Genomic DNA, 55,680 nt, shown 5'->3' on the forward strand with positions numbered 1-55,680 from the left:
CCAATGATCATTCCGGACATATCCAACCACTCCTTCTTCCCGGAGAACCGTTGAAACCAGATTCGACGGTTGGGGTGGGGGTGTCCACATCATCAGATCAACGACAACGCCTGAGCGGAGCGGAACCGGGGCGTGGTTGCGCCGCCGGTGGCTCGATAGATCACGTGCAGGATGCGGGCAGGGGAAGGGATCCGCCCCTGCGCTGATCTATCCGCTTGCGGGGCGGGGAGGGCTGTGCGAGCCTTTCTTGCCCCGCTTTGTTGCGGTTCTTTCAGGAGAAAGCCATGTCCCGTCCCCAAGGATACAGCCGCGCCCAGATCGCCCTGCATTGGGCCGTCGCGGTGCTGATCATTCCGCAATTCCTGTTCAACGATGCCATCGGCGCCGCCTTCGATGCCGCGCAGAAAAACGAGGCGATCGCGTTCAACGCTGCCGCTCCGCTGCATGTGCTCACCGGGCTCACGATCCTCGTTCTGGTGGTCTGGCGCATGGTGCTGCGTTTCACCCGCGGTGCGCCCGCGCCGGTTGCCACCTCGAACCCGATGATGACGAAACTTGCCGCCGCCGTGCAGCACACGATGTATCTTGTGCTGTTGCTGATGGTGGTGAGCGGTGGCGTGACGAAATTCGGCGGGATCGAGCTCGCCGGGAAGGTTCATGGCGCGCTTGCGCTTCTGCTCGGCTTGCTCGTCCTCGTCCATGTCGCGGGCGCGCTGAAGCAGCAATTCGTCGAGAAGACCGGCGTGATCGGCCGGATGATGAAGGCGGCCGACTGAGCCCTCAGCGCGCCAGGAAAGCGGCGATCGCCGCCTCCACCTGGCGCGGCTTCTCGGCATGGAGCCAGTGGCCCGCGCCCTCGATCCCCTGAAAATCCGCGTGCGGGAACAACGCGCGGATTTTTTCATTGTATTCGTCGCGCATATATTCGGAATTGGCGCCGGAAAGGAAGAGCGCCGGGCCCTCGTAAGGCTTGGCGCCCGCTGGGAGCGCGGGCCAGTCGAGAATATCGGGCAGGTTCGCCTGAAGCGCATCGAGGTTGAATTTCCAGCGCACCGGGGCGGCGCGCAGATCGAGCGATTGCAGCAGGAATGCTCGTGTTCCCGGGTCGGTCACGGTCTCTGCAAGCCGCCTGTCGGCCTCGCCGCGCGTAGTCAGATCGTCGATTTTCAGCGCTTTCATTGCCGCGATGAGCCCCCCGTGGGCGGCGCCATGGCGATAGGGCACCGGCGCCATGTCTGCCACCACGAGCCGCTCGACGAGGCCGGGCCGGGTCAGCGCAAGCATCATCGCCGCCTTGCCCCCCATCGAATGACCCAGCAGGTCGCAGGCGCGCCCCTCGGCCTCGATCACCCCGGCGATGTCGGCGGCAAGCTCCGGATAAGTATGGCTTTCGGCCCAGAAGCTCTCGCCATGATTGCGCATATCGAGCGCCAGCACGCGCCGTGCTGCGCTCAGATGTTTGGCGATCACGCCCCAGTTCCGGCCGGAGCCGAACAGGCCGGGGGCGATCAGGAGCGGGGGCAGGGCGGTTTCGGGGCCATGGGCGATCACATGCAGCATGAGCGACATTTAGCGCGGCGCGTGGCGCCCGGCCAGAGCGGCGTTGCGCGGCGGCGGCGGCGCGGCTAGCCTGACGCAGGGGAACGGTCGGGGAGAACCGGATGGAGCCGAAAGAGCTTCAGCGCATGTGCGGGCGCGTCTCGCAGCTTCTGGCCGAGCGGCTGGGCGCGCGCGGGCATTCGCTTTCGGAGCGGATCGCGAGCCGCCACCGCAGCCTGCCGCGCAAGGTGCGCCGCGCGGCGCGCCAGATCGCGGCGGCGGAAGCGATGATCGGCGCGCCGCGGCTTGCGCGCCAACTGGACCCGGTGGCGCTGCGCACGGCCTATCACATCTGCGTGAGTTATCTTGAGCCGCTCGGGGCACCGATGCGGTTTGGCCGACGCCTTCTCGACATCGCCGCCACCGTCGCCTTCGGCCTGATCGTGATGGCCGGGGTCGGTTTCGCCTTCATGCGCTGAAGCAGAAAAGGCCCCCGAAAGGGGGCCTTCGTCTGTGTCGGGCGGCGGTCTCAGAGGTTCGGATAGAGCGGGAATTTCGCGCAGAGCGCCGCCACTTCGGCGCGCACTTCGGCTTCCACCGCGTCATTGCCCTCTTCGCCATTGGCCGCGAGCCCGTCGACCACCTTGATGATCATCCGCGCGATCTGGCGGAATTCTTCTTCCTGGAAGCCGCGCGTGGTGCCCGCCGGGGTGCCAAGGCGGATGCCCGAGGTCACGGTCGGCTTTTCCGGGTCGAAGGGGATACCGTTCTTGTTGCAGGTGATGTGGGCGCGACCGAGCGCCTTGTCGGTGGCGTTGCCCTTCACGCCTTTCGGGCGCAGGTCAACCAGCATCACATGCGTATCGGTGCCGCCGGTGACGATGTCGAGCCCACCCTTCATCAGCTCATCGGCCAGCGCCTGCGCATTGGCGATCACCTGCTTGGCATAGACCTTGAACTCGGGGCGCAAGGCCTCACCGAAGGCCACCGCCTTCGCCGCGATCACATGCATGAGCGGACCGCCCTGAATGCCCGGGAAGATCGCCGAATTGACCTTTTTCGCGATCTCTTCGCTGTTGGTCAGGATCATGCCGCCGCGCGGGCCGCGCAGCGTCTTGTGGGTCGTCGTGGTGGCCACATCGGCATGCGGGAAGGGCGAGGGATGCGCGCCACCGGCCACGAGCCCGGCAAAGTGCGCCATGTCCACCATGAGGTAAGCCCCCACGCTATCGGCAATCTCGCGGAACTTGGCAAAGTCGATCTGGCGCGGGATCGCCGAGCCGCCGGCGATGATCATTTTCGGTTGATGCTCCTTGGCGAGGCGCGCGACCTCGTCATAGTCGATCAGGTTGTCTTGCTGGCGCACACCATATTGCACCGCGTTGAACCATTTGCCCGACTGGTTCGGTGCCGCGCCGTGGGTCAGGTGGCCGCCCGAGGCGAGGTTCATGCCGAGGATCGTGTCGCCGGGTTTCAAAAGCGCGTTGAACACGCCCTGGTTTGCCTGGCTGCCCGAGTTCGGCTGCACGTTGGCGAAAGAGCAGCCGAAAAGTTGGCACGCGCGGTCGATCGCGAGCTGCTCGGCCACGTCAACGAACTGGCAGCCGCCGTAGTAGCGCTTGCCCGGATAGCCCTCGGCATATTTGTTCGTCATCACCGAGCCTTGCGCTTCCATCACCGCCGCCGAGACGATGTTTTCGGAAGCGATCAGCTCGATCTCGTCGCGCTGGCGGCCCAGTTCGTTCCGGATCGCGCCGAACAGTTCGGGGTCACGGGTGGAAAGGCTTTCGGTAAAGAAGCCGGCGTCGCGTTGGGCGGTCATGGGCGTCTCCTGCTGGGGATGGTTGAGGCCCGTTTATCGCAGAATTTCCGGCCCCGAAAGCGCTCAAAGCGACGAACGGGCATTTTGGCGCGGCGCTTTTGTCGCGGTGCGGCGCCGGCAGGATCGGGCCGGGGATCCGGCCTTGTGTTTCCGCGCCCCGCTTGCGACACCTTGGCGGGGCGCGGTGCGAGAGGCCGCGCCAGAGGGGATGGGCATGAACCGGCCAAACCACATTCATTTCGCGGCCTCCTCGGCGCCGAGCGCACAAAAGGCCCGCGCCGAACTCGCCCGGCTCTATGGACAGGCACCGGTCGAGCACGCCGATGTGATCGTGGCGCTCGGCGGAGACGGCTTCATGCTGCATTGTCTGCATGCCGATCGCGGTTTGCCGGTCTATGGCATGAACCGTGGCTCGGTCGGCTTTTTGATGAACGATTACATAGCCGAAGACCTGCCCGAACGGCTTGCGGCAGCGGAAGAGGCACATATAAATCCGCTCGCGATGCGGGCCGAGACGGCCGATGGCGTGTTGCACAAGGCGCTTGCGATCAACGAGGTCTCGCTTCTGCGCGCGGGTCCGCAGGCGGCGAAGCTTCGGATCTCGGTCAATGGCCGGGTGCGGATGGAAGAGCTGATCTCGGATGGTGCGATCGTCTCCACCCCGGCGGGCTCGACCGCCTACAACTATTCCGCCCAGGGGCCGATCCTGCCGATTGGCTCGGATGTGCTCGCGCTCACCGGCATCGCGCCGTTCCGGCCGCGGCGCTGGCAGGGGGCGATCCTGCCTTCCTCGGCGCTGGTGCGCTTTGACGTGCTCGAACCCGGCAAGCGCCCGGTGATGGCCGATGCCGACAGCCGCGGCGTGAAGCCGGTGCGCTGGGTCGAGGTGCGCTCCGAGCCAAAGGTGACGCACCGGATCCTTTTCAACCCGGGCCACGGGCTTGAAGAGCGGCTGATGCGCGAGCAGTTCGCCTGAGGTTTGCCGCAGTCTCTCGGTTCTAGTCTTTCCGCCAGCTTTCGAGCTTGCGGTAAAGCGTCGAAGGCGCCACGCCAAGATCGACCGCGGCGCGCGGCACGGCGCCGTCGTGGCGCGCGAGGGCGGCCTCGATCGCGGCGCGTTCGAGATCGGCGAGGGTGCGCCCGTCGAAGCCCGGCCCTTCCTCGCGCAGGTGCGGATCTTCGGCGTGCGGACCGGAGGGCAGGGCGAAAAGCGGCCCCTCGGGGCAGAGCGCGGCGGGCAGCATCTCCGGGGTCAGGGTTTCGCCTTCATGTGTCACCATTGCCGCGCGCAGCACATTGCCAAGCTGGCGCACATTGCCGGGCCAGTGATAGGAATGCAGGCGCGCCATCGCCTCGGGGGCGATCTGGCGGAAGCTGCGCCGCTCAAGCGCGGCAAAGCGGTGCAGAAAGCTTTCGGCGAGCACTGGAATGTCGTCCCGGCAGATGCGCAAAGGTGGCATAACGAGCGGTACCACCATGAGCCGGTAATAGAGATCCTCGCGCAGCCGACCGGTGCGCACCGCCTCCGATAGCGGAATCGATGAGGTGGCGAGGAGGCGCAGGTTGACGCGCCTTGCCGCTTCTGCGCCGAGCGGGCGCACGATCCCGCCATGCAGGAAGCGCAACAGTTTCGGTTGCAACGCGAGCGGCAATTCACAGATTTCATCGAGCAGGAGCGTGCCGCCATCGGCCAGTTCCGCCGCGCCGAGCCGGTCGGCGATGGCTCCGGCAAAGGCGCCGCGGCGGTGCCCGTAGACTTCGGAGTCGAACTGCTCCGCCGAGATTGCGCCGCAATCGAGGGTGATGAACGGGCCTTGTGCACGGTTGGAGAGCCGGTGAATTGCCAGAGCGGCGAGCTCCTTGCCGGTGCCGGTCTCGCCCTCGATGACGACCGGCGCCATCGAGCGTGCGGCGGCGCGAATGCGGGCATAGACCGCGCGCATCGGTTCCGAAGTGCCGAGAAAATCCCCCAGCGGTTCGTGCGCCCCGGCCGCATGCAACGGCATGGCGCGGTTGGCGGCGCGGCGGGCAGCGTCCACGGCTTCCATCAGCCGGGTCTCGCTGACGGGTTTGACGAGATAGTCGAGCGCCCCGCGGCGGATCGCCGTCACCGTGCGGTCAGTCGAGCGTTCCGCCGCCACGATCACCACCGAGGTTTCCGGCCGCAGCGCGAGAAGGTCGACGAGGAGATCGAGCCCGTCCCGGTCGGGCAGCATCAGATCGAGCAGCACCACCCGCACCGGATGGCGGCAGAAAAGCTCGAGCCCTTCGCCAGCAGTTCCGGTCGAGAGCGTACGATAGCCGGCACGGCGCATGTGGGATTCGTAGATCGTGCGCATCGAGGCGGTGTCCTCGACGATCAGGATGTCGACGGGCGCGAATGCGGTGCCGTTGTCCTCGCTCGCGGCGCTGGTTGCCAGGAGACCCGGTGTCGTGCCTTGGGGCGGCAGGGCCGTGCCGTCGTGGGTCATGTCCGGCCTCCGCCCAGTTCGTGCCGTTTCTGGCGGACATGGGCGATCAGCCGGTCGGTCTGGACGAGCACCGAGCGGCCGATCATTTGCATGGCGGCGGCATCTTGCAGCCGCGCCGCGCGGGCGAGGTCTTCGGCCAGCGCGCGCAACGGCCCGGCACCCAATGATCCGGCGACCGAAATCAGCACATGGGCATCGGCGCAGATCGTGCCCGGATTGCCCTCCGAAAGCCCGGTCACGAGGCCGCGTTCGACCCTTCCAAGATCGTCGAGCACACGCGCAAGCAGATCTTGCGGACCCTCGGGTCCGGAGAGCGGCAAAAGTTTCTCGAATACCTGCACATCCAGAAGCGGCAGCGCTGCGGGCGGAGTGCTGGCCCCGGCGGAGGAGCGGCCGGCGAGCGCGAGGCCGATCGCCTCGGAGAGCGTGTCGATCGTGTCGATCGGCTTGGAGATCATTGCATCTGCTCCGGCGGCAAAGATCGCATCGCGATTGGCGCGCAGCACATAGGCGGTGGCCGCAACGATCGGGAGCCGCGCATGCCGACCGCCTCCGGTGCGCAGGGCACGCATCAGCTCGAGCCCGGAGAGCCGCGGCATCTCGACGTCGATCAGCGCCAGATCGTACCGGTTTTGCTCCAGCCGTTCGAGCGCCGCGACGCCATCATCGGCCGTGTCGCATTCGGCTCCGAGCGTGGTCAGCATATGCGCCAGAAGCGCCCGGTTGAGCGCGGAATCCTCCGCCACCAACACCCGCATCCCGTGCAGATTCGGCCGGTCCTGCGCGATTTGCAGCTCTGCAGGCAGCACCGCCGCGAGCGGGATCGACAGGCGCAGCTCGGCGCCGCCCTCGGGACGGTTGAGAACCTCCAGATCGGCCTCGAGCCGTTCAGCCATCTGTCGGGCGATCAGAAGCCCGAGCCCGTGGCCGCCCGTAGCCGGCAGCCTGCCGCCGCTGCGCAAGGCGTCGAGAAGCGCGGGGGTAAATCCCGGCCCCTCGTCGCAGACCGCAAGGCGCAGCCGCGCCGCGCCGGGGGCGTATTCCGGGGTGGCCGGCACACAGCTCACCATCAGCCGCACCGTGCCCCGGTCGGAATGCCGGATGGCATTCGAAAGCATGTTCGAGAGCACCCGTTCGAGGGCGATCCGGTCAAGCCGGATCTGCATCGGCACATCGGGCGTCATTGCGACCTGAAAACCGAGACCCTTTTCCTGCGCCCGTGCGCGCCAGCGCAGCTCGGTATCGCAGATCAGCCGGGCCAGCGGTACGGTCTGGCGCAATGGGCCGAGCGTCTGGTCGGTAACGATCTCGATCCCTTCCTCGATCAACCGGGCCATGTCCTCGCCCGCGGCGCGCATCCGGTCGAGCTGCAGCCGGGTCTGCGGATCGAGGTCTTGCGTGGGCAGAAGCCGCAGCCCGGCGAGAATATCGGAGACGGCGGCGCGCAGGTCATGCCCCAGAAGCATGATCCGCCCCAGACGCGCCCTGTCTGCGGGGTCCGTGACGTCCCCGGCGATTGCGGATGGTGGAAGGTGTTTGTTCATAATTGCCCCTTGCCAAAGGATTCCGGCACGGTGCGTGCAAATCAAGTGATCCGTAGCGGAAAGCTTAGAAATAAACAAAATGTCACACCCGGCAGGAGACCCTGCCGGGGGCGTCAAAAGGGGCGCGTGCAAGGGCCCGCGCCCGGAGGGATGCGGGCCCCGGACGGGCCCGCTCCGGTTCGGCTCAGGCCGCGGCGGCCGGGAAGCCGATCGTTTTCAGCGCCGCGGCGATCTCGTCGAGGATCGTCGGGTCGTCGATGGTTGCGGGCATCTTGAAGGGCTCGCCATCGGCGATCTTCACCATCGTGCCGCGCAGGATCTTGCCCGAGCGGGTCTTCGGCAGCCGGTCCACCACAACGGCGAGCTTGAAGGCGGCCACCGGGCCGATCTGGTCACGCACCAGATTGACGCATTCCTTGATCACCTGGGCATGCGCCTTGGTGCAGCCCTTGTTGAGGCAGAGGAAGCCCATCGGGAGTTGCCCCTTGAGTTCGTCGGACACGCCGATCACCGCGCATTCGGCCACATCGGGGTGCGAGGCCAGAACCTCTTCCATCGCCCCGGTGGAGAGCCGGTGGCCCGCGACGTTGATCACGTCATCGGTGCGCGCCATGATGTAGACATAGCCGTCTTCGTCGATATAGCCCGCGTCGCCGGTCTCGTAATAGCCCGGGAAGTGGTTGAGGTAGCTCTTCACGAAGCGCTCTTCGGCATTCCAGAGCGTGGGCAGTGTGCCGGGCGGCAGCGGCAGTTTGATCGCGATCGCGCCCAAAGTCCCCGGGGGCACCGGGTGGCCACCCTCGTCGAGCACCTGCACATCATAGCCCGGCATCGCCTTTGTCGGCGAGCCGACCTTGACCGGCAAAAGCTCGATGCCAAGCGGGTTGCCCGCGATCGCCCAGCCGGTTTCGGTTTGCCACCAGTGGTCGATCACCGGCACGCCCAGATGCTCGCGCGCCCAGTTCACCGTGTCCGGGTCGGCCCGTTCGCCGGCGAGGAACAGCGCCTGCATCTCGTGGAGCTTGTAGCGTTTGATATATTCGCCGTTCGGATCTTCGCGGCGGATCGCGCGGAGCGCGGTCGGCGCGGTGAAGAAGCTCTTGATGCGGTGATTCTGAATGATGCGCCAGAACACCCCCGGATGCGGCGTGCCGACGGGCTTGCCCTCGAAGACCACGGTGGTGGCGCCCGCCAGAAGCGGCGCATAGCAGATGTAGCTGTGCCCGACGACCCAGCCCACGTCGGAGGCGGCCCAGAACCGGTCGCCCGCCTCGATGTTGTAGATCGCCTTCATCGACCAGTTCAGCGCCACGAGATGGCCCGCGGTCGCCCGCACCACGCCCTTGGGCGCGCCGGTCGTGCCCGAGGTGTAGAGGATATAGGCCGGGTGGTTGCCATCCACCGGCACGCATTCGGCCGGTTTTACGCCGTACTGGAAGCCGTGCCAGGAGAAGTCCCGGCCCTCGACGAGCTTCGCCACTTCCTGCTCGCGCTGGAAGATCACGCAGAATTCGGGCTTGTGGGTGGCCTGGTCGATCGCGGCATCGAGGAGGGGCTTGTAGTGCACGACGCGGTTCGGCTCGAGGCCGCACGACGCCGCGATGATCGCCTTGGGGGTGCAATCGTCGATCCGCACCGCGAGCTCATGCGCGGCAAAGCCGCCAAACACCACCGAATGGATCGCGCCGATCCGGGCACAGGCGAGCATCGCCTCGAGCGCCTCGGGGATCATCGGCATGTAAATGATGACGCGGTCGCCCTTTTCCACGCCACGCATGCGCAGCGCGCCGGCCAGGCTCGACACCCGCGCCTTCAGTTCCTTGTAGGTGATCCCCTTCGTCGCATGGGTGATCGGGCTTTCGTGCATGATCGCGATCTGGTCGCCCCGGCCCGCCTCGACATGACGGTCAATGGCGTTCCAGCAGGTGTTCACCTTGGCATCGGCAAACCACTCGCCGGCCGGACCCTGCTCGAAGAAGGCTTTCGACGGCGGCTCGACCCAGTCGATCCCCTTTGCCGCTTCCATCCAGAATCCTTCCGGATCGGCTTTCCACGCGCCATAGACCTCATTGTATCCCATGGTATCCTCCCTCCTCACTTGCAAGCTTGTTATTCAGACAGAAAGATTTGTGCAAGATTGTTACCGTCGCAGGGGCGGAGACCGGCCGAAAATTTGCAGAAACCTGCCAATTCTTGGGCGCAAATTTTTGCAAAGAGTGCAAAAGTTTTCCAGTTTGGTAGTGGATATGTGGATTTTGCAAATTTTCTTCAGTTTGCAAATCTTCGCAGCCTTCTGCGGCCGTCCCGGTGTTCTGCTGCCCGGGGCGCGGAGGGGGCGGGGCGAGTCGGGATCCTGTCCGCCCCTTGCGCCCCCCTTGCGCCTGTCTCGCGCGCGGCGCAGGATCGGCCGGATGAACGACTTCCGGAGGCTTTGCCGATGACTGTGCTCGATGCGGCGCGCGCCGTGCGCGAAAACGCCTATGCCCCCTATTCCAAATTCAAGGTCGGCGCGGCGGTACGCGGGGCCTCCGGCACGATCTACTGCGGCGTGAACGTGGAAAACGTGGCCTATCCGGAAGGCACCTGCGCCGAAGCGGGGGCGCTTGCCGCGATGGTGGCGGCGGGGGAGACCCGGATTGTCGAGGTCGCGGTGATCGCCGACAGCCCCGCACCGGTGCCGCCCTGCGGTGGTTGCCGCCAGAAGCTTGCCGAATTCGGCGGCGCTGATGTGCCGGTGGTACTGGCCACCACCGCGGGGGCGGAGCGCCACACTACGGTCGGCGATCTGCTGCCCGGTCGATTCGACGCTAGCCACATGGACAACGCTTGATGGACGCCCGCTCGATCATCATGGCGGTGCGCGATGGCGCAGGCCTCGCCCCCGAGGCGGCGGCCTGGTTTGCCCGCGGGCTTGCCGATGGAACGGTTTCCGATGCGCAGGCGGGGGCCTTTGCCATGGCGGTGCTTTGCCGCGGCATCGGCGCCGCGGGACGGGTGGCGCTGACCGAGGCGATGCGCGACTCGGGGCAGGTGCTCGCCTGGGATCTGCCCGGCCCGGTGCTCGACAAGCATTCGACCGGCGGCATCGGCGATTCAGTCTCTCTGCTTCTTGCGCCCGCGCTTGCCGCCTGCGGCGTCTATGTGCCGATGATTTCCGGGCGCGGCCTTGGCCATACCGGCGGCACGCTCGACAAGATGGAGGTGATTCCGGGCTACAAGGCGCTGCCGGGAACCGCCGTCTTGCAAAAAGTGGTGGCGGAGGTCGGCTGCGCCATCGTCGGCGCCACCAACGAGATCGCCCCCGCCGACCGTCGCCTGTACGGCATTCGCGACATCTCCGGCACGGTCGAGAGCATCGACCTGATCACCGCTTCGATCCTTTCAAAAAAGCTCGCCGCCGGGCTCGGTGCGCTGGTGCTCGATGTCAAAGTCGGCTCGGGCGCCTTCATGGTGGAAATGGAGGATGCAAAAGCACTCGCCGAAAGCCTCGTGCGCACTGCCAATGATGCGGGCTGCCACGCCTCGGCACTGATCACCGACATGAGCCAGAGCCTCGGCCATTCGGCGGGCAATGCGCTCGAAGTGCTGGAAGTCATGGAAACTCTCACCGGCTCCTCGGTCAACGAGGCGCTCTGGGATGTGACGGCGGCGCTCGGGGGCGAATTGCTCTGCCTTGCGGGCAAGGCGCGCTCGCTCGACGAGGGCGCCGAGCAGATCGACGCGGCGATCGAGACCGGCCGTGCGGCGGAAAAGTTCGGGCAGATGGTGGCGGCGCTGGGCGGACCTTTCGATTTTGTCGAGCGCTTCCCGGATCGTCTGCCCGCCGCGCCGGTCATTGTACCGGTGGCCGCTCCTCGGCGCGGCCATGTCGCGCAGGTCGACGCCCGTGCATTGGGGGAGGCAGTGGTGAGGCTTGGTGGCGGGCGGCTGGTCGCGACCGACCGCATCAACCCCTCGGTCGGGCTCTCGGGGCTCGCCGCGATTGGCGAGGAGGTTGATCCGGGCGAGGTGCTCTGCCTCGTTCACGCTCCCGATGCCGCCCGTGCTGAACGCGCCGCGGCCATGGTGCAGGCGGCCTATGTGATCTCGGAAGAGCCGCCCGAGGAGCCGCCGCTGATCCACGGACGCATCGGCCCGGAGGATCTCCCATGAAGCCGCGCGCCTTCCTGATCGTGATGGATTCGGTGGGGATCGGCGGAGCCCCGGATGCCGGGAGTTTCTTCAACGACGGGGTTCCCGACACCGGCGCCAATACGCTCGCCCATATCGCGGCGGCCTGCGCGGCGGGCCGCGCCGAAGAGGGGCGCTCGGGCCCGCTGACACTTCCCCATCTCGATGCTCTGGGGCTCGGGGCGGCCGTGGAACTTGCCTCCGGCATCCGCCCCGCCGGGCTGGGCGCGGTGCCGCAGGGGCTCTGGGGCGCAGCCAGCGAAATCTCGCGCGGGAAGGACACGCCATCCGGTCATTGGGAGCTTGCGGGCGTGCCGGTGCCCTGGGACTGGCATTATTTCAGCGCAACCGAAAACAGTTTCCCGCCAGATCTGGTCGCGGCCGTGGCCCGTGCCGCCGGGACCGAGGGTATCCTCGGCAATTGCCATGCGCCCGGTACGGCGATCATCGAACGGCTGGGGGCCGAGCATCTGCGCACCGGCTGGCCGATCTGCTACACCTCGGCGGACAGCGTGTTCCAGATCGCCGCGCATGAAGAGGCTTTCGGGCTCGACCGGCTGCTGGATCTGTGCCGCGCCATCGCACCGCGGCTCCATGCCATGAACGTGGGCCGGGTGATCGCGCGCCCCTTCACCGGGGCGCCCGGCGGCTTCACCCGCACGCCGAACCGGCGCGATTTCGCGATCGAACCGCCCGCGCCCACGCTTCTGGACTGGGCCGAGGCGGCAGGGCGCACCACCCATGCGATCGGCAAGATCGGCGACATTTTCTCTCATCGCGGCATCACCCATCTGCACAAGGGCAAGGGAGACGCCGATCTGATGGAGCATCTGGTCCAGCTCGGCAATGAGGCCGAGCCGGGCAGCCTCACCTTCGCCAATTTCGTGGAATTCGACAGTCTTTACGGGCATCGTCGCGATGTTTCGGGCTATGCCCGCGCGCTGGAGTGGTTCGACACGGCGCTTGGCCGCTTCCTGCCCAGATTGCGCCGGGGCGATCTTGCGCTTTTAACGGCCGATCACGGCAACGACCCCACATGGGCTGGCACCGACCATACCCGCGAGCGGGTGCCGGTGCTCGGTCACGGGCTCGGCTTGCGCCCCGTGGGGCAGGTGGCCTATGCCGATGTCGGCGCCTCCGTTGCCGCCCATCTGGGCCTCACGCCGCCCGGCCCGGGCCGCAGTTTTCTCTGAAAGGACACCTCATGGATGACCAGGTCACCGTCGTCGACCATCCGCTCGTGCAGCACAAGCTGACGTTGATGCGCGAGAAGGACACCTCCACCGCCTCTTTCCGCCAGCTCCTGCGCGAGATCTCGCTTCTGCTGGCCTATGAGGTCACCCGCGGCCTCGACCTGACCACCAAGCGCATCGAGACGCCGCTGTGCGAAATGGATGCGCCGATCCTCGAAGGCAAGAAGCTTGCGCTCATCTCGATCCTGCGGGCGGGCAACGGGCTGCTGGACGGGATCCTTGAGCTGATCCCGGCGGCGCGGGTCGGTTTTGTCGGCCTCTACCGCGATCCGGAGACGCTGCAGCCGGTGCAGTATTACTGCAAGGTGCCCGCCGAGCTGGAAGACCGCACCGTGATCGTTGTCGATCCGATGCTCGCCACGGGCAATTCTTCGGCGGCCGCCGTGCAGCTGATGAAGGAGAAGGGGGCGAAGAACATCCGCTTCCTGTGCCTGCTCGCGGCACCCGAGGGCATCGCGCGGATGCGCGCGGCACATCCCGATGTGCCGATCGTGACGGCGGCGATCGACAGCCACCTCAACGACCATGGCTATATCGTGCCGGGTCTAGGGGATGCGGGTGACCGCATGTTTGGCACCAAATAAGCCATTTTCGAACCGCTTTTCCCTTTACTCGCTGCCAATCCTGCTGCATTTTTTGTAAAAAGGTCATGGGGGGCGAGATGCGGCGCTATGGAGTGTTTGTGGCGGCGACGGTTCTTGTCGCCGTCTGTGCAGGCTCGGCCGCCCGGGCTGATTTCAAGCTGAACGGGCCGGCCGAAGTTCCGCCCGCGAGCTACAAGGGCCGCCAATATGTCGACAGCGCCGGCTGCGTGTTTGTCCGCGCTGGTTATGGCGATGTGGTGAACTGGGTGCCCCGCGTCGGCCGCAACCGCCAGCAGCTCTGCGGCTATCAGCCGAGCCTCGGGGCGGACGCGCCGGTGCTCGACGTGGCGCGGTCCGCCGCGCCCGACCCTGCGCCCGGTCCGGCACAAGTCATGGCAGCGCCGACTCCGCAGCTCGCCCCAGTTGCCGTTCCGGCGAGAGGCTCCGTTGCGGCGCTCCCGCCCTCGCCCTCGCCCTCGCCGGCGCCCGACCCCACGATCATTTCCGGGACCGCGCCATCACCTGCCCGGCCCGCCTCGCCATTCGCCCCCACGCCTTTCGTCGGCAAGCCGATGGAAACCGTCGCGCTGACAGAGACCTCGCCGCAGATCCGCCGCGCCGTGCCGCCCGCGCCACGGGCGGTGCAAACGCGCACGGTTGCGGCTTTGCCTGCGCCGATGTCGGCCGCGCCGGCCACCCGCTATGTTTCGCCCTATGTTGCGGGCGCAATCGGTGCTCCGGTCCCCCCGGCCACGACGGTGCGCTATCACAACCCGGTGCCACTGCCCGGCATCGCGACCCCTGCGACGATCCTGTCAAGCGAGGCCGTTGCCCCGGGGGCCACGGCCTGCCCGGCGGGAACGGTGAGTGCGCAGCGCTACCGGCTTTCGGATGGCCGCAGCGTGGTGCGTTGTGGCGCGCAAACGGCCGATCCGGTCGGCTTCATAAACGCCGCTGCGGTGCCCGGCCTGCGTGTCGGCGCCACTCCGAGCGGCTATGTTTCGCCCTATGTCTCGGTCACCGGCGGCACGGGTCATGTCGCGGCGCCGCAGCCAATGCCGGGTGGGGTCAGCAGTTCGGGCAATCCGCTTGTTCCCGAGGCCGTGCTGGTGCGCAGCCCCACCGGCCAGATCACGCTGGCGCCGGTGATCGTGACCTCGAAAGCGGGGCGGACCGGCTACAAGCCTGCGTTCGAGGATGGTCGGTTGAATCCGTTCCGCGGTCCGCGCAGCCTTGAGGGCGATGCCGAACAAGGCATGCTCTGGACCAATCAGGTGCCGTCACGGCAGGTCAGCGCGAAAACGCCCGATCGGTTGCGGATCGTGCCGCCGCCGATTGCTGCGGCCCCGGCGCGGATCTCGTCGAAATCGGTGCCTGAGGCGGCGCCTGGCGCACCGCGCTATGTGCAGGTGGGCAGTTTCGGCGTGCCGGAGAATGCCGCGGAGGCGCGGGCGCGGCTTGCGGCGGCCGGGCTTCCGGTTGCCGGAGCGACCACGCCGCGCGGGCTTGCGGTGGTTCTTGCAGGCCCCTTCGCCGATGCGCGAACGGCGCTTGGCGCGGTGCGCGCGGCAGGGTTTGGCGGGGCGGTCCTGCGGCGCTGATCCCCGCCGCAAGGCCCTAGGAGCAGATATCCTTCAGCGCGAGCCACGCAGCGTCGGGCAGCACCGGTTCGGGCGCAGGCGCGCCCCGGAACGGATCGGCCTCGATCAGGCTCAACACGGTCTCCCCGCTCGGGTCGAGCGCATAGGCATAGGGGGTGGATGCCACGCCCGCCGTCTTGAAGGCCGCGAGCAGCGCATCGGTCTCGGTGGGGCGCTGCGGCAGGGCCACGGGCGTTGCGATCAGCGCAGCGCCATAGCCAGTGATCTCGCGCGCGGGCAGATCGCCGGTGACCAGAAGCCGGAGCGCCGCGCCCGCCCCGGCCCAGGCCAGAAATGCATGCACCGGCGCCTCGCCCGTCTGCGCCGCTTGCGCCACGAGGATCGCGCCCGCCGCCACTTCGGGCGTATCGAGGCCGATCAGCGTATCTTGCCCCAGTGCCACCACGCCGCCGGGCAGGATCCGCGCGCCGCCAAGCCGATGCGGCAGAACCGCGATCTGTGCGACCCCGCCGAGCCGGTCGGCGAGCGCCTCAAGCGCCAGATCTCCCGCGCTCGAATGACAGGCGACCCCGGTCGAGCGTTCGAGATCGGCCAGCACCATGCGCCCGATCTCCTCACGTTTGGGGGCGGGCAGAACCCGCGCCGCTTGCTCCACCAATGCGCCCGGAAGCCACAGCAGCAGACCGAAAAGCGCCACGGCCCCGGTGCCGATCCAGCCGATGCGTCGCAACCGGCCCGGATGCGGCCGGTGCGCCTCGATCATCGCCTGCACCTTCTCGATCGCCTCGACCATCGTCTCGTCTGTGATCTCAAGTTCTTCGCCCGGATCTTCGGAGGGCGCGAAAAGCGCGGGCCGGGTGCCCGGGTTGCGCCGCACCAGGGCCGCGAGCGACCAATGCGCGAGCGCCGCGCTGGAACGGTCATCGGAGATCACGAGCGAGGTATTGCCGAACGAAACGATCACTTCCCGCCGCTGCGCTTGCGGCGTTTCCCGCCACAGGCCGGGGGCTTCAAGCCTTTCATATTGGGGCAGGGCGGTCATGCTCTAGGATTTGGGTCCGGCTGGGGTCTGGCCACAAAGAATAGCGGAAGGCGGGCGGGGGTCAATCCGCCATGGATCGGATCGCGAGGCCTCGCCATCGCGGCGCCCGCTCGGTAGAGTCGCGTCATGATCGTTTCTCCGGGCCGACGCTACATCTTCGTGCATATCCCCAAGACCGGCGGCACCGCGCTGGCCGCGGCGCTGGAAGCGCGCGCCATGGCCGACGACCTTCTGGTCGGCGACACCGAGAAGGCGCGCCGCCGCAAGGGGCGGCTGAAAGGGGTCGCAACGGCGGGGCGGCTGTGGAAACATGCGACCCTTGCCGACGGTATCGGGCTTTATACCGAAGCCGAGGCGCGGGCGTGGTTCACCTTCACGCTGGTGCGCAACCCCTGGGACCGGATGGTGAGCTATTATCACTGGCTCAGGGAGCAGAGCTTTGCCCATCCGGCGGTGACGCTGGCGAAAGCGCTCGAATTCGTCCCGTTCGTCACCCATCCCGAGACCGCCGCAACGATCGCGCAATGGCCTTCTGCGCGCTATCTTGCGCTTGCTGGGGAGGCGGTGCCGGGCGCACATTTCCTGCGCCTTGAGCATTTCGCGGAAGATGTGGCGCCGCTCGAGATGCATCTGGGGTTTCGTCTCGCGCCGCTTGCGAGGCTCAATGCCTCGCCGCGCGGGCGCGACTGGCGCCCCTATTACAGCGATGCCGCCGCCACCGCCGTGGCCCGATTCGCTGCGGCAGATATCGCGCAGTTTCACTATTCTTTCGACTAGGTTTACGCGATCCGTCTGATACCGAGCCGGGGCTGCAACAATGCGCGTTTCTGCGGCTGACCGAGCCTCTTCGGGCATCAATGCCGTTTTCGTGCCGCAAAGCTGCCCCGGAAACTTCCCGGACCTCCCTCGCAATGGAGAGATGCAAACCTCCGGCCCCGGTCGGCACAGCGAAAGGAAACGCCATGTTCGGAGATCAGACCGCCAGACGGGCCAGGCGCTGGACCGCAGGAGTTGCAGACCAGTTGCCGCTCGCGGCATTCCGGCCCGCGCAGCAATCTGGAACGATCTCGACCTACGGGCTTGCCGAGGGGATCGTTGCGGGCACGCATATCGCCACAGCCATGGGCTGGCGCCCGGTCGAGGCGATCACTGCGGGCGATCTGGTCATGACCTTCGATCACGGGCTGCGCCCGGTACGCCGGATCACGCGTGCGCCGCTTTTCGCCGGGCCGAGCGGCTGCCCGCGGCCGCTGATGCCGCTCGCCGTCCCCACCGGGGCGCTGGGAAATGGGGCGCCGCTGCTGCTGTTGCCCGAACAAAGCGTGCTTGTGGAAAGCGATCTGGCGGAGATCCGTTATGGTGATCCTTTCGCACTTATCCCGGCGGCGGCGCTGGAGGGCTGGCGCGGCATCGACCGGATCACCCCGCATCAGCGCACCGAAGTGGTGGTGCTCGAATGCGATACGGACGAGGTGCTCTATGCCAATGGCACCGGGCTCATCCATTGCGGTGCGGTGCATGGCCAGCCGATTGATGCTTTTCTGGAGCAGGCCGCGGGCTATACCGTGCTCCCGATGAAGGCCGCCCGCGAGATCGTCGCGCATCTGATGGCGGCGCAGCCGGTCTGAGGCGGGGCTCAGCCCGCCCCGGGGCCGTTGCGGCGCAGATGTGCTTCAAGCTTGCGCAGCAAGAGCGAGAGCGTGACCGTCAGCGCGAGATAGATCAGCGCGACGAGGTTATAGGTCTCGAAATAGCGGAAGTTGCCCGCTGCGGCGACCTTGCCAAGCTGGGTCACATCGGCAACGCCGAGCACGGAAACAAGCGAGCTGTCCTTCACCATTGCCACGAAGTCATTGCCCAGGGGCGGCAGGATCGTGCGCAATGCCTGCGGCAGCACGATCAGCCGGAACCTTTGGCGGCGCGAAAGGCCAAGCGCCTTGGCCGCTTCGATCTGCCCGAGATCGACCGATAAGAGCCCGGCGCGGAACACCTCCGCCAGAAAGGCGGAATAAGCGAGGATCAGCGCAAGGATGGCGCGGGCCAGAAGCGGCACATCGCGCACCGAGACCGCGGGCAGGCCAAGCGCGTTCCAGCCCGCAATCGCGAGCGGCACCAGCGCGAAGGCGACGTAGAGCAAGAGCACGATGATCGGCACGCCGCGGATCACCTCGGTATAAAGCCGCGCGAGCTGGCGCAGCACCAGCGCGCGCGAGAGCGCCGCAAGCGCGAGCGCAAGCCCGGCCACGAGCGCGCCCGCAAAGGCCACGAGCGTGACAAAAAGGGTGACGCCGATCCCCTTGGCCAGCATGGCGAATATTTTCGCATGCAGCGGGTCGCGCGCCACGGCGATGGCAAAGCCCGCCCCGGCCAGTGCCAGCACCACCAGCCACCACGGAAAATCGCGCTCGGGTCTTGGCGTCATTCCCCGAGCTTGTAATCGAGGAACCACTTTTTCGTCAGCGCCGCGAGCGTGCCATCGGCCTGCATTTCGGCAATCGCGGCATCAACCGGGGCGACGAGGTCGGAGCCCTTCGGGAAGATGAAGCCGAAATCCTCGGTGCCGAGCTTCTCGCCCACGATCTTCAGCGCGCCCTCGGAGGCGGCCACATAGCCCTCGCCTGCGGTGCCATCGGTCAGCACAAGATCGACATCGCCCGCGCGCAGTGCCGCGACCCCGGCGCCGAAGGTTTCAAACATGCGGATGCGCGGGTTGGCCTCGTTGCCATCAAGCACGTCATAAACGCCGACGTAAAAGGGCGTGGTGCCGGGCTGTGCGGCCATCAGCAGATCGGGGTTGGCGGCAAAGGAGGCGGCATCGGAAAACCGGCTCTCGTCGCCGCGCACCAGCATCACCATTTCCGAGCGCATGTAAGGGCGGGAGAAATCCACCGCTTCCTTGCGGTCGTCGCGGATGGTGATGCCGGTCATGCCGATGTCGAACTGGCCCGCCGAAACCGCCGGGATCATCGCATCCCAGCTCGAATGCTCATAGCTGACAGTGAGGTGGAGGCGCTTTGCGATCGCGGTCATCGCGTCATATTCCCAGCCCACCGCCGCACCTGAGGCGTCGATGAACTGAAGCGGCGGATAGGCGTTTTCGGTCACCACGGTGACGGCGCGCCCGCCCAGATCGGGGAGGTCTGCGAGCGCGGGGGCGGCAGCAAGAAGGGCGGCGGCGAGGAGGGGGAGACGCATCAAAAGCTCCGTCTGGGGTTTCGGGCGAGGCTATGCGCGCCGGGGGCCTCTGTCCAGCGTCAGGCCCGGCGCGCGACGGCACAGACCGGGCAGGTGGGATCGGGGCGCACCTTCACCCGGCGGTTTTCGCCAAAGAGCACATCTTGCAGCACAAGCTGGCCGCGCAGGCTCGCCCCCGCCTGCGTGATTTCCTTGATCGCCTCGGCGGCCATCATCGCGCCGATGATGCCCGGCAGCGCCCCCACCACCCCGGCCTCGGCGCAGCTTGGCGCGAGCCCCGGTGCGGGGGCGGCGGGAAAGAGACAGGCCAAGCAGGGCGCGCCCGTGGCCGGATGATAGAGGCTGAGCTGCCCCTCCCATTGCGTGATGGCGCCGGAAAGAAGCGGCACGCCCTGTGCCACGCAGGCGCGGTTGACGGCCTGCCGGGTCTCGAAATCATCGCAGCCGTCGAGCACGAGGTCATACTCGGCCACGAGGTCCGCGCCGATTTCTGCGCTGAAGGCGCGGTCATAGGGGCGAACCGTGATGAAGGGGTTGAGCGCCTTCAGCGCCGCCTCCGCGGCAAAGACCTTGGGCTTGCCAATATCGGCATCGCGAAAGAGCACCTGCCGTTGCAGGTTGGAGGCGGAGACCCGGTCCGGGTCGATCACGCCGATCGTGCCCACCCCCGCGGCGGCGAGGTAAAGGAGCGCGGGGGAGCCGAGCCCGCCCGCGCCCACCACGAGCACGCGCGCCGCTTTGAGCCGTTTTTGCCCCGGCCCGCCGATTTCGCGCAAGAGAATATGGCGGGCGTAGCGCTCCAGCTCGGCGGAGGAGAACGGGCCTTGCGGGGTTTGTACGGGCTCAACGGCGCGCGCGCGCAGTTTTGCAAGCCCCCAGCGATAGGCGAGCACAATCGCGGCCACGACGCCAAGCCCGACCCAGCCCGCGAGCGAGCCGCCGATCATCTGCCGCAGCGGATGCTCGGGCGCGGGAAAAAGCGCATGCGCCGCGACATAGCCCGCCCAGAGGATGGCCAGCATCGCAAGCACTATCCGGCGCGGCGCCTTCAGCACCAGCCCCAGAAGGGCCACGAGACCAAGAAGGATCAGCCCGGCCATCGGCGTGGGTCAGCGCCGCTGCCGCAAGACCGTCCAGACGGCAAAGCCAACGGCCCCGGCGGCGCCAACGGCAAGCCAGAGCGTGAGCGAGCCGCCCGAGATGGCGCGCAGCGGCGCATCGGGGTTTTTGAAGAAGAGATGTCCTGCCGTGAAGCCCGCCCAGATCAGCGCGAGGATCGCGGCGATGGCATTCGGCGGCGCCTTCATCGCGCGCCCCAGAAGGGCGACAATCGCCAGAACAAACAAACCCTGCATACCCTACTTCCTTCCCGTCGAGCCGAAGCCGCCGGTGCCCCTGTCGGTTTCGCCCAGCGTCTCGGCGAGGCTATAGCGTGCCTGCACCACCGGCGCCACCACCGCTTGCGCGATCCGGTCGCCGTGGTGGATCGTGTAGGGCTCGGCGCCAAAGTTGATCAGCAAGACCCCGAGCGGGCCGCGGTAATCGCTGTCGATCGTGCCCGGCGTGTTGGGCAGGCTCAGTCCATGCTTGAGCGCGAGCCCCGAGCGCGGGCGGATCTGCATCTCGAAGCCTGCGGGGATCTCCACCCTGAGCCCCGTTGGCACGATCGCGCGCGCCATCGGTGCAAGCGTCAGCCCGGCGTCGCGGCTCTCGGGCGGCAGGTTCGCGCGCAAGTCCGCCCCTGCGGCGCCGGGCGTTTCATAGGCGGGAAGCGCCACCTCCGGGTCGGCCCAGTCCTCGCGCAAAACCTTGATCTCGGGGGTCATGGCGTCTCCAGCGTTGCAAGCGTTTTGGCGATGCGGGCGGCGAGCCGTTCAGCCACCTCGGCTTTCGGCATCCGCGGCCAGTGCTCGGTTCCCATCGCATCAATGATCGTCACGGCATTTTCCGGGCCGCCCATCACGCCACTTTCCGGGCTCACGTCATTCGCCACGATCCAGTCGCAGCGCTTGCGGGCGCGCTTGGCCACGGCATGCGCCTCGACCGTCTCTGTCTCGGCGGCAAAGCCGATCACGAGCGGCGGGCGGCCTTGCCCCATCTGCGCGACGGTCGCGAGAATATCCGGGTTCTCAGTAAAGGCGAGCGCAGGCGCCTGCCCGGAGCCGTCTTTCTTCATCTTTTGCCCCGCGGCATTGGCGACGCGCCAATCCGCCACCGCAGCCGCAAACAGCGCCACATCGGCGGGCAGCGCCGCCTCGACAGCGGCAAGCATCTCGCGCGCGGTCTCGACCCGGATCACCTCGACGCCCGTGGGCGGCGGTACGCTGGCCGGGCCGGTGACAAAGCTCACCCGCGCGCCCAGATCGCGGAGCGCCGCGGCCAGCGCCGTGCCCTGCGCCCCCGAGGAGCGGTTGGCGATATAGCGCACCGGGTCGATCGGCTCATGTGTCGGCCCGGAGGTGACGATCACATGCCGCCCCGAAAGCGGCCCCCCGGCCAGCGCGGCGCGGATCGCGGCGAGAATTTCGGCAGGCTCGGCCATCCGCCCCAGCCCGTGCTCGCCGCAGGCCATGTCGCCCGCATTCGGGCCCACTGTCAGGATGCCGTCGGCTTTCAGTTGCGCAAGGTTGCGCTGCGTCGCCGGGTGGTGCCACATCCGCACATTCATCGAGGGCGCGATCAGCACCCGCTTGTCGGTGGCCAAAATCAAGGTCGCGGCCAGATCGCCCGCGAGGCCCGCCGCCATCTTTGCCATCAAATCCGCGGTTGCGGGCGCCACCACCACCAGATCGGCGGCGCGGCTGAGCTGAATGTGACCGATTTCTGCCTCGCGGGTGAGGTCGAACAGTGCGGTATGGGCGGCCTCGCCCGCAAGCGCCGAGATCGCGGTGGGGGTGACGAAGTGCTCGCCCGCCTGCGTGAGGACCGGCGTCACCGCCGCGCCCTCGGCGCGAAGCGCGCGGATCAGTTCGGGGCATTTCACCGCCGCGATACCGCCGCCGATGATCAGCAGAATACGTTTGCCGTGCAACATGGGCGCCTCCGTTCCTGCCCAAGCTGTAGGGCGCCAAAGGCCCCGGCGCAAGCTAGCGGAAGGCGGCGCAGGGGTCTTCGCGGGGCGTGGGATCGGTGACGATCCAGATGTCGAAGGGTTGATCAGGGTCGATCTTGCCCTCTGCCGGCCGTTCAAGCTGGCCGAGCGTGAGCAGCCGCACCGCCGGATCGGCGCGCGCAATCAACGCGGGCACGGCGCGGTCGGTGCGGGCATGGCCGGAGCCCGTGATCAGCGCGACGGGGCCACCGGTTTGCGCGAGCGCGGCAAGTGTTGTCTGCGCAAAGGCTGCATCACGCAGCCGCTGTGCCGCGACCATGCCGGGCAGCATCTCGGGGGGGAGCGCATCGCAGTGATCCGCCTGCGTTTCGGCCTCAAGTTCCGTTTGCACGTCCGCAGGGTAGGGCGTGTCGAGCCCGTAACGCGCGCCCTCGGGCAAAAGCGCCCCAAGCGGCTCCGTGAACGCGCGGCGGACCTGCGCCCGCGGCAGCGCCGCCCCGTAGATCTTTGCCTCGGGCGCCGCCGCAAAGATCGGCGCGTAGAGCGCGAAATCGGGCCAACCGGCGGCCTCCCATCCCAGCACTTCGCCAAGCTTGGCGGGTTGGGCAATCAACTCCGGTGTCACCTTTGCCGCCTGTTCGGGAGAAAGCATCTCGAACACGAGCGCTTTTGGCGCCAGTGCGGCAACGGCGGCGGCCTGATTTTGGTGATGGCCGGGGTTGTCGTGGATTTCGCCCAGCACCAGCACTTGCGGCGCTTCAGCCAAGACACGGTGAGGCAAGTCCGCGGCCGAAATCTCTTCGGCCGCGGCAGGACAGGCGAGACAAGCCAGCGCCAGCAGGGGAGCAAACCTCATTGCAGCAGGGTCGCCACTTCGGGGCCATGCGTCTCGAGGCTTTTACGCATCTTGCCAAAAGCCTGCGCCTCTAGCTGGCGGATCCGCTCTTTCGAGAGGCCGAGTTCGGCGCCGAGGCTCTCGAGCGTGCGCGGCTCGTCGATAAGCCGCCGCTGGATCACGATATAGCGCTCGCGCCCCGAGAGATTGTCCATCGCCTCGCCGAGCCAGTCGCGCATCCGTTGCCCGTCATGCGCCTCGCTCACCCGCAGCTCCGGGCCCGCGCCCTCGTCTTCGAGCGCATCGACCCATTCGCGGCCCTCTTCGTCGGAGCTTTGCGGCGCGTTGAGCGAGAAATCTGAGCCCGAAAGACGGCCCTCCATCATCTCGACATCGGCAAGAGGCACGCCGATCGTCACCGCCACGCGTTCACGCAGTTGCGTGCCATCAAGCGCGATGCCTTCGGCGGCCGCTTCGCGCAGGATCTGCGCCTGCACGCGGCGCAAGTTGAAGAACAGCGCCTTTTGCGAGGAGGTGGAGCCGGTGCGTACCATCGACCAGTTGCGCATCACGAATTCCTGGATCGAGGCCTTGATCCACCACACCGCATAGGTCGAGAAGCGCACGCCGCGGTCGGGGTCGAATTTGTCGGCCGCCTTCATCAGCCCGAGGGAGGCTTCCTGAATGAGGTCGTTCATCGGCGCGCCGTAGCGGCGGAACTTGGCCGCCATTGCCACGGCGAGCCGCATATAGGCGCTCACCAGCCGGTGCAGGGCGGCTTCGTCGCGCCGGTCGCGCCAAGCGCGTGCGAGATCCGCTTCCGTCTCTGCATCGAGGTATTCGGCGCGCATCGCTTGCCGCGCCAATGTGTCGTCGGTCATTCCATCGAGTGCCATGTCCAGTCTCCTCGGGTCTCCCAACCCGCTGTTGGCCTGCTGAATGCAACCACTCTGACAGAAACGATCTGGAATGTCTTTTGGTTGCACTGTGCATCACAAAAAAATCACTGTGCGGAATTCGCCATTGTAAGACCCCGGAATTCCCTTAAGATTCCGCCGCAATGGAGGTGTGCATGGGGTATGAGCTGGCAATTGGCGACCGATCCTATTCGAGTTGGTCGCTCAGAGGATGGCTTCTCTTCGCAAAGGGGGGAATCGCTGTCACCACGCGCTCCGGCCGCCTTTATTGCGACGATTTCACCCGGCTTCTCGATGCATTCGCCCCCGCACGTCTCGTCCCGGCGCTCCGGCTCCCCTCGGGGCTGGTGATCGGCGAGACCCTCGCGATTGCCGAAACGCTCGCCGAACGGCATCCCGAAGCCGGCCTCTGGCCTGCAGACCCTGAGGCCCGCGCCGTGGCGCGCTGGCTTGCCTCGGAGATGCATGCGGGCTTTGGTGCGCTGCGCACGCATTGCCCGATGAACCTGCGCGTGAGTTACGAGGAATGCACGCCACCCGAGGCGGTGCTGGATGATCTCGCCCGGATCGAGGCGCTTTGGGCGATGGCGCAAGCCGAGTTTGGCGCAGAAGGGCCTTGGCTTTTTGGCGCGCGCTGCTCGGTGGCTGATATCTTCTTTGCGCCCGTTGCGGCGCGGATCGCGGGCTATAACCTGCCCGTGGGGGCTTCGGCGCAGGCCTATGTGAACACCTGGCTTGCGGATACCGATTTTCGGGCCTGGCGGGCCGAGGGCGCCGAAGAGGGCCCCGATCAGCCCTTCTACAAGCGCGACTGGCCGATCCGGCCCTGGCCCGATCCGCTCGCGTAAGCGAAAATCCTTGATCCATTGCGCCTTCCGCCCCCATGCTCGTGGTGTAACGAGGGGGAGAGGATGGTTGCGCGCACCTATACGGTGGCCTTTGAGGGCGTCGAGGCGCGGCTTGTCGAGGTGCAATGCGCGCTCGCCACCGGCATGCCCGCCTTCACCCTCGTGGGGCTCCCTGACAAGGCGGTGAGCGAGGCGAAAGAGCGGGTGCGTGCGGCGCTGGCCGCGCTTTCCATCGCGCTGCCGCTGCGGCGCATCACCATCAACCTCTCGCCCGCCGATCTGCCGAAAGAGGGCTCGCATTTCGACTTGCCGATCGCGTTGGCACTTTTGGCTGCTATCGAGATTGTGCCGCGCGAAGAGGTGGAGGGGCTGGTCGCCATTGGCGAACTTGCCCTCGACGGGCGGCTGGTGCCGGTGCTTGGTGCGCTGCCTGCGGCGATGGCGGCGGCAGAGGCGGAAAAGGCGCTGATCTGCCCGGCGAGTTGCGGGGCGGAGGCGGCTTGGGTCGGGGCGGCGCCGGTCTTTGCGCCCGCAACGCTGACTGAGGCGTTGCGCCATCTGAGCGGGCAGCAACCGCTGGCGCCCGCCGAGCCCGGCGAGGTGCTGGCGGACCCTTCGCCCAAGGATCTGCGCGACGTGAAAGGGCAGGAGCGCGCCAAGCGCGCGCTCGAGATCGCCGCGGCGGGGCGGCATCATCTGTTCATGGTCGGTCCGCCCGGTTCGGGCAAGTCGATGCTCGCGGCGCGGCTGCCGGGGATCTTGCCGCCGCTCTCGCCGGTCGAGGCATTGGAGACCTCGATGGTGCATTCACTCTCGGGGCTGTTGAGCGAGGGCGGCATTTCGCGCACCCGTCCGTTCCGCGCGCCGCATCACACCGCCTCGATGGCGGCGATGATCGGGGGCGGGCGTGCGGCGCGGCCGGGCGAGGTGAGCCTTGCGCATAACGGCGTGCTCTTCATGGATGAGTTTCCGGAATTTCCGCGCGCGGTGCTGGAAACCCTGCGCCAGCCGATCGAGACCGGAGAAGTTGTGGTGGCCCGCGCCAATGCGCATGTGCGCTACCCCTGCCGGTTTTTGCTCATTGCCGCGGCAAATCCCTGCCGTTGCGGCTATCTGGGCGATGCGTCACGGGCCTGTGCCCGCGTGCCGCAATGTGGCGAAGATTATCTGGGCCGGATCTCGGGACCGTTGATGGACCGGTTCGATCTGCGCATCGAAGTGCCCGGCGTCGACTGGCGCGCGCTCGATCTGCCTGTAGCAGGCGACAGTTCTGTCGTGGTGGCCGGGCGCGTGGCGGCGGCGCGGGCAGTGCAGATGCGCCGCTTCGACGCGCATCCGCATCTGCGCGTCAATGCCGAGGCCGAAGGCGCGGTGCTTGAGGAAATCGCGCCGCTCGATGCCGAGGGACGCGAGCTTCTGGGCAAGGTGTCCGAGCGCTTCGGGCTCACCGCGCGCGGCTATCACCGCGTGTTGCGCACCGCGCGCACGATTGCCGATCTTGAGGGCGCGGCGGCGGTGCGGGCGCCGCATCTGGCCGAGGCGGTGAGCTACCGGCTCAGTTTCGCGCAGGCGCGCTGAGATCAGATCTTCAGCACCCGGCGCGCGAAATCAGCGGCATCGCAGAGCGCCGCACGCGCCTCGGGCACCCAGCCGTCGAACATCTGCCAGACATGGGGCGCCTCGGGCCAGAGCTGCAGCGTGACATCGACCCCGGCCGTGCGCAGCCGGTCTTCAAGGCGCAAAGCATCGTCACGCAGGATATCGCGCTCGGAGGTCTGCAAAAGCACCGGCGGGCAGTTCGGATAATCGGCAAAAAGCGGCGAGGCGCCGGGGTCGTCGGCGGCATGGCCCTGCAAGTAATAGCCCGCCACCTCCTCCATCCGGCCCGCGACCAGCATCGGATCGGCATCTTCCAAAAGCACAAGCGAGGGCGCGCCGCCGGTGAGGTCCGTCCAGGGCGACATGGCGATGAGGCCTGCAGGCGGCGTGCCGCGCGCGCAAAGCTTCGAAAGCAGCGCAAGCGCAAGCCCCGCCCCGGCGCTGTCGCCCGAGAGCACGATCTCTTCGGGCGCAAAGCCCTTGGCGGCGAGATCGTCAAGAACTGCCTGCGCATCTTCCAGCGCGGCGGGAAAGGGGTGTTCGGGCGCCAGCCGGTAATCGGGGGCGATCACTTCCACCCCGGCAAGGCGGGCAAGGCGCGAGAGCATCGGGCGATGCGTGTGCGGGCTACCAGCGATGAAGGCGCCGCCATGGAAATGCACGATCACCCGATTGCTGCGCCCCTTGCCCGAGCGGATCGAAAGCGCCGGCCGCCCGCCCAGCGTGACCGGCAGGCTCACCGTGGAAGGCGCCGCGCGCCAGATCAGCCCGGACCAGAATTCCATGTCGGCGCGAAGCTTTGCAGGCTCGGAGACGCGCGCCAGATAGGGTTTCGCGGTGAGCCGCATGGCAAGGTTCAGAAGCTGCAGTTGCAGGCTCATGTCGCCCCCCTTTTCGCTTCGATCACTTCCCAGATCCGTTTGGCGGTATTGGTGCCGTCGAAGCGCTCCAGCTCTTGAATACCGGTGGGAGAGGTGACGTTGATCTCGGTGAGCCAGTCGCCGATCACGTCGATGCCCACGAAAATCTGGCCCTTCTCGCGCAGGGTCGGCCCGATGGCGGCACAGATCTCGCGCTCGCGCTGGGTCAATTGCGTCGGCTCGGGGCGCCCGCCCACATGCATGTTCGAGCGCGTTTCGCCGGCGGCCGGAACGCGGTTGATCGCCCCCACGGGCTCGCCATCCACCAGGATGATCCGCTTGTCGCCCCTGGTCACGGCGGGGAGGTATTTCTGCACGATCAGCGGCTCGCGGTTGATGCCGGTGAAGAGCTCGTGCAGCGAGGCGAGGTTGCGGTCGTTTTGATCGAGCCGGAACACCCCCGCGCCGCCATTGCCGTAAAGGGGTTTGAGGATCACATCACCATGCGCCGCCTTGAAATCGCGGATCACCTGCAGATCGCGCGCGACGAGCGTGGGCGGTGTGAGATCCGGAAAGTCGAGCACAAGAAGCTTCTCGGGGAAGTTGCGCACCCAGAACGGGTCATTGACGACGAGCGTCTTGGGGTGGATGCGCTCAAGCAGATGCGTGGTGGTGATGTAGCCCATGTCGAAGGGCGGATCCTGCCGCAGCCAGATCACGTCGAAGCTGGAGAGGTCCACCTCGGTCTCGGCGCCGAGCGTGAAATGATTGCCCCTCTCGCGGCGCAGCTCGAGCGGCCAGCCGCGCGCCAGCACCCGGCCCTCGCGGTAAAAGAGCTTGTCGGGCGTGTAGTAAAACAGGCTGTGGCCCCGTTCCTGCGCCTCCAGCCCGATCCGGTAGGTGCTGTCGCCGTCGATATTGATCGAGCCGACCGGATCCATTTGCAGCGCGACTTTCAAGGCCATGACGCCCCCTTCTGTTACCCTTTGCATCGCGGGCGAACGCCGCCCGGTTCAGTCAAACATATGGGCGTTCTGAATGATTTCGACCTCTCCCTGCGCATCGAGAAGCGCGAGATCGAACCGGATATCGGCATCGGTGCGCTCCGGGTCAAGGGCGAGGAACTCCGCGGCAGAGGTTGCGATGCGGCGCAGTTGCGCCGGGCGGAGGTGTTCGGCGGCTCCCGCATGGGTGGCGGCACGCTTCACTTCCACGAAGACGAGAAGCGGGCCGCGGCACAAGATCAGGTCGATCTCGCCGCCGTGGCGCCCGCGCCAGCGCCGCGCGCGTGTGGAAAAACCCTCGGCATGATAGTGCGCCTCGATCTGCGCCTCCGCGGAGGCGCCGGCGTGATGCGCCATCGCGCCCCGATGCTTGCGCGACTCATCCATCGCGGGCGAGCGCCAGCGCACGTTGATAGACATCGCGCCGCTTCAGCCCGAGCGCCTCGGCGACCTCTGCGGCGGCATCCTTCACGCTCATGTGATCGAGCCGTTCCTTCAGCGCGGCCTCGATATCCTCCGCGCCGGCCCGCGGCCCGTGCGGGCGGTCCACCAGCACCACGATCTCGCCCTTGACCGGCGCCGCGGCGAGGCTCGCGATCAGTTCGGCGACGGTGCCGCGGCGGACTTCCTCGAAGCGTTTCGTCAATTCGCGGCAGAGCACCGCGGCGCGGTCGGCGCCGAATTCGGTGGCGAGATCTTCGAGCATCGCCCCGATCCGTTTGGGGGATTCGTAAAGGATCACGGTGGCGGGCAGATCCGCCATTTCGCGCAGCCATTTGCGGCGCGCGCTTTGCGTGTTTGGCGCGAATCCGGCGAACAGAAACCGGTCCGAGGGCAGGCCCGAGACGGTGAGCGCGGCCAGTACTGCCGAGGGGCCGGGAGCCGCGAACACAGGGTATCCGGCGGCAATTGCGGCCCGGCCGAGCTGAAAGCCCGGGTCGGCAACGAGCGGCGTGCCGGCCTCGGAGGCATAGGCGACGACCTTGCCCTCGGCGAGCGCGGCCAGAAGTTTAGGGCGCGCCTGTTCGCCATTGTGGTCGTGATAGGCGACAAGCGGGCGGCCCGCGAGCGCGATGCCGTGGATCTCCATCAGATGCCGCAGCGTTCGGGTATCCTCGGCGGCGAGCACATCGGCCATCCGAAGCGTGTCGAGCGCGCGCAGCGTGATGTCGCGTGCGGTGCCGATCGGTGTGGCCAGAAAATGCAGCCCCGGCGCGGGCTTGCGCGGTGCGGCGCCAAAACGCTCCCGCTCGCCCGGCAGATCTTCGCCACCCGCCTCTTCCGCCCGCTCGTCCGTTGTCATCGCTCTGGCGTCCCGCCTTTGTGCCAAGTTTACTTCATCAGACGAAACGCATAGGCTCGCCCAAAATCTTTTCCCCCGTCCGAACCGGAGGTCCGTTCATGTTCGCCACTTTGCGCAGCCCCCGCAACCCCTTGCTGCGGCTCTTCATCCTGATGACGACGCTCTGGCTCGCCGCCTGTCAGCCGATGGGCAGCGGGGGCGGAAACGTCACTGCCGGGGCGGCGGTGCCGGTGGCGCTGCTGGTGCCCTCGGGCTCGGGCGAAACGAATGACGAGTTGCTCGCCACCTCGTTGCGGCAGGCCGCGCAGCTTGCGATCTCCGATCTCAATGGCGTCAAGATCGACCTGCGCGTCTACAACACCGGCTCAAGCCCCGAACTCGCCGCCAGCATGGCGACGAAAGCGGTGGACGAGGGCGCGAAGATCATCCTCGGTCCGGTCTATTCGGGCTCGGCCAATGCCGCGGCAGTGGCGGTGGCGAGCCGCGGCGTGAATGTGCTTGCCTTCTCCAACAATACCGACATTGCAGGCGGCAACCTTTTCGTGCTTGGCCCCACCTTCCCCAATACCGCCAACCGGATGGCGAGTTTCGCCGTGGCGCAGGGCAAGCGGCGGGTGCTTGTCGTGAGCGAGCAGAATCTGGCGGGGCAGGTTGGCGCGGCGGCGATCAAATCGGCGGTGGTGCGATTTGGCGGCGAGATCGTGGGCGACGTGAGCTTCCCCTATTCGCAGACCGATGTGGTGAATGCGGTGCCGCAGATCGCGAGCCGGGTGAATGGTGGCGGTGTCGATGCGCTGTTCCTGACCTCGGATGCGGGGGGCGCGCTGCCGCTTTTGGCCCAGATGCTGCCCGAGCAGGGCGTGGACCCCGCAGTGACGAAATTCATCGGCCTCACCCGGTGGGATACGCCGCCGGCGGCGATGGCGCTGCCGGGGCTGCAGGGCGGCTGGTTCGCGCTGCCCGATCCGAGCCTGAACGAACGCTTCAAGCAGCGCTATTTCACCGCCTATGGCGCCGCGCCGCATCCGATTGCCGGGCTCGCCTATGACGGCATCGCGGCAATCGGCGCGCTGGTGAAGGCAGGGCGTGCCGATGCGCTTTCGCGCGATGCGCTCACCCAGCCCTCGGGCTTCGTTGGCGTGAACGGCATCTTCCGGCTGCGTCCGGACGGCACCAATGAACGCGGCCTTGCCGTGGCCGAGATCCGCGACGGACAGGTCAAGGTGATCGACGCCGCGCCGCGCTCCTTTGGCGGTCCGGGCCTCTGAGCCCCCGCCCGAACCCGTGCCGCAAGGCCAAACGGATGGAACTGACGTGACAGACACCCCCTCTCCCGCCCCGGCCGATGCCGGGGCGCCCCTGCTTTTGAGGCCTGAAGCCCTGTTTGCGGCGCTTGACGCCGCGCTCGATGCCCCAGACGCCCGCGGGCTGCGCACCCAGACGGTGCAGTTCCTGCAGGCCGAACGCGAGGCGGCGCTGCCCTGGATTGTTGCCGATTTCACGCGCCATCCGCGCGATGCGGGCGCCACCGTGCAGGCCTATGCGGCATTGACCGACGGGCTGGTGAAAGGGGTGCTGCATGTAGTGTTGACGCGGCTGCATCCGCTGCAGGCGCCGACCGCGGCCGAGAAGATCTCGCTGCTTGCGGTGGGGGGCTATGGCCGCGCCGAGATGGCGCCCTTCTCGGATGTCGATCTTCTGTTCCTCACGCCCTACAAGATGACGCCCTGGGCGGAGAGCGTGATCGAGAGCATGCTCTACATGCTGTGGGACCTGAAGCTGAAGGTGGGCCATGCCTCGCGCACTATCGACGATTGCCTCCGGCTCGGGCGCGAGGATATCACGATCCGAACCGCGCTTTTGGAAAACCGCCCGATCGGTGGCGATGCCGCTTTGGCCGAAACACTCGACCAGCGGCTGCGCAACGACCTCTTCAAATCGACCGGGCCCGAGTTCATCGAGGCGAAGCTCGCCGAGCGCGCCGAGCGTCACCGCCGTCAGGGCGGGCAGCGCTACGTGCTCGAGCCGAACGTCAAGGAGGGCAAGGGCGGCCTGCGCGATCTGCAGACACTCTACTGGATCGCCAAATACATCCACGGCGTGAACGACACTGCCGATCTCGTCGGGCTGGGCGTCTTCAATGCGAGTGAATATGCCGAATTTGTCGCGGCGGAGAATTTCCTCTGGGCGGTGCGCTGCCATCTGCACCTGATCGCCGGACGCGCGGCCGACCAGCTCTCGTTCGACGCCCAGGTCGAGGTGGCGCGCCGCATGGGCTACGCCGACCTGGCCGGGCGCCGCGCGGTCGAGGTGTTCATGCAGGATTACTTCCGCCACGCCACCCAGGTGGGGGAGGTGACGCGGATCTTTTTGACTGTGCTCGAAGCGCAGCATGCCAAGCCCGCGCCGGTGCTCAAGCGTCTGTTCCGGCGCCGCAAACCGCTGATGGCGCCCTTCGTGGATGACATCGGCCGGATCAACGTGGCCGACGAAAAGGCCTTCCTCGACGATCCGCTGAACTTCCTGCGTATCTTCGAGGAAGCCTTGCGCACGGGCATGCTGATCCATCCGGCGGCGATGCGGCTCATCGCGGCGAATCTCCGGCGCATCGATGACCGGTTGCGCGAGGACAAGGAGGCGGCGCGGATCTTCCTTGATCTTTTGTGCAAGCACGGCAATCCCGAACGTGCGCTTCGGCGGATGAACGAGCTGGGCGTGCTGGCAGCCTACATCCCCGAGTTCGAGCCGATCGTGGCGATGATGCAGTTCAACATGTATCACAGCTATACGGTGGACGAACACACGATCCAGGTGATCTCGACGCTCGCGCAGATCGAGCGCGGTGAACTCGCCGATGATCTGCCGCTCTCCACCCATATTCTCAACGACGGTGTGAACCGGCGCGTGCTCTATGTGGCGCTTCTTCTGCATGACATCGGCAAGGGGCGGCCGGAGGATCATTCCATCCTCGGCGCGCAGATCGCGCGCAAGGTGGCGCCGCGGCTCGGGCTCAACCACGAGGAATGCGAAACGGTGGAATGGCTGATCCGCAATCACCTGCTGATGTCCGATGTGGCGCAGAAGCGTGACCTCTCGGATCCGCGCACGATCCGCGATTTCGCCAAACAGGTGAAGACCCGCAAGCGGCTCGACCTGCTCACATTGCTCACCGTCTGCGACATCCGCGGCGTCGGCCCGAACGTGTGGAACAACTGGAAAGCCACGCTTTTGCGGCGGCTCTATTCCGACACCGCGCGGGCGATGCAGCACGGGCTGGAGGCGGTCAACCGCGAGCAGCGCAGCGACGAGGCAAAAAAGGCGCTGCGCGAGGCGCTGGCGGGCTGGGAGCCGAAGGATCTGCGCACCGAGCTGGCGCGCCATTACCCGGCCTATTGGCAGGGGCTGAGCACCGCGACCCACGCCGATCTGGCGCAGCTTCTGCGCGGGCTCGACAATGGCGAGATCCGCATCGACCTGCACCCGGACCCCGATCACGACGCGACCCGCGCCGCCTTTGCGCTCGTGGATCACCCCGGGATCTTCTCGCGGCTGGCCGGTGCGCTGGCGCTGGTTGGGGCCAATGTCGTCGATGCGCGCACCTATACGTCGAAAGACGGTTTCGCCACTGCGGTGTTCTGGCTGCAGGATGCCGAGGGCCATCCCTATGAGCTTGCGCGCCTGCCGCGGCTGCGGCAGATGATCGACAAGACGCTCAAGGGCGAGGTGGTGGCGCGCGACGCGCTCAAGGACCGCGACAAGGTCAAGAAGCGCGAGCGTGAATTCCGCTTCCCCACCCATGTCACGATCGACAACGATGGCTCGGATATCTACACGATCATCGAGGTGGACACCCGCGACCGGCCGGGCCTGCTTTATGACCTCACCCGCGCGCTCGCCTCGGCCAATATCTATATCGCCTCGGCGGTGATTGCGACCTATGGCGCGCAGGTGGTCGACACCTTCTATGTCAAGGACATGTTCGGGCTGAAGCTCTATTCGCGCGCGCGTCAGGAAGCGCTCGACAAGCGGTTGCGCGATGCGATCGCGCGCGGCGCCGAACGGGCGGCACAGGCATGAGCGGACGATTGCTGCGCAGCGTCGCGACGCTGGGAAGCTGGACGCTCGTCTCGCGGCTGGCCGGCTTTGCCCGCGATGTGCTGATGGCGGCGTACCTCGGCGCGGGCCCGGTTGCCGACGCCTTCAACATCGCCTTCAAGCTTCCCAACATGTTCCGCAGGCTGTTTGCGGAAGGCGCCTTCAACCTTGCCTTCGTGCCGATCTATGCCAAGAAGCTCGAGAGCGGCGAAGATGCGGATGCTTTCGCGCAGAATGCGTTCTGGGGTCTCGCGAGCTTCCTGACGCTCTTTGTCGTGATCGGCACCTTGGCGATGCCCTGGCTGGTCTGGGCGCTGGCCTCGGGCTTTGCGGGCGATGCGCGTTTCGACATGGCGGTGGATTTCGGCCGCATCACCTTTTGCTACATCGGCTTCATCTCGCTTTTCGCGATGCTCTCGGGGCTGCTCAACGCCCATGGCCGCTTTGCCGAAAGCGGCTTCGTGCCGGTGCTGATGAACCTTGTCTTCATCGCGGCGATGCTGCTCGCGCGGCAGATGGGCTGGGAGATGGGGCAGACGCTCGCCTGGACCGTGCCGATCACCGGCATCGCGCAGCTTGGCTGGACGCTTTACGCCGCGCGCCGGCTTGGCTTCGTGCCGCGGCTGTGCCTGCCGCGCCTCACCCCCGATTTTCGTCGCCTCCTTGTGCTTGCCGGGCCTGCCCTGCTTACGGGCGGGGTGGTGCAGATCAACCTGCTTGTGGGCTCGCAGGTCGCTTCGGGCACGGTGGGCGCGGTGTCCTGGCTCGCCTATGCCGACCGGCTCTACCAGCTGCCGCTTGGCGTTGTGGGCATCGCGATCGGAACGGTGCTGCTTCCAGTGCTCTCGCGGCATCTGCGCGCGGGCGAAGACGATCTGGCGCGCGACAGCTTCTCGCGGGGGGCAGAGATGGCCCTCTTCCTCACCCTGCCCGCCGCAGTGGCGCTGGTGGTGATTTCCACCCCGCTCATCTCGGTGCTTTATGACCGGGGCGCCTGGCGGCCGGAGGATACAAGTGCGACCGCCCTTGCGCTGGCCGCCTATGGTCTCGGCCTGCCCGCCTTCGTCCTGCAAAAGGTGCTGCAACCCCTCTATTATGCGCGGGAAGATACCCGGCGGCCGTTCCACTATGCGCTTGTCTCGATGGTGGTGAATGCGGGTTTTGCCGTGGGCATGATGCCGGTTCTGGGCTTCATGGCGGCGGCGCTGGCCACCACTGTCTCAAGCTGGGTGATGGTGGGGCAGCTCTGGTGGGGCGCCCGCGGCATGGGCGATGCCGCGCGCCCAGATCGACGGTTCTGGCGCAGGCTCTGGCGGATTGCGCTGGTTTCAGCCCTGATGGGGGCGCAGCTCTGGGTCACTGCCGAATGCCTTGCGCCGATGCTCGCGGCCCGCGGCGCGCGCTGGGCCGCGCTGGGGCTGCTCTGCGGGTCGGGCATCGCGCTTTACTTTGCGCTCGGCGCGATGCTGGGCACTTATGGGCTGGGCGAACTCAAGACCATGCTGCGTCGGCGCCGGGGTTGAGGCTCAGCGCTTGCGCAGTTTGCGCAGAAGGTGCCGCCAGCCTCCCGGAGCCACGAGGAAGCTCATCAGGAAGCCCACCGCAAAGCCCGAGAATTGCGCGATCCAGTCCGGGCTCGCGCCGAAAAGCGCCCCGAACACGAGCTGCAGCCCGGCCAGCATGCCGATCATCGAGAAGGCGCGGATCCGGTTCGGGTCACCCGGGCCAAGCCGCATCCACAAAAGCCAGGTGAAGGCGCCGATGAGCCCATAGGCGCCCGGATAGCCGCCCACCAGCGTCACCTGCGTGAAGGGCATCAGCGCATAGACGAGCGCGCCGAGGATCGAGGCGCTCAGGAACACCGCCGCGACCGCCCAGCCTGCGAAGACCTCGCCCACGAATTTGCCAAGCGCCAGCGTGAAGACGACGACAAAGGCGGCATGCGTCAGGCTCAGATGCACGAAGGCATAGCTGAGCAGCGTCACGATGGGGCGGATCGACCAGTCTTGCACCGCGAGCATGTGGCGGAAGCCGATCGGGTCGAAGCCGAGCTGGCCGAGCATCATCAGGCGCTCGCCGCTCCACATGCCCGGAATGAGCCCGGTATTGGCGAGCGCGAAAATGATTTCGGTGACGATGATCGGTGCCACCAGGACCCAGACCACGGTGGGCAGCGGGTTCACCGGATGTTCGTTGTAGCCGTGATGCATTGTCTCTCCCCTCGGGCGCACATTGCGCCGCGCGCCCAATAGCGATAAGCGCAGAACGTCCGTATTTCCAGCCCGGAGCCTGATCATGTCTGACAAACCCCTAGAAACTCCCGAAGAAATCAACGCGCGTTTCAAACCGCGTATCTTTTCCGGCATCCAGCCCTCGGGCAACCTGACGCTGGGCAATTATCTGGGGGCGCTCAGGCGGTTTGCACAAAAGCAGGACGAGGGGATCGAGACGATCTATTGCCTCGTCGATCTGCATGCGATCACGGTCTGGCAGGATCCGGTGGCGCTGAAAAAGCAGACCCGCGAAGCGGCCGCCGCCTTCATCGCCTCGGGGATCGACCCGGAGCGTTCGATTCTCTTCAACCAGTCCCAGGTTTCGGCCCATGCCGAGCTGGGCTGGGCTCTCAACTGTGTCGCGCGGATGGGCTGGATGAACCGCATGACGCAGTGGAAGGACAAGGCGGGCAAGAATGCCGAAAAGCAATCGCTCGGGCTCTTTGCCTATCCTTCGCTGATGGCGGCGGACATTCTGGTCTATCACGCGACGATGGTGCCGGTGGGCGAGGATCAAAAGCAGCATGTGGAGCTGACCCGCGACATCGCGGCGAAGTTCAATCATGATTACGGGGTAGAGTTCTTCCCCGCGCCGCTGCCCTTGATCGAGGGCGCGGCCACGCGGGTGATGAGCCTGCGCGACGGCTCGAAGAAGATGTCGAAATCCGACCCTTCGGACGCGAGCCGGATCAACCTCACCGACGATGCCGACACGATCGCCAAGAAGTTCCGCAAGGCGGTGACGGACCCCGAGCCGCTGCCCGAGAGCCTTGAGGGGCTCGAAGGCCGCGCCGAGGCGCGCAACCTTGTCAACATCTATGCCGCGCTCGCCGATATGACGCCCGCCGAAGTGCTGGGCCAATATGGCGGGCAGGGCTTTGGCACGTTCAAACCGGCGCTCGCGGATCTGGCCGTCTCGAAGCTTGAGCCGATCTCGACCGAGATGAGCCGGCTGATGAACGATCCCGCCGAGATCGACAGGATCCTTGGCGCGGGGGCGGCGAAAGCCGACGAGATCGCCCAACCGATCCTCGCGCAGACGCTCGAGATCATGGGGATGATCCGTTCGCGTTGAGCGAAGCTCAGAGCGGGGCAGCGCCCCCCTGCGCCGGCGCTGCCTTTGCCTCGGCGCGGGGGTAAAGCCGTGCCATGCTGAGTGCTCGCGTCAGGTTCAGCACCATCAGCGCCGCCCAGAGCCCGTGATTGCCGAGGGCAGGCAGAAGCGCGAAGAGGGCGAGCGCATAGACCGCGACGGAGACGATCATCGCATTGCGCATCTCGCGCGTCAGCGTGGCGCCGATGAAGATGCCGTCGAGCATCCATGAGGCAATGCCGATCAGCGGCGCCGCCACGAGCCATGGCAGATAGTGGCGCGCGCCTTCGCGCACTTCAGGCGCGGTTGTCATCAGATCAATGATCGCGCCGCCAAAAAGCGCAAAGGCAATACTGAGCCCGAGTGCGCCGCCCACGCCCCATTGCGAGGAGACGATCGCGGCGCGGCGCAGGCGCGCCGGGTTGCGCGCGCCGACGGCCTGACCGACGAGGCTCTCTGCGGCGAAGGCGAAGCCATCGAGCGCATAGGCGGTGATTTGCAAAAACTGCAACAGCACCTGATTGGCAGCAAGTTTCACATCGCCTTGCCCGGCGCCAAGGAACAGGAAGGCGGTGAAGCTGCCTTGCAAGATCACCGAGCGGATCATGATGTCGGTGTTGACCCGCGCCATCTGCCGCAGCGCTGCCCCGGCAAGGAGGGCGGCCCGGCTCAACCCGGCGCGGAAGGCGTCGCGCGCGAGCCAGAGGGCGAGCGCCACCCCGGACCATTCGGAGATGAGCGTTGCGGCCGCCACCCCCGCAACGCCCCAGCCAAGGCCCAGCACGAACAGCAGGTCGAGCCCGACATTGAGTCCGTTCATCACCACTTGCAGCACCAGCACCGCGCGGGTGCGCTCCACCGCGATCAGCCAGCCGGTGAAGGCGTAAAGCGAGATCGTCGCCGGGGCGCCCCAGATCCGAACGGCAAGGTATTGACGCGCGAGACTTTCCACCTCGGCCGAGGCGGGCGCGATCTGGAAGGCGGCCCAGACGAGCGGCACTTGCAATGCGATCAACGTGAGCCCAGCGCCAAGGGCGATGATCAGCGCGCGCATCAGCCCTGCCGCGACCTCAAGACTGTCGCCGCCGCCCTTGGCCTGCGCAACGAGCCCTGTTGTGCCCATGCGCAAGAAGCCAAAGATCCAGTAGACCGAGGCGAGAATCACCGCGCCGATCCCCACCGCGCCAATGGGGGCGGCTGCGCCGATCTGGCCAACGACGCCGGTGTCGACGGCGCCCAGAAGCGGCACGGTGGCATTCGAGATCACGATCGGGGCGGCAATCGCCAGCACGCGGCGATGGCTGATATCTGCGCTGCCCAAGGTGCTTAGTCCTGATCCGGCATCAGGAAATGCCCGGTTGCCTGCGCAAAGAGGCGGGCGCGATTGTCTTGCCAGGCCTCGACATGCACCGAGGCATAGCGCCGCCCGGAGCGGTTCACGCGGGCGCGGGCATAGGCATCGCGCGGCAGGCCGGAACGCAGATAATCAACCGTGAAATCAATGGTTTTCGGCAGACGTGGCAGGAAGGGCTCGGGCGCGGAAAGATCGATCCGCCCGGCCTCGACATCTTCCCAGAGCGCCGCCCAGCCCAGCTCGATGATCGCCGCCACCTCAAGGAAAGCCGCGGTCACCCCGCCATGCAGCGCGGGCAGCATCGGGTTGCCGATCAGTTTGTCGTCATAGTTGAGAACCGCCGTCAACTCGTCGCCGCGCCGGTCGAAGGTGATACCCAGAAAGCGGATATAGGGCACGCCGGAAACGAGCGCATTCAGCGCCGCATCGCGACGTTGCTTGACCACTTGCACGGGCTCGGGCTTGGGGCGGCTCATTGCGCACCGCCTTTCGGGCGTTCGATGGTGAAGGCGCCGGTGGCGGTGGCGACGGGCCGGCTCACGTCCTCGTCATGGGCGCTTGCGCGCAAAAAGGCCACGGTGCGGGTGATGTGATAGACCTCCGCCTTGGCGGTGAGACGTTGGCGCGGCGTGGCGGCGCGCATGTAATCGATGCGCAGATCGAGCGTGGCGGTGCCCGCGGGCGCTTCCGGGTGGCTCATCACCGCCGCGCCGCAGCAGGTGTCCATCAAGGCCGAGACCGCGCCGCCATGAATGACGCCGCTGCGCGGATCGCCCACGAGTTCGGCGCGCCACGGCATGGAGAGCTCTGCCGTACCCTCTCCCAGCGCCTCAAAGCGCATCTCAAGCGCCTGCGCATGCGGGATCGCCTCGATGAACTGTCGCGCCCGTTTCAGCCTCTCGTCGTCCATCGCGCCCTCCGTTTTTGCAAAAATGCCCTGCGGACCAGAGGAGCGCAAGCGGCGTTGAGGCATCGGCAAGCCTCAAGGGGAGTTGAACCGCACGGTTCGCCGCGCTAGCTTCCGCCATCAGCACGTGTGGGCAGGGACGTGCGGGATCGCCCGGGGGAGGGGGAGATCATGGCCGATGTGCTGAGCTTCAAGGAAATGTGCGCGCGCTTCGACGTGACGCCGCGCACCTTGCGCTATTACGAGTATATCGAGTTGCTCTCGCCGCAGAAAGAAGGGCGGGCCCGGTTTTATGGCCCGCGCGAAGTGGCACGGATGACGCTGATCCTGCGGGGGCGGCGGTTCGGTTTCTCGCTCGAGGAACTGCGCCAATGGCTCCTGATCTACGATCATCAGGGCACCGAGGCGCAAAACCGCGCCTGGATCGCGCTGGCAGATCGCCAGCTGGATGTTCTGACCGGGCAACTCGACGAATTGCAGGGGGCGATAGCCGATCTGCGGGCGCTGCGCGATGACGTGGCGAAGACTCTCGCAGATTAAGCCGAATCGTCGCAACGACGCCCGAAATCCGGCGCTTGCCGTGCCGTTCCCGTTGCTGATGCCCGCCGGGATCGGCCCGGAATTTCAGGTGCTTCGGACTGACATCACGTCAGCGCCACCGTGACGCCACGTTACAGTGACGCGAACGTCAACTTAAACGGTAATGTAAGGGCGGAGATTCATTCTGCCGGCTTGCGTTACGCAAAGGCAACCGAAAGGCGGCACGATGAGTGACGATCTGATGACGATCCGCGAGATGTGCGACGCGTTCGATGTGACGCCGCGCACCTTGCGGTTCTACGAGGCGAAGGAACTGCTGTTTCCGCTGCGCGAAGGGCAGAAACGGCTTTTCACCCGGCGCGACCGGGCGCGGTTGAAACTGATTTTGCGCGGCAAGCGTTTCGGCTTCAGCCTCGAAGACATTCGCCAGCTGCTGGACCTCTATGACATGGGGGACCAGCAGCGCACGCAACTGGCCGAGACGCTCAAACTGGCGCGTCTGCGGCATGACGCAATGGTGCGCCAGCGCGATGAGCTCGATCAGGCGATCGAGGAGCTGGCGGCACAGATTGCCTGGGGCGACGCGAAACTGGCCGGGGAGGCCGGCTGAGCGGTCCCGGGCTGGCAGACCAAGGGAGAGGGATCATGCCCAGCTACACCGCCAATATCCGCGACATGCAATTCGTGCTGCACGAGTTGCTTCACGTTTCCAGCTCCGAAGTGCCCGGCTACGCCGATCTGGAACGCGACTTTACCGAGGCGGTGCTCGACGCAGCGGGCAAGGTGTCCTCCGAAGTGCTCGCGCCCCTCAACCCGGTGGGCGACCACGAGGGCTGCAGGCTCGAAAACGGCGTGGTGCGCACGCCCAAGGGGTTTGACGAAGCCTTTGCCGCGATGAAGGAGGGCGGCTGGACCGCGCTCGATTGCAACCCCGACTATGGCGGGCAGGGCATGCCCTATGTGCTCAACTGCGCGGTGGGCGAGATGTTTGTCTCCTCCAACATGGCCTTCAACATGTATCAGGGGCTGACGCATGGCGCCGTTTCGGCGATCGACGCGCATGGCACCGAGGCACAGAAGGCGCTCTATCTGCCGAAGATGATCGCCTGCGACTGGACCGGGACGATGAACCTGACCGAGCCGCATTGCGGCACGGATCTGGGGCTTTTGCGCACCAAGGCCGAGCCGCAGGAGGATGGCAGCTACAAGATCACCGGCACCAAGATCTTTATCTCGGCGGGCGATCACGATCTGGCCGAGAACATCATCCATCTCGTGCTGGCCAAGGCCCCGGGCGGTGGCGAGGGCACCAAGGGGATCTCGCTCTTCATCGTGCCGAAAGTGCTGGTGAATGCGGATGGCACGCTTGGCGCGCGCAATGCGGTGAGCGTGGGCAAGGTCGAGCACAAGATGGGGATTCATGGCTCGGCCACCTGCGTGATGAACTATGACGGGGCGACGGGCTATCTGCTTGGCGATCTGCACAAGGGCATGCGCGCGATGTTCACGATGATGAACGAGGCGCGGCTCGGCGTTGGCCTGCAGGGCTATGCGGTGGCCGAGGCCGCCTATCAGAACGCCGTTGCCTATGCCAAGGACCGGCTGCAGGGACGCGCCGTGACCGGGGTGGAAAACCCGGGCGGCGCCGCCGATCCGCTGATCGTGCATCCCGACATTCGCCGCGCACTGATGGATCAAAAGAGCTTTCTCGAGGGCGCGCGCGCCTTCACCTTCTGGGGGGCGTCGCTCATTGACCGCGCGCATGGGCTTTCGGACCACGATGCAGAGGGGCTGATCTCGCTGATGACCCCGGTGATCAAGGGCTTTTTGACCGACAAGGGGTTCGAGGCCTGCGTGCTGGCGCAGCAGATCTATGGCGGGCACGGCTATATCGAAGAGCAGGGGATGAGCCAGTTCACCCGCGATGCCCGGATCACGATGATCTATGAGGGCGCGAACGGGGTGCAGGCGCTCGATCTGGTGGGCCGCAAGCTCGCACAGGATGGCGGCAAGCATGTGATGGCCTTCTTCGAGATGGTGAAGGCCGAATGCAAGGCGCATGAGGGCGACGACCGGATGAAGCCTTTCACCGAGGCGCTCAAGGCGGCCTCGAAACAGCTTCAGACGGCGGGGATGTATTTCATGCAAAACGGCATGAAGACCCCCAATGCGGCGCTCTCGGGGAGCTATGACTTCATGCATCTGATGGGGCATGTCTGCCTTGGCCTGATGTGGACGCGGATGGCGAAGGCGGCTTATGCCGCGCTCGACGGCGGCGCCTCGGATACCGGCTTCTATGAGGCGAAGATCGCGACCGGGCGCTATTACATGGCGCGGCAGATGCCCGCCTGCGCCATGCATCTGGCGCGGATCGAAAGCGGGGCCGAACCTGTGATGGCGCTTGCCGCCGATCAGTTCTGATCGCGCAGTCGGAATGGGATGCGAAAAGGGCGCCGCTTGCGGCGCCCTTTGTTCAATTTCCGATCGGTGTTCCCCCGAGCCCCAGGGGCGCGGGGATGCCGAGGCTGGCTCCGCCACCCTGCGGCGGCTCCTGAGGCGTGCCCGTGGGCGCGCCAAGCCCCGGAGGCGGGCCGCCGAGCGTCGGCGCCCCGAGGCTCAGCCCTGCGCCGCCGGGGGCCCCGATCGGCGGCAGCCCCATGCCGCCCGGTGCGCCAAGACCGCCCCCGAGACCCGGCATGCTCGGCAAGGTCACGGTCACATTCGACAGATCCACCGGCTTGCCCTTGTAATGCATCACCATCTGCGGGAAGGCGATGACGATGGCAATCATCGCGATCTGGATGAACACGAACGGCACCGCGCCCCAGTAGATCTGCGAGGTCTTCACCGGCTCGGTGAGGATCCCCGTCACCTTGTCGACATAGGGCACTTTCGGCGCCACTGAGCGCAGGAAGAAGAGCGCAAAGCCAAACGGCGGGTGCATGAACGAAGTCTGCATGTTCACGCCCAAAATCACCCCGAACCAGATCAGGTCGATCCCCATCTTCTCGGCCGCCGGCGCCAGAAGCGGCACGATGATGAAGGCCAGCTCGAAGAAATCGAGGAAGAAGGCGAGGAAGAAGACCAGAAGCGAGACGACGATCAGGAAGCCCATCTCTCCGCCCGGCAGCGAGACGAGGAGATGCTCGACCCAGAGATGCCCGTTCACCCCGTAGAAGGTGAGCGAGAACACCCGCGCGCCCAGAAGGATGAACATCACGAAGGCCGAAAGCCGGGTCGTCGCGGCGAGCGCCTCGCGCACCACGGTGAGGTTCAGCCGCCGCTTCACCCCCGAGAGGATCAGCGCGCCCACAGCCCCCATCGCGCCGCCTTCGGTCGGCGTGGCGACGCCAAGGAAGATGGTGCCGAGCACGAGGAAGATGAGCGCAAGTGGCGGGATCAGCACGATCACCACCTGCTGCGCAAGCCGGCTCATCCGGTTCAGATGCAGCCCCTTGTCGATCAGCGCGACCACGTAGATCACCATCACGGCAAGCGCCGAGGCGAGGATACCGGCGTTCGAGTTCCGCGCGGTCGGGTCATGGAGCCATTGATAGGCGCCCCAGAATACCGCGCCGCCCACAAGCAGCACGACGAAGAGCGACGCGACGCCCGAGCCGAGCGTGCGCGCCTCTTTCGGCAGCGCGGGCATCGTGGCGGGCCGGACGATCGACATCACCGCGACATAGGCGAGATAGATGCCGGTGAGCACGAGGCCGGGGATCAGCGCCCCCTTGTACATGTCGCCGACCGAGCGGCCGAGCTGGTCGGCCAGAACGATCAGCACGAGAGACGGCGGGATGATCTGCGCAAGCGTGCCCGAGGCGGCGATGACGCCGCTCGCCAGGCGCCGGTCATAGCCGTAGCGCAGCATGATCGGCAGCGAAATGAGCCCCATGGCGATCACCGAGGCCGCGACAACGCCGGTGGTGGCGGCAAGGAGCGCGCCGACGATGATCACCGCATAGGCGAGACCGCCCCGCACCGGACCGAAAAGCTGGCCGATCGTGTCGAGCAAGTCTTCCGCCATGCCGGATTTTTCCAGCACGATCCCCATGAAGGTGAAGAAGGGAATGGCAAGGAGCGTCTCGTTGCTGAGCACCCCCCAGAACCGCTCTGGCATCGCATTGAGGAGCGGCCAGCTGAGGTTGATCGTGCCGCCCGACAGCGGCGCGAGTTCGACGCCGATGATGAAGAACATCAGCCCGTTCGCGGCAAGGGAGAAGGCCACCGGATAGCCAAGGAGCAGAAAGCCGATGAGCGAGACGAACATGATCGGCGCCATGTTCGTGGCAATGAGTTCCAGCAGCATCTCAGAGCCCCTTCTCTTCGACGAAGGACTCGGCCGAACCGTGATGGCCGGTGTAGGTGTGCGGATCCTCGATCAGCCCGCGCATGATCGCGATCTTCTTGATGATCTCGGAGAGGCCCTGCGCGAAGAGCAGGCTGAAGCCGATCAAAAGGAGCGACTTTGCCGGCCAGATCACCAGCCCGCCCGCATTGGTCGACAGCTCGCCCGAGCGCACAGACATCATCACATAGGGAAAGAGCATCCAGAGCATCATCGTCAGGAACGGCATCAGGAAGAACACATGGCCGAACAGGTCGATCCAGTGCTGCACCCGGCGCGAGAAGGCGCCATAGACGATGTCGATGCGGATATGCTCGTTTTGCTTCAGCGTATAGGCCGCGGTGAGCAGGAAGGCTGCGCCGTAGAGATACCATTGCGCCTCGAGCCAGGCGTTCGACGAGACGTTGAACACCTTGCGGATGGTTGCGTTGATGGCGGAAATCAGCACCGCCACCAGAATGAGCCATGACACCGATTTGCCGATGAACTCGTTGATGCGGTCGATGACCCGTGACAGGGCCAGCAAAGCGCCCATCGTCTCCTCCCCTTCCCAATTCCCCCGGCCCACTATGGGGCTTTGCTGTTCCTTGGCTGCTTGCGGCCAGAAAATCAAGCGCGACGGGCCATCTGGTCCATCCGGTTGACCAGTTTGCACGGATAGGGCGAAATCCGGTCGCGGTTCGGGGCCCGGCGGGGAGCTGCGGCACCCGCCCGAAAGGAGGCGCGCGCGCGCGGGCGGGGGCGCCGACTCGCCTCCGGAGCGGCGGCTCGCGCTTCCGGGCTCTGCCTCCGCGCTTGCGGAAATGTCACAGATTCGCCGGTTCGCGCAATTTTTGCAACGCTAAGCGCCCCGACGCGACATTATATTCAGCGTTTTGCCGTTGACGCCCTTTCCGCCTGCCCCTAATGTCCGCTCCGATGCAACGAAAGGAACGGCGATGTCTTCGCTTCTGGTTCTCGTAGGGGAGTGGCGCATGGGCCGGTGACGGTTGACCATGATGGTTCCCATGCGCCCTCGCCGAACCGCGGGGGCTTTTTGTTGCCAAACGGGTTGGGGCCTGGCCCCGAGAGGTCGGGGGCGATGCCCCGGGAAAGGACGTGAGAGATGTCGCGGCAGATGACCGGCGCGGAAATGGTGGTGCAGGCGCTCAAGGATCAGGGGGTCGATACGATCTTCGGGTATCCGGGCGGCGCTGTTCTGCCGATCTATGACGCGATCTTCCAGCAAAACGACATCCGCCACATTCTCGTTCGGCATGAACAGGCGGCGGTGCATATGGCGGAGGGCTATGCCCGCTCGACCGGCAAACCGGGCTGTGTGCTGGTGACCTCGGGCCCCGGCGCCACGAATGCGGTGACCGGCCTCACCGACGCGCTGATGGACAGCATTCCGCTGGTGGTGTTTTCGGGGCAGGTGCCCACCTTCATGATCGGCACCGACGGGTTTCAGGAGGCCGATACGGTGGGCATCACCCGGCCCTGCACCAAGCACAACTGGCTGGTGAAGGATCCGGCAAAACTCTCCGAAACCATCCATCAGGCCTTCCATGTTGCCACCTCGGGCCGCCCCGGTCCGGTGCTGATCGACCTGCCGAAGGATGTGCAATTCGCCACCGGCCCCTACAGCGGGCCGAAACAGGCGCGGGTGGATCACTACCAGCCGAAGATGAAGGGCGATATCGAGGCCATCACCAAGCTTGTCGAGCTGATGGAAAAGGCGGAGCGGCCGGTGTTTTATACCGGCGGCGGCGTGATCAACTCGGGCCCCGGCGCGAGCCAGCTTCTGCGTGAATTGGTGGATGCCACGGGCTTCCCGATCACCTCGACACTGATGGGGCTTGGCGCCTATCCGGCCTCCGGCAAGAGCTGGCTTGGCATGCTCGGCATGCACGGGCTTTACGAGGCCAACCTCGCCATGCACGGCTGCGATCTGATGATCAACCTCGGGGCGCGGTTCGATGACCGCATCACCGGGCGGGTCGCCGATTTCTCGCCCCATTCGGTGAAGGCGCATGTCGATATCGACGCCTCCTCGATCAACAAGATCATCACCGTCGATCTGCCGATCATCGGCGATATCGGCCATGTGCTCGAAGACCTGTTGAAGGTCTGGAAGGCGCGCGGGCGCAAGACTCACAAGGAGGGGCTCGCCAAATGGTGGGCGACGATCGCGGAGTGGAAAAAGGTGCGCTGCCTGAGCTACACCAATTCCGACACGGTGATCAAACCGCAATATGCGCTGGAGCGGCTCGAAGCCCTGACCAAGGGGCGGGATCGCTACATCACCACCGAAGTGGGCCAGCACCAGATGTGGGCGGCGCAATTCCTCGGCTTCGAGGCGCCGAACCGCTGGATGACCTCCGGGGGACTTGGCACCATGGGCTATGGCTTCCCGGCCTCGATCGGGGTGCAGGTGGCGCATCCCGACGCGCTCGTGATCAACATCGCGGGCGAGGCCTCGTGGCTGATGAACATGCAGGAGATGGGCACGGCGACGCAATTCCGCACCCCGGTGAAGCAGTTCATTTTGAACAACGAGCGGCTCGGCATGGTGCGGCAATGGCAAGACCTGCTGCATGGCGGGCGCTATTCGCAAAGCTGGTCGGAGAGCCTGCCCGATTTCGTCAAGCTGGCGGAGGCCTTCGGCTGGAAGGGGATCGTGGTGAGCGACCCGAAAGAGCTCGACGATGCGATCATGGAGATGATCAACTATGACGGCCCGGTTCTGTTCGATTGCCTCGTCGAGAAGCACGAGAACTGCTTCCCGATGATCCCGTCGGGCAAACCCCATAACGACATGCTGCTCTCGGCGGATGCTGAGGCCTTCCGCGGCGGCGCCGCGCTGGTGTGAGAGCGGCCGGGGGCGCTGCCCCCGGACCCCCGGGATATTTCCGGCAAGATGAAAGACATTCGGAAGGGAGAGGGCAATGGCCGCTCTGAACATCAAGAAAGGCTCCACGAGCCACTCCGCCTATGACCTGCGCGACAGCCACTCCGATGTGGAGCGCAGCCATACGCTTGCGGTGATCGTCGAGAACGAACCGGGCGTTCTGGCGCGCGTGATCGGGCTGTTTTCCGGGCGGGGCTACAACATCGACAGCCTCACCGTCGCGGAAATCGACCACAAGGGGCACCGGAGCCGCATCACCATCGTGACGCGCGGCACCGAGGCGGTGATCGAGCAGATCAAGGCGCAGCTTGGCCGCATCGTGCCGGTCCATGAGGTGCATGACCTCACCGTGGAGGGCGCGGCGGTCGAGCGCGAGCTGGCGCTGTTCAAGGTCGCCGCGACCGGCGAAAAGCGGGTGGAATCGCTGCGCCTGGCGGATATTTTCCGCGCCAATGTGGTCGACAGCACGCTCGAGAGCTTTGTGTTCGAGATCACGGGCACATCGGAAAAGATCGACGCCTTTGCAGAGCTGATGCGCCCGCTCGGGCTGGTGGACGTGGCGCGCACCGGGGTGGCCGCGCTCGCCCGCGGGGTCTGAGGCCGGTTGGGAGGGGCGTTTCGCGCCCCTCAGTGCCCGCCGCCGACGCTGTTGCGGATCCGGCGCAGCGCCGCCCAGACGATCACCACGACGACGGGGGTCAGCGCCGCCACGGCCAGTTCCTTGGAGATGCCGATCTCCCGGGCGACCGGATAGACCGCATAGCCCGCAAGGCTCACCGCGTAATAGCTGATCGCCACCACGGAGAGCCCCTCGACCGTGCGCTGCAGCCGCAGTTGCAGGTCGGAGCGGCGGTCCATGCTTTCGAGCAGTTTCTGGTTTTGCGCTTGGCGCGCCACATCGACCCTTGTGCGCAGAAGCTCGCCCGCCCGCGCCGCGCGCTCGACCATCGCATTGAGCCGCTGTTCGGCCGATTTCACCGTGCGCATCGCCGGATCGTAGCGGCGCATCATGAATTCGTTGAATTTCTGCCGCCCGTTGAAGCGGCTTTCGCGCAGCACCTCAACCCGGTCATGCACGATCGCCTCATAGGCAAAAGTGGCCGAGAAGCGGAAGGTGTGGGTGACGGCGAGGCTCTCCAGCTCGGTCGACACCTCCAGAAGCCGGTGCAGCGTTGCCTCGGCGGGGTGGGAATCGTCCTTCATGCTGTCGACGAGCGCACTGAGCTCGGGTTCGAGCGTGTTGAGCGTCTGGGTGAGGCTGCGGGCGCGGCCAAGGCCCAGCATCGAGACGGCGCGATAGGTTTCGATCTCGCAAATCCTTTGCACGATCCGGCCAATCCGGCCCTGGCCGGTGCCGGGGCGGGCGAAGACGGCAAAGCGCATCAGCCCGGCCGGGTCGATGCGGAAATCAGTGGCGACGACAGCGGCCTCGTCAAGCACCCAGGCACAGACCAGGCTCTCGGGCACGAACCAGTTTTCGAGCGCGGGCAGGATCTTCGTGTCGTCCTCGGGCAATTCCTCGATCCGGATCGAGACCGCGACGATGCGGCGCCCGGGGGCGTTTTGCACCCAGTCAGTCGGGAAGATCTCCGCCTCGACCGGGTCGAAGGGGCGCTCCGAGACGCCCGGCGCATGAGCGAGGAAGGTGGTGAACTCGGTATGGCTCTCCCATTTCAGCGCGTGACGGCCAATTTCGCCGCTGTAATGGGTGGCGCCCATCGGCGGCACCGCGCCCCCCTGCCGGGTGAGCAGATCGACGAGATGCTCGTGATCCTTGGCGCGGTCGCGGTTGGCGGCGTCTTTCGGTTCCTTGAACGCGAGGTAGATCACATGGGCGGGCAGGCCGACGGCAGGGAAGGGCCGGGCATGCAGCTCGTTCACGAGCGCATAGCGCAACGGATGGTCGTCGATCGGCGTCATCGGGGCCTCGCGCGGAAGGTTGGTCTGCCGACAACTTAGCACAATCGCACGACAAGGAAAAAACGCACGAAGGGTCAAGCACTTGCGGCATACAATCGCATGCGGGGCAAGGTGGGATGCTTCGCCTCGGCAGGGCCGAGGTGATCCGCCGGGGGGCTTGCCGCCGCCCGGCCGCCCGGGGCACGCCCCGTCTTTGCCGCGTGCCCCGGGCGGCGGCTTCGGGCTGGTTATTGCGCAGCCCGCCGATTAGTCTTGAGACAGCAAGGAGATGCCGATGCCCAAACGCCTGCGCCTGACGCGCCGCTTTCCGGTCGCGCTCACCAATGATGCCTACCGCATGCTGCAACGCTTTGCCGAAGACGCCGGGATCACCCCGGATGAAGCGCTCTGCTTTCTTTTTGAGCATTTCCACTCGGTGACCCATGCCGAAAACCTCACGGCGCGGCTGCGGCTCTTCAAGGCGGAGCTTGAGGCGCGCAAGGTCTGAGCCCCGGCAGGCCCGAGCCGGGGGGCAGTTTTCCCTTGGCAAAATCTTCGGCCGCGCCATCCTTGTTGCATCGCCCTCGTGACGTTGCGCCACAAACCCGCCTTGCCCCTTACGCGAACGTCAATTCGTTGCGATAGTCGATGAGAGCATGGGCGGCCCCAGGCCTGCCCGGCCGGAACGCCCGGAAAGAGGAGCCCGGCGACGCCCGGGACCGAGGAGGACCAATGAGCGAAGCCTATATCTATGACGCCTGCCGCACCCCGCGCGGCAAGGGCCGCCCCGATGGCAGCCTGCATGAAGTGACATCCGTTGCGCTTTCGGCGCGGCTTCTCAACGCGGTCAAAGCGCGCAACGGCCTTGAGGGCCACGCGGTCGAGGATGTGATCTGGGGCAACGTGACCCAGGTGGGCGAACAGGGCGGCTGCCTTGCGCGCTCTGCCGTGCTGCTCTCCGATCTCGACGAATCGATCCCCGGCCTCTCGATCAACCGGTTCTGCGCCTCGGGCATGGAGGCAGTGAACCTCGCCGCCAACCAGGTGAAGGCGGGGGCGGGCGCGGCCTATATCGCGGGCGGCGTCGAGATGATGGGCCGCGTCGCGATGGGCTCGGACGGGGCGGCGATTGCCGTCGATCCGGCGCTGGCGCTCAAGACCTATTTTGTGCCGCAGGGGATCTCGGCCGATATCATCGCCACCGAATACGGCTTCACGCGCGAGATGGCCGATGCGCTCGCGGTGGAAAGCCAGCGCCGCGCCGCCGAGGCCTGGGCCGAGAACCGGTTTGCGAAATCGATTGTGCCGGTTCTCGACCAGAACGGGCTGACGATCCTTGACCGGGACGAATATATGCGCCCCGGCACCACGCCCGAAGACCTTGCCAAGCTCAAGGCCTCCTTCAAGGACATGGGTGAGGTGATGCCCGGCTTCGACAAGGTGGCGATGCTGAAATACCCCCATCTCGACCATGTCGAGCATATCCACCATGCCGGGAACTCGAGCGGAATCGTCGATGGCGCCGCCGCGGTGCTGATCGGCTCGAAGGCCTTCGGTGAGGCGCATGGGCTCAAACCGCGCGCACGCATCCGCGCCACGGCAAAGATCGGCACCGATCCGACGATCATGCTGACGGGCCCGGTGCCGGTGACCGAAAAGATCCTGCGCGACAGTGGCATGGCGATCTCGGACATCGACCTTTTCGAGGTGAACGAGGCCTTTGCGGCGGTGGTTCTGCGCTTCATGCAGGCGTTTGACGTCAGCCCCGACAAGGTGAACGTGAACGGCGGCGCAATGGCGATGGGCCACCCGCTTGGGGCCACTGGCGCGATCATCATCGGCACGCTGCTTGACGAGCTGGAACGGCGCGATCTCTCGACCGGGCTTGCGACGCTCTGCATCGCCTCCGGCATGGGCGCGGCCACGATCATCGAGCGGGTCTGATGCCGAAGCTCGACCTGAGCGCCGCCCCGGTGAAGACCGGCTCGATCTACCCCGCGCCCTATGCCGAGATGATGGCGGGACGGTCTTCGCGGCGGCTCGGTGATCTGGCCGGGCTGACGCAGTTCGGCGTCAATATTGTCACGCTGGAGCCCGGCGCCGTGGCCTCGCTCCGGCACTGGCATCTGAACGAGGATGAGTTCGCGCTGGTGCTGGAGGGCGAGTTGATTCTCGTCGAGGACGCGGGCGAGGAGGCGATGCGCCCAGGCGATTGCGCGGCCTGGAAGGCGGGGGTGGCGAACGGACATCGCTTCGTCAACCGCTCCGATGCGCCCGCGCGCTTCCTTGTCGTCGGCTCGAAGGCCGAGACCGAGGTGGCCACTTATTCCGACGTGGACATGCAAATTCATATCGCGGGCGGCAAGGCCCGCTTCACCTATCAGGACGGCAGCGATTGGGCAGGGCCCAGGGAGATCGCGCCGAAGGGAGAGAGCAAATGACCGATTTCACCTATGCGCTTGGCGATGACGGTGTGGCCGTGATCACCTGGGATGTGGCCGCGAAGTCGATGAACGTGATGAGCATGGAGGGGTTTGCCCTGCTCGACGGCTTCATCGATCAGGCGCTCGCCGATGAGGCTTGCAAAGGCGTGATCATCACCTCCGGCAAGAAGGATTTTGCCGGCGGCATGGATCTTAACGTCATTGCCAAGATGCGCGCGGGGGGCGCGCAGACGATCTTTGAGGGCGTGATGCAGATGCACCGCGTGCTGCGCAAGATCGAGCGTGCGGGCATGGACCCGAAAACGCTCAAAGGCGGCAAACCGATCGCCTGCGTGCTGCCGGGTACGGCGCTCGGCATCGGGCTCGAACTGCCGCTCTCGACGCACCGGATCTTTGCCGCGAATAACCCGAAGGCGAAGATCGGCCTGCCCGAGATCATGGTCGGCATCTTCCCCGGCGGTGGCGGCACCACGCGGCTTGTGCGCAAACTCGGCGCGATGATGGCGGCGCCGTTCCTCCTGGAAGGCAAGCTCTCCGATCCGAAAGCGGCGAAAGCGGCGGGGCTTATTGACGAGGTGAGCGACGATCCGATGGCCGCGGCCCGCGAGTGGGTGCTGAACGCCAAGGACGCCGATCTCGTGAAGCCCTGGGACGCCAAGGGCTACAAGATGCCCGGCGGCGCGCCCTATCATCCGGCGGGGTTCATGACCTTCCTCGGCGCCTCGGCGATGGTGCATGGCAAGACGATGGGGGTTTACCCGGCGGCGAAGGCGCTGCTCTCGGCGGTTTACGAAGGGGCACTCGTGCCCTTTGATGCGGCGCTGAAAATCGAGGCGCGCTGGTTCACCAACCTGCTGTTGAACCCCTCGTCCTCGGCGATGATCCGCTCGCTCTTCATCAACAAGGAGGCGCTCGAGAAGGGCGCGAACCGCCCGAAGGTCGAGGATCAGTCGGTCAAGAAGGTGGGCATCCTTGGTGCGGGCATGATGGGGGCGGGCATCGCCTATGTCTCCGCCAATGCGGGCATCGAGGTGGTGCTGATCGACTCCACCCAAGAGGCGGCCGACCGCGGCAAAAGCTATTCGACCGGCATCCTCGACAAGGGGATCTCGCGGCGCAAGGTGACGGAGGAGAAAAAGGCCGAGGTGCTCGCCCGCATCACCGCCACCACCGATTACGCCGCGCTCGCGGGCTGCGATCTGATCGTGGAGGCGGTGTTCGAAGATCCGGGCGTCAAGGCCGAGGTGACGGCGAAGGCGGAAGCGGTGATCCCGGAAACCGCGATCTTTGCCACCAACACCTCGACCCTGCCGATTTCGAGCCTCGCCAAGGCCTCCAAACGCCCCGAGCAGTTCATCGGCATCCATTTCTTCTCGCCGGTCGACAAGATGCTTTTGGTCGAGATCATCAAGGGCGCGCAAACCGGCGATGTCGCCGTGGCGAAGGCGCTCGATTTCGTCCGTGCGATCCGCAAGACCCCGATCGTCGTCAACGACGCGCGCTTCTTCTACGCCAACCGCTGTATCATCCCCTATATCAACGAGGGCATCCGCATGGTGGCCGAGGGGGTGAGCCCGGTGCTGATCGAGAATGCGGCGAAGCTTGTCGGCATGCCGCTCGGGCCGCTGCAACTGGTGGACGAGACCTCGATTGATCTGGGCGTGAAGATCGCCAAGGCGACCCGGGCCGCGATGGGCGATGCCTATCCCGATGGCGCGGTCGATGAGGTGGTGTTCTGGATGGCCGACGAAGGGCGCTTGGGGAAAAAGGCCGATGCGGGCTTTTACACCTATACCGCGGGCAAGCGCGGCGGGCTCTGGGAAGGGCTGGCCGAGAAATACCCCGCTGCAGAGGATCAACCCGAGCTTGCCGAGGTGCAACACCGACTGCTGATGGCGCAGGTGCTTGAAGCGGTACGGGCGTTTGAACAGGGCGTGCTCACCGACATTCGCGAGGGGGATGTGGGCGCGATCTTGGGCTGGGGCTTTGCGCCTTGGTCGGGGGGCCCGTTTGCCTGGCTCGACATCATCGGCGCGCCGCGCGCGGTGGAGATCTGTGAGGCGCTGGAGGCAAAATATGGCGCGCGCTTCGAAGCCCCGGCGCTTCTGCGCGACATCGCCGCCAAGGGCGATGGGTTCTATGCCCGCTTTGGCTCCGGCGCGGCGGCAAAAGCGGCCTGAGTGCGCGGAAGTGACTGTTGCGGGGGCGGGGCGGCAGCTCCGCCCCTTTTCCTTTGCCCGCAAGCACCCTAGCTTTGGGGCAAAGGAGAACTCCATGACCAATCCGCTGCTTGCGCCGGGCAAAGGCCCCTTCGCGCTTCCCGATTTTGCCGCGATCCGTGACGAAGATTTTGCCCCCGCTTTTGAGGCCGCGCTCACCGAGGCGCGCGCCAATATCGCCGCCATTGCCGCCAACCCCGAGCCGGCGTGCTTTGCCAATACGATCGAGGCGATGGAACAGGCCGAGGCCACGCTCGACCGGGTGGCGGGCGTGTTCTACAACCTTTCGGGCGCCGACAGCACGCCCGCGCGCGAGGCGTTGATGCGCGATCTGGCGCCGAAAATGGCCGCCTTCGCCTCGGAAGTGACGATGAACCGCCCGCTCTTTGCGCGTATCGAAACGCTCTGGGCGGCGCGCGACACGCTGGGGCTTACGCCCGAACAAGCCCGGGTGCTGGAGCTTTACTACAAGATGTTCATCCGCTCCGGGGCCGCGCTCGAAGGGGCGGCTGCCGAGCGGATGACCGCGATCAAGGAGCGTCTTGCGGTGCTTTGCACCCAATTCTCGCAAAACCTGCTCGCCGATGAGCGCGACTGGTCGCGCCCGCTGACAGAGGAAGAGCTTGAGGGCCTGCCCGAGTTTGTCATCGAGGCGGCGCGCGGCGCGGGGGAAGAGCGCGGCGCCGAGGGCCCGGTGCTGACGCTGAACCGCTCGCTCATCGTTCCGTTTTTGCAATTCTCGCCCCGGCGCGAGCTGCGCGAGATCGCCTATGAGGCCTGGGTCGCGCGCGGCGCGAATGGCGGCGAGACCGACAACCGTGCCATTGCCGCCGAGATCTTGAGCCTGCGCGAGGAGCGCGCGAAGCTTTTGGGCTATGCGAGCTTTGCCGCCTACAAGCTCGAACCCGAAATGGCAAAGGAGCCCGCGCAGGTGCGCGACCTCTTGATGCGGGTCTGGGAGCCCGCGAAAGCCGCCGCCGAAGCCGATGCAGAAAAGCTCACCCGGATGATGCATGCAGAGGGCATCAACGGCGATCTGGAAGCGTGGGACTGGCGCTATTACGCGGAAAAACGCCGCACGCTGGAACATGATTTCGACGAGGCGGCGCTGAAACCCTATCTCTCGCTCGAGGCCATGCTCGGCGCGGTGTTTGACACGGCCAACCGCCTCTTCGGGCTTGAATTCCGCCCGCTTGAGGGGCCGTTTTATCACCCCGACGTGCGCGGCTGGGAGGTGACGCGGGAAGGCAAGCATATCGCCGTGTTCTTGGGCGATTATTTTGCGCGTGGCTCGAAGCGTTCGGGCGCCTGGTGCTCGGCGATGCGCTCGCAATCAAAGCTTGGCGGCGAGACGCGACCGATTGTCGTCAATGTGTGCAACTTCGCCAAGGGCGAGCCCTGCCTGCTCAGCCATGACGATGCGCGCACGCTGTTTCATGAATTTGGCCATGCGCTGCACCAGATGCTCTCGGATGTGACCTATCAATTCGTTTCGGGCACCTCGGTTGCGCGCGATTTCGTGGAACTGCCGAGCCAGCTCTATGAACACTGGCTCGATGTGCCCGAAGTGCTCGACCGCCACGCGACGCACTGGAAGACCGGCGCGCCGATGCCCAAGGATCTGCGCGACAAGCTCCTGGCGGCGGGCACCTATGACCAGGGGTTCGCCACGGTCGAATTCGTTGCCTCGGCGCTTGTCGATCTGGCCTTCCACGAGGGCGCCGCGCCCAAAGACCCGATGGCGATGCAGGCTCAGGTGCTCGCAGACATCGGCCTGCCGAAAGCCATTCGCATGCGCCACGCCACACCCCATTTCGGCCATGTGTTCTCCGGCGACGGGTATTCGGCGGGCTATTACAGCTACATGTGGTCGGAAGTGATGGATGCCGACGCCTTCGCCGCCTTTGAAGAAACGGGGGATGTCTTTGACCCGGAAACGGCAAAGCGGCTGGAACGTTGCATCCTCTCGGTCGGGG

At 66.2% G+C, this 55,680-nt stretch carries 51 protein-coding genes (1 of these 51 only partly in view); 26 read left to right on the forward strand and 25 right to left on the reverse strand.

The window, feature by feature from the left end; translation table 11 throughout:
- The first annotated feature begins 284 nt into the window (after positions 1-284).
- Entirely contained in the window at positions 285-776 is a 492-nt protein-coding gene (locus CRO22_RS05965) for a cytochrome b (protein WP_097069229.1), read from the forward strand.
- Between the two features lie 4 nt (positions 777-780).
- Here CRO22_RS05965 and CRO22_RS05970 read toward each other — a convergent pair whose 3' ends face one another.
- Complete coding sequence (locus CRO22_RS05970; RefSeq protein WP_097069557.1) at positions 781-1,560, reverse strand: alpha/beta fold hydrolase; 780 nt, start codon at positions 1,558-1,560, stop codon at positions 781-783.
- Positions 1,561-1,661: 101 nt separating this feature from the next.
- Between CRO22_RS05970 and CRO22_RS05975 the strand changes: the two genes are divergently transcribed.
- Positions 1,662-2,018 (forward strand): hypothetical protein, encoded by a 357-nt coding sequence (locus tag CRO22_RS05975; protein WP_097069230.1) that lies wholly within the window; start codon positions 1,662-1,664, stop codon positions 2,016-2,018.
- Positions 2,019-2,068: 50 nt separating this feature from the next.
- Here the strand turns inward: CRO22_RS05975 and glyA are convergent, their stop codons facing one another.
- Positions 2,069-3,361, reverse strand: a complete 1,293-nt coding sequence (gene glyA / locus CRO22_RS05980) for a serine hydroxymethyltransferase (protein WP_097069231.1) — start codon at positions 3,359-3,361, stop codon at positions 2,069-2,071.
- 214 nt (positions 3,362-3,575) lie between these two features.
- Here glyA and CRO22_RS05985 point away from each other — a divergent pair, with 214 nt between their 5' ends.
- Complete coding sequence (locus CRO22_RS05985) at positions 3,576-4,337, forward strand: NAD kinase (protein ID WP_097069558.1); 762 nt, start codon at positions 3,576-3,578, stop codon at positions 4,335-4,337.
- Positions 4,338-4,359: 22 nt separating this feature from the next.
- On the opposite strand, the gene CRO22_RS05990 is transcribed toward CRO22_RS05985, so the two are convergent.
- From CRO22_RS05990 to CRO22_RS06000, 3 genes are all read right to left on the reverse strand, one after another.
- A complete protein-coding gene (locus tag CRO22_RS05990) occupies positions 4,360-5,832 on the reverse strand; it encodes a sigma-54-dependent transcriptional regulator (protein WP_097069232.1) in 1,473 nt (490 codons plus the stop codon).
- Positions 5,829-7,376 carry a response regulator gene (locus tag CRO22_RS05995; protein WP_097069233.1) on the reverse strand — a complete coding sequence of 516 codons (1,548 nt, stop codon included), beginning with the start codon at positions 7,374-7,376 and terminating at the stop codon, positions 5,829-5,831. Before CRO22_RS05995 ends, CRO22_RS05990 begins: the two co-directional genes overlap by 4 nt.
- Before the next feature lie 184 nt (positions 7,377-7,560).
- Positions 7,561-9,456, reverse strand: a complete 1,896-nt coding sequence (locus CRO22_RS06000; protein ID WP_097069234.1) for a propionyl-CoA synthetase — start codon at positions 9,454-9,456, stop codon at positions 7,561-7,563.
- A gap of 357 nt (positions 9,457-9,813) precedes the next feature.
- Between CRO22_RS06000 and CRO22_RS06005 the strand changes: the two genes are divergently transcribed.
- From CRO22_RS06005 to CRO22_RS06025, 5 genes are all read left to right on the forward strand, one after another.
- Positions 9,814-10,206, forward strand: coding sequence for a cytidine deaminase (locus tag CRO22_RS06005; RefSeq protein WP_097069235.1), 393 nt, complete (start codon positions 9,814-9,816; stop codon positions 10,204-10,206).
- Entirely contained in the window at positions 10,206-11,528 is a 1,323-nt protein-coding gene (locus CRO22_RS06010; protein ID WP_097069236.1) for a thymidine phosphorylase, read from the forward strand. The genes CRO22_RS06005 and CRO22_RS06010 overlap by 1 nt, the downstream gene beginning before the upstream one ends.
- On the forward strand, positions 11,525-12,739 hold the full coding sequence (locus CRO22_RS06015; protein WP_097069237.1) for a phosphopentomutase: 1,215 nt from the start codon (positions 11,525-11,527) through the stop codon (positions 12,737-12,739). The genes CRO22_RS06010 and CRO22_RS06015 overlap by 4 nt, the downstream gene beginning before the upstream one ends.
- An 11-nt stretch (positions 12,740-12,750) precedes the next feature.
- A complete protein-coding gene (upp, locus tag CRO22_RS06020; protein ID WP_097069238.1) occupies positions 12,751-13,383 on the forward strand; it encodes a uracil phosphoribosyltransferase in 633 nt (210 codons plus the stop codon).
- Between the two features lie 77 nt (positions 13,384-13,460).
- Positions 13,461-14,984: an SPOR domain-containing protein gene (locus tag CRO22_RS06025; protein ID WP_141399419.1), complete on the forward strand. Its 1,524-nt coding sequence runs from the start codon at positions 13,461-13,463 to the stop codon at positions 14,982-14,984.
- Between the two features lie 16 nt (positions 14,985-15,000).
- Here CRO22_RS06025 and CRO22_RS06030 read toward each other — a convergent pair whose 3' ends face one another.
- Positions 15,001-16,026 (reverse strand): hypothetical protein, encoded by a 1,026-nt coding sequence (locus tag CRO22_RS06030; RefSeq protein WP_097069240.1) that lies wholly within the window; start codon positions 16,024-16,026, stop codon positions 15,001-15,003.
- Positions 16,027-16,152: 126 nt separating this feature from the next.
- Here CRO22_RS06030 and CRO22_RS06035 point away from each other — a divergent pair, with 126 nt between their 5' ends.
- Together CRO22_RS06035 and CRO22_RS06040 are read left to right on the forward strand one after the other, a co-directional pair.
- The gene (locus CRO22_RS06035; protein ID WP_097069241.1) at positions 16,153-16,803 is read left to right on the forward strand and encodes a sulfotransferase family 2 domain-containing protein; all 651 of its coding nucleotides are present in this window, start codon (positions 16,153-16,155) and stop codon (positions 16,801-16,803) included.
- 185 nt (positions 16,804-16,988) lie between these two features.
- Complete coding sequence (locus CRO22_RS06040; RefSeq protein WP_176518564.1) at positions 16,989-17,654, forward strand: Hint domain-containing protein; 666 nt, start codon at positions 16,989-16,991, stop codon at positions 17,652-17,654.
- Positions 17,655-17,662: 8 nt separating this feature from the next.
- On the opposite strand, the gene CRO22_RS06045 is transcribed toward CRO22_RS06040, so the two are convergent.
- Genes CRO22_RS06045 through CRO22_RS06080 form a run of 8 tightly spaced genes read right to left on the reverse strand, consistent with a single transcriptional unit; the run spans position 17,663 to position 24,004 of the window.
- Positions 17,663-18,448: an amino acid ABC transporter permease gene (locus CRO22_RS06045; protein ID WP_097069243.1), complete on the reverse strand. Its 786-nt coding sequence runs from the start codon at positions 18,446-18,448 to the stop codon at positions 17,663-17,665.
- Positions 18,445-19,221 carry a transporter substrate-binding domain-containing protein gene (locus CRO22_RS06050; protein ID WP_097069244.1) on the reverse strand — a complete coding sequence of 259 codons (777 nt, stop codon included), beginning with the start codon at positions 19,219-19,221 and terminating at the stop codon, positions 18,445-18,447. The genes CRO22_RS06045 and CRO22_RS06050 overlap by 4 nt, the downstream gene beginning before the upstream one ends.
- 59 nt (positions 19,222-19,280) lie before the next feature.
- Positions 19,281-20,321, reverse strand: a complete 1,041-nt coding sequence (locus tag CRO22_RS06055) for a HesA/MoeB/ThiF family protein (RefSeq protein ID WP_097069245.1) — start codon at positions 20,319-20,321, stop codon at positions 19,281-19,283.
- Positions 20,322-20,330: 9 nt separating this feature from the next.
- Positions 20,331-20,576, reverse strand: coding sequence for a hypothetical protein (locus CRO22_RS06060; RefSeq protein WP_097069246.1), 246 nt, complete (start codon positions 20,574-20,576; stop codon positions 20,331-20,333).
- Positions 20,577-20,579: 3 nt separating this feature from the next.
- Positions 20,580-21,047 carry a dUTP diphosphatase gene (gene dut / locus CRO22_RS06065; RefSeq protein ID WP_097069247.1) on the reverse strand — a complete coding sequence of 156 codons (468 nt, stop codon included), beginning with the start codon at positions 21,045-21,047 and terminating at the stop codon, positions 20,580-20,582.
- Complete coding sequence (gene coaBC, locus CRO22_RS06070) at positions 21,044-22,255, reverse strand: bifunctional phosphopantothenoylcysteine decarboxylase/phosphopantothenate--cysteine ligase CoaBC (protein ID WP_097069248.1); 1,212 nt, start codon at positions 22,253-22,255, stop codon at positions 21,044-21,046. Before coaBC ends, dut begins: the two co-directional genes overlap by 4 nt.
- Before the next feature lie 52 nt (positions 22,256-22,307).
- Complete coding sequence (locus CRO22_RS06075; RefSeq protein ID WP_097069249.1) at positions 22,308-23,129, reverse strand: ChaN family lipoprotein; 822 nt, start codon at positions 23,127-23,129, stop codon at positions 22,308-22,310.
- A complete protein-coding gene (locus tag CRO22_RS06080; RefSeq protein WP_097069250.1) occupies positions 23,126-24,004 on the reverse strand; it encodes an RNA polymerase factor sigma-32 in 879 nt (292 codons plus the stop codon). Before CRO22_RS06080 ends, CRO22_RS06075 begins: the two co-directional genes overlap by 4 nt.
- Positions 24,005-24,180: 176 nt before the next feature.
- Here CRO22_RS06080 and CRO22_RS06085 point away from each other — a divergent pair, with 176 nt between their 5' ends.
- Together CRO22_RS06085 and CRO22_RS06090 are read left to right on the forward strand one after the other, a co-directional pair.
- Positions 24,181-24,873 (forward strand): glutathione S-transferase, encoded by a 693-nt coding sequence (locus CRO22_RS06085; protein WP_097069559.1) that lies wholly within the window; start codon positions 24,181-24,183, stop codon positions 24,871-24,873.
- Positions 24,874-24,936: 63 nt separating this feature from the next.
- Positions 24,937-26,451: a YifB family Mg chelatase-like AAA ATPase gene (locus CRO22_RS06090; RefSeq protein WP_097069251.1), complete on the forward strand. Its 1,515-nt coding sequence runs from the start codon at positions 24,937-24,939 to the stop codon at positions 26,449-26,451.
- Between the two features lie 2 nt (positions 26,452-26,453).
- Here the strand turns inward: CRO22_RS06090 and CRO22_RS06095 are convergent, their stop codons facing one another.
- Genes CRO22_RS06095 through rsmI form a run of 4 tightly spaced genes read right to left on the reverse strand, consistent with a single transcriptional unit; the run spans position 26,454 to position 29,639 of the window.
- Positions 26,454-27,353 carry an alpha/beta hydrolase gene (locus CRO22_RS06095; RefSeq protein WP_097069252.1) on the reverse strand — a complete coding sequence of 300 codons (900 nt, stop codon included), beginning with the start codon at positions 27,351-27,353 and terminating at the stop codon, positions 26,454-26,456.
- Positions 27,350-28,297 carry a glutathione synthase gene (gene gshB / locus CRO22_RS06100; protein WP_097069253.1) on the reverse strand — a complete coding sequence of 316 codons (948 nt, stop codon included), beginning with the start codon at positions 28,295-28,297 and terminating at the stop codon, positions 27,350-27,352. The genes CRO22_RS06095 and gshB overlap by 4 nt, the downstream gene beginning before the upstream one ends.
- 48 nt (positions 28,298-28,345) lie before the next feature.
- Entirely contained in the window at positions 28,346-28,756 is a 411-nt protein-coding gene (locus CRO22_RS06105; RefSeq protein WP_245860901.1) for a YraN family protein, read from the reverse strand.
- Complete coding sequence (gene rsmI, locus CRO22_RS06110; RefSeq protein ID WP_097069254.1) at positions 28,716-29,639, reverse strand: 16S rRNA (cytidine(1402)-2'-O)-methyltransferase; 924 nt, start codon at positions 29,637-29,639, stop codon at positions 28,716-28,718. The genes CRO22_RS06105 and rsmI overlap by 41 nt, the downstream gene beginning before the upstream one ends.
- Positions 29,640-29,737: 98 nt before the next feature.
- On the opposite strand from rsmI, the gene CRO22_RS06115 reads away from it, so the two are divergent.
- Genes CRO22_RS06115 through murJ form a run of 3 tightly spaced genes read left to right on the forward strand, consistent with a single transcriptional unit; the run spans position 29,738 to position 35,257 of the window.
- Positions 29,738-30,907 (forward strand): penicillin-binding protein activator, encoded by a 1,170-nt coding sequence (locus tag CRO22_RS06115; RefSeq protein WP_097069255.1) that lies wholly within the window; start codon positions 29,738-29,740, stop codon positions 30,905-30,907.
- Positions 30,908-30,923: 16 nt separating this feature from the next.
- A complete protein-coding gene (locus CRO22_RS06120; protein ID WP_449314195.1) occupies positions 30,924-33,716 on the forward strand; it encodes a [protein-PII] uridylyltransferase in 2,793 nt (930 codons plus the stop codon).
- On the forward strand, positions 33,713-35,257 hold the full coding sequence (murJ, locus tag CRO22_RS06125) for a murein biosynthesis integral membrane protein MurJ (RefSeq protein ID WP_097069257.1): 1,545 nt from the start codon (positions 33,713-33,715) through the stop codon (positions 35,255-35,257). The genes CRO22_RS06120 and murJ overlap by 4 nt, the downstream gene beginning before the upstream one ends.
- Before the next feature lie 3 nt (positions 35,258-35,260).
- Here murJ and CRO22_RS06130 read toward each other — a convergent pair whose 3' ends face one another.
- Complete coding sequence (locus CRO22_RS06130; RefSeq protein ID WP_097069258.1) at positions 35,261-35,944, reverse strand: rhomboid family intramembrane serine protease; 684 nt, start codon at positions 35,942-35,944, stop codon at positions 35,261-35,263.
- Positions 35,945-36,029: 85 nt separating this feature from the next.
- Between CRO22_RS06130 and trpS the strand changes: the two genes are divergently transcribed.
- Positions 36,030-37,082, forward strand: coding sequence for a tryptophan--tRNA ligase (gene trpS / locus CRO22_RS06135; protein WP_097069259.1), 1,053 nt, complete (start codon positions 36,030-36,032; stop codon positions 37,080-37,082).
- 7 nt (positions 37,083-37,089) lie between these two features.
- Here trpS and CRO22_RS06140 read toward each other — a convergent pair whose 3' ends face one another.
- From CRO22_RS06140 to CRO22_RS06150, 3 genes are read right to left on the reverse strand one after another with little or no spacing between them, the layout of a single operon-like run.
- Positions 37,090-38,421: an MATE family efflux transporter gene (locus tag CRO22_RS06140; protein ID WP_097069260.1), complete on the reverse strand. Its 1,332-nt coding sequence runs from the start codon at positions 38,419-38,421 to the stop codon at positions 37,090-37,092.
- Between the two features lie 5 nt (positions 38,422-38,426).
- On the reverse strand, positions 38,427-38,930 hold the full coding sequence (locus CRO22_RS06145; protein WP_097069261.1) for a PaaI family thioesterase: 504 nt from the start codon (positions 38,928-38,930) through the stop codon (positions 38,427-38,429).
- Positions 38,927-39,364, reverse strand: a complete 438-nt coding sequence (locus CRO22_RS06150; protein WP_097069262.1) for a PaaI family thioesterase — start codon at positions 39,362-39,364, stop codon at positions 38,927-38,929. Before CRO22_RS06150 ends, CRO22_RS06145 begins: the two co-directional genes overlap by 4 nt.
- A 168-nt stretch (positions 39,365-39,532) precedes the next feature.
- Between CRO22_RS06150 and CRO22_RS06155 the strand changes: the two genes are divergently transcribed.
- The 3 genes from CRO22_RS06155 (at position 39,533) to CRO22_RS06165 (ending at position 42,322) form a co-directional block, all read left to right on the forward strand.
- On the forward strand, positions 39,533-39,901 hold the full coding sequence (locus tag CRO22_RS06155; RefSeq protein ID WP_097069263.1) for a MerR family transcriptional regulator: 369 nt from the start codon (positions 39,533-39,535) through the stop codon (positions 39,899-39,901).
- Between the two features lie 226 nt (positions 39,902-40,127).
- Positions 40,128-40,511, forward strand: a complete 384-nt coding sequence (locus CRO22_RS06160) for a MerR family transcriptional regulator (protein ID WP_097069264.1) — start codon at positions 40,128-40,130, stop codon at positions 40,509-40,511.
- 35 nt (positions 40,512-40,546) lie between these two features.
- Positions 40,547-42,322 (forward strand): acyl-CoA dehydrogenase C-terminal domain-containing protein, encoded by a 1,776-nt coding sequence (locus CRO22_RS06165; protein ID WP_097069265.1) that lies wholly within the window; start codon positions 40,547-40,549, stop codon positions 42,320-42,322.
- Positions 42,323-42,374: 52 nt separating this feature from the next.
- Here the strand turns inward: CRO22_RS06165 and CRO22_RS06170 are convergent, their stop codons facing one another.
- Positions 42,375-44,213 carry a TRAP transporter large permease gene (locus CRO22_RS06170; protein WP_097069266.1) on the reverse strand — a complete coding sequence of 613 codons (1,839 nt, stop codon included), beginning with the start codon at positions 44,211-44,213 and terminating at the stop codon, positions 42,375-42,377.
- 1 nt (position 44,214) lies between these two features.
- Positions 44,215-44,787 carry a TRAP transporter small permease subunit gene (locus CRO22_RS06175; protein WP_097069267.1) on the reverse strand — a complete coding sequence of 191 codons (573 nt, stop codon included), beginning with the start codon at positions 44,785-44,787 and terminating at the stop codon, positions 44,215-44,217.
- 570 nt (positions 44,788-45,357) lie between these two features.
- On the opposite strand from CRO22_RS06175, the gene CRO22_RS06180 reads away from it, so the two are divergent.
- Both CRO22_RS06180 and ilvN read left to right on the forward strand, forming a co-directional pair.
- Entirely contained in the window at positions 45,358-47,103 is a 1,746-nt protein-coding gene (locus CRO22_RS06180; RefSeq protein WP_097069268.1) for an acetolactate synthase 3 large subunit, read from the forward strand.
- Positions 47,104-47,179: 76 nt separating this feature from the next.
- On the forward strand, positions 47,180-47,740 hold the full coding sequence (gene ilvN / locus CRO22_RS06185) for an acetolactate synthase small subunit (RefSeq protein ID WP_097069269.1): 561 nt from the start codon (positions 47,180-47,182) through the stop codon (positions 47,738-47,740).
- 29 nt (positions 47,741-47,769) lie between these two features.
- Here the strand turns inward: ilvN and CRO22_RS06190 are convergent, their stop codons facing one another.
- Complete coding sequence (locus CRO22_RS06190; RefSeq protein ID WP_097069270.1) at positions 47,770-49,062, reverse strand: DUF3422 family protein; 1,293 nt, start codon at positions 49,060-49,062, stop codon at positions 47,770-47,772.
- 274 nt (positions 49,063-49,336) lie between these two features.
- Between CRO22_RS06190 and CRO22_RS06195 the strand changes: the two genes are divergently transcribed.
- From CRO22_RS06195 to CRO22_RS06215, 5 genes are all read left to right on the forward strand, one after another.
- Positions 49,337-49,549: a hypothetical protein gene (locus CRO22_RS06195; RefSeq protein ID WP_097069271.1), complete on the forward strand. Its 213-nt coding sequence runs from the start codon at positions 49,337-49,339 to the stop codon at positions 49,547-49,549.
- Positions 49,550-49,773: 224 nt separating this feature from the next.
- Positions 49,774-50,985 (forward strand): acetyl-CoA C-acetyltransferase, encoded by a 1,212-nt coding sequence (locus CRO22_RS06200; protein ID WP_097069272.1) that lies wholly within the window; start codon positions 49,774-49,776, stop codon positions 50,983-50,985.
- The gene (locus CRO22_RS06205; protein WP_097069273.1) at positions 50,985-51,482 is read left to right on the forward strand and encodes a cupin domain-containing protein; all 498 of its coding nucleotides are present in this window, start codon (positions 50,985-50,987) and stop codon (positions 51,480-51,482) included. The genes CRO22_RS06200 and CRO22_RS06205 overlap by 1 nt, the downstream gene beginning before the upstream one ends.
- Positions 51,479-53,665, forward strand: coding sequence for a 3-hydroxyacyl-CoA dehydrogenase NAD-binding domain-containing protein (locus CRO22_RS06210; protein ID WP_097069274.1), 2,187 nt, complete (start codon positions 51,479-51,481; stop codon positions 53,663-53,665). Before CRO22_RS06205 ends, CRO22_RS06210 begins: the two co-directional genes overlap by 4 nt.
- 94 nt (positions 53,666-53,759) lie before the next feature.
- A protein-coding gene (locus CRO22_RS06215; RefSeq protein ID WP_097069275.1) for a M3 family metallopeptidase crosses the window boundary here: on the forward strand, positions 53,760-55,680 show its 5' portion. 95 nt of this gene lie beyond the right edge of the window; 1,921 of the gene's 2,016 nt are visible here — the first part of the coding sequence; its start codon is at positions 53,760-53,762; its stop codon lies beyond the right edge, outside the window.

The organism is Rhodobacter maris (genome assembly GCF_900217815.1).
Taxonomy (GTDB): Bacteria; Pseudomonadota; Alphaproteobacteria; order Rhodobacterales; family Rhodobacteraceae; genus Rhodobacter; species Rhodobacter maris.

What these genes read in the sequence shown, in the direction of transcription:
- CRO22_RS05965 (WP_097069229.1), top strand. Translation starts at nt 285, where the DNA reads ATGTCCCGTCCCCAAGGATACAGCCGCGCCCAGATCGCCCTGCATTGG.
- CRO22_RS05970 (WP_097069557.1), bottom strand. Translation starts at nt 1,560, where the DNA reads ATGCTGCATGTGATCGCCCATGGCCCCGAAACCGCCCTGCCCCCGCTC.
- CRO22_RS05975 (WP_097069230.1), top strand. Translation starts at nt 1,662, where the DNA reads ATGGAGCCGAAAGAGCTTCAGCGCATGTGCGGGCGCGTCTCGCAGCTT.
- glyA (WP_097069231.1), bottom strand. Translation starts at nt 3,361, where the DNA reads ATGACCGCCCAACGCGACGCCGGCTTCTTTACCGAAAGCCTTTCCACC.
- CRO22_RS05985 (WP_097069558.1), top strand. Translation starts at nt 3,576, where the DNA reads ATGAACCGGCCAAACCACATTCATTTCGCGGCCTCCTCGGCGCCGAGC.
- CRO22_RS05990 (WP_097069232.1), bottom strand. Translation starts at nt 5,832, where the DNA reads ATGACCCACGACGGCACGGCCCTGCCGCCCCAAGGCACGACACCGGGT.
- CRO22_RS05995 (WP_097069233.1), bottom strand. Translation starts at nt 7,376, where the DNA reads ATGAACAAACACCTTCCACCATCCGCAATCGCCGGGGACGTCACGGAC.
- CRO22_RS06000 (WP_097069234.1), bottom strand. Translation starts at nt 9,456, where the DNA reads ATGGGATACAATGAGGTCTATGGCGCGTGGAAAGCCGATCCGGAAGGA.
- CRO22_RS06005 (WP_097069235.1), top strand. Translation starts at nt 9,814, where the DNA reads ATGACTGTGCTCGATGCGGCGCGCGCCGTGCGCGAAAACGCCTATGCC.
- CRO22_RS06010 (WP_097069236.1), top strand. Translation starts at nt 10,206, where the DNA reads ATGGACGCCCGCTCGATCATCATGGCGGTGCGCGATGGCGCAGGCCTC.
- CRO22_RS06015 (WP_097069237.1), top strand. Translation starts at nt 11,525, where the DNA reads ATGAAGCCGCGCGCCTTCCTGATCGTGATGGATTCGGTGGGGATCGGC.
- upp (WP_097069238.1), top strand. Translation starts at nt 12,751, where the DNA reads ATGGATGACCAGGTCACCGTCGTCGACCATCCGCTCGTGCAGCACAAG.
- CRO22_RS06025 (WP_141399419.1), top strand. Translation starts at nt 13,461, where the DNA reads ATGCGGCGCTATGGAGTGTTTGTGGCGGCGACGGTTCTTGTCGCCGTC.
- CRO22_RS06030 (WP_097069240.1), bottom strand. Translation starts at nt 16,026, where the DNA reads ATGACCGCCCTGCCCCAATATGAAAGGCTTGAAGCCCCCGGCCTGTGG.
- CRO22_RS06035 (WP_097069241.1), top strand. Translation starts at nt 16,153, where the DNA reads ATGATCGTTTCTCCGGGCCGACGCTACATCTTCGTGCATATCCCCAAG.
- CRO22_RS06040 (WP_176518564.1), top strand. Translation starts at nt 16,989, where the DNA reads ATGTTCGGAGATCAGACCGCCAGACGGGCCAGGCGCTGGACCGCAGGA.
- CRO22_RS06045 (WP_097069243.1), bottom strand. Translation starts at nt 18,448, where the DNA reads ATGACGCCAAGACCCGAGCGCGATTTTCCGTGGTGGCTGGTGGTGCTG.
- CRO22_RS06050 (WP_097069244.1), bottom strand. Translation starts at nt 19,221, where the DNA reads ATGCGTCTCCCCCTCCTCGCCGCCGCCCTTCTTGCTGCCGCCCCCGCG.
- CRO22_RS06055 (WP_097069245.1), bottom strand. Translation starts at nt 20,321, where the DNA reads ATGGCCGGGCTGATCCTTCTTGGTCTCGTGGCCCTTCTGGGGCTGGTG.
- CRO22_RS06060 (WP_097069246.1), bottom strand. Translation starts at nt 20,576, where the DNA reads ATGCAGGGTTTGTTTGTTCTGGCGATTGTCGCCCTTCTGGGGCGCGCG.
- dut (WP_097069247.1), bottom strand. Translation starts at nt 21,047, where the DNA reads ATGACCCCCGAGATCAAGGTTTTGCGCGAGGACTGGGCCGACCCGGAG.
- coaBC (WP_097069248.1), bottom strand. Translation starts at nt 22,255, where the DNA reads ATGTTGCACGGCAAACGTATTCTGCTGATCATCGGCGGCGGTATCGCG.
- CRO22_RS06075 (WP_097069249.1), bottom strand. Translation starts at nt 23,129, where the DNA reads ATGAGGTTTGCTCCCCTGCTGGCGCTGGCTTGTCTCGCCTGTCCTGCC.
- CRO22_RS06080 (WP_097069250.1), bottom strand. Translation starts at nt 24,004, where the DNA reads ATGGCACTCGATGGAATGACCGACGACACATTGGCGCGGCAAGCGATG.
- CRO22_RS06085 (WP_097069559.1), top strand. Translation starts at nt 24,181, where the DNA reads ATGGGGTATGAGCTGGCAATTGGCGACCGATCCTATTCGAGTTGGTCG.
- CRO22_RS06090 (WP_097069251.1), top strand. Translation starts at nt 24,937, where the DNA reads ATGGTTGCGCGCACCTATACGGTGGCCTTTGAGGGCGTCGAGGCGCGG.
- CRO22_RS06095 (WP_097069252.1), bottom strand. Translation starts at nt 27,353, where the DNA reads ATGAGCCTGCAACTGCAGCTTCTGAACCTTGCCATGCGGCTCACCGCG.
- gshB (WP_097069253.1), bottom strand. Translation starts at nt 28,297, where the DNA reads ATGGCCTTGAAAGTCGCGCTGCAAATGGATCCGGTCGGCTCGATCAAT.
- CRO22_RS06105 (WP_245860901.1), bottom strand. Translation starts at nt 28,756, where the DNA reads ATGTCTATCAACGTGCGCTGGCGCTCGCCCGCGATGGATGAGTCGCGC.
- rsmI (WP_097069254.1), bottom strand. Translation starts at nt 29,639, where the DNA reads ATGACAACGGACGAGCGGGCGGAAGAGGCGGGTGGCGAAGATCTGCCG.
- CRO22_RS06115 (WP_097069255.1), top strand. Translation starts at nt 29,738, where the DNA reads ATGTTCGCCACTTTGCGCAGCCCCCGCAACCCCTTGCTGCGGCTCTTC.
- murJ (WP_097069257.1), top strand. Translation starts at nt 33,713, where the DNA reads ATGAGCGGACGATTGCTGCGCAGCGTCGCGACGCTGGGAAGCTGGACG.
- CRO22_RS06130 (WP_097069258.1), bottom strand. Translation starts at nt 35,944, where the DNA reads ATGCATCACGGCTACAACGAACATCCGGTGAACCCGCTGCCCACCGTG.
- trpS (WP_097069259.1), top strand. Translation starts at nt 36,030, where the DNA reads ATGTCTGACAAACCCCTAGAAACTCCCGAAGAAATCAACGCGCGTTTC.
- CRO22_RS06145 (WP_097069261.1), bottom strand. Translation starts at nt 38,930, where the DNA reads ATGAGCCGCCCCAAGCCCGAGCCCGTGCAAGTGGTCAAGCAACGTCGC.
- CRO22_RS06150 (WP_097069262.1), bottom strand. Translation starts at nt 39,364, where the DNA reads ATGGACGACGAGAGGCTGAAACGGGCGCGACAGTTCATCGAGGCGATC.
- CRO22_RS06155 (WP_097069263.1), top strand. Translation starts at nt 39,533, where the DNA reads ATGGCCGATGTGCTGAGCTTCAAGGAAATGTGCGCGCGCTTCGACGTG.
- CRO22_RS06160 (WP_097069264.1), top strand. Translation starts at nt 40,128, where the DNA reads ATGAGTGACGATCTGATGACGATCCGCGAGATGTGCGACGCGTTCGAT.
- CRO22_RS06165 (WP_097069265.1), top strand. Translation starts at nt 40,547, where the DNA reads ATGCCCAGCTACACCGCCAATATCCGCGACATGCAATTCGTGCTGCAC.
- CRO22_RS06170 (WP_097069266.1), bottom strand. Translation starts at nt 44,213, where the DNA reads ATGCTGCTGGAACTCATTGCCACGAACATGGCGCCGATCATGTTCGTC.
- CRO22_RS06175 (WP_097069267.1), bottom strand. Translation starts at nt 44,787, where the DNA reads ATGGGCGCTTTGCTGGCCCTGTCACGGGTCATCGACCGCATCAACGAG.
- CRO22_RS06180 (WP_097069268.1), top strand. Translation starts at nt 45,358, where the DNA reads ATGTCGCGGCAGATGACCGGCGCGGAAATGGTGGTGCAGGCGCTCAAG.
- ilvN (WP_097069269.1), top strand. Translation starts at nt 47,180, where the DNA reads ATGGCCGCTCTGAACATCAAGAAAGGCTCCACGAGCCACTCCGCCTAT.
- CRO22_RS06190 (WP_097069270.1), bottom strand. Translation starts at nt 49,062, where the DNA reads ATGACGCCGATCGACGACCATCCGTTGCGCTATGCGCTCGTGAACGAG.
- CRO22_RS06195 (WP_097069271.1), top strand. Translation starts at nt 49,337, where the DNA reads ATGCCCAAACGCCTGCGCCTGACGCGCCGCTTTCCGGTCGCGCTCACC.
- CRO22_RS06200 (WP_097069272.1), top strand. Translation starts at nt 49,774, where the DNA reads ATGAGCGAAGCCTATATCTATGACGCCTGCCGCACCCCGCGCGGCAAG.
- CRO22_RS06205 (WP_097069273.1), top strand. Translation starts at nt 50,985, where the DNA reads ATGCCGAAGCTCGACCTGAGCGCCGCCCCGGTGAAGACCGGCTCGATC.
- CRO22_RS06210 (WP_097069274.1), top strand. Translation starts at nt 51,479, where the DNA reads ATGACCGATTTCACCTATGCGCTTGGCGATGACGGTGTGGCCGTGATC.